The sequence below is a fragment of the Streptomyces sp. NBC_01190 genome (assembly GCF_045039895.1).
Classification (GTDB): Bacteria; Actinomycetota; Actinomycetes; order Streptomycetales; family Streptomycetaceae; genus Actinacidiphila.
The window spans coordinates 3058186-3115856 of sequence record NZ_CP108580.1 but is presented as its reverse complement, the minus strand read 5'-3'; the positions used below and the strand labels follow the sequence as shown (position 1 = coordinate 3115856).

The 57671-nt window shown below is 72.0% G+C and carries 48 protein-coding genes and 1 pseudogene (2 of these 49 only partly in view); 33 read left to right on the top strand and 16 right to left on the bottom strand.

The annotated features are described in order from the left end of the window. A protein-coding gene (locus tag OG519_RS12970; protein WP_405582756.1) for a sacsin N-terminal ATP-binding-like domain-containing protein crosses the window boundary here: on the top strand, nt 1–2944 show its 3' portion. The gene continues 296 nt to the left of window position 1, outside the view; 2944 of the gene's 3240 nt are visible here — the last part of the coding sequence; its start codon lies beyond the left edge, outside the window; the stop codon is at nt 2942–2944. A 66-nt stretch (nt 2945–3010) separates the two neighbouring features. Here OG519_RS12970 and OG519_RS12965 read toward each other — a convergent pair whose 3' ends face one another. Then, nucleotides 3011–5473, bottom strand: a complete 2463-nt coding sequence (locus OG519_RS12965; protein WP_405582754.1) for an HAD-IC family P-type ATPase — start codon at nt 5471–5473, stop codon at nt 3011–3013. A gap of 159 nt (nt 5474–5632) precedes the next feature. After that, entirely contained in the window at nt 5633–5911 is a 279-nt protein-coding gene (locus tag OG519_RS12960) for a DUF2530 domain-containing protein (protein ID WP_405582752.1), read from the bottom strand. Nucleotides 5912–6125: 214 nt separating this feature from the next. Here OG519_RS12960 and OG519_RS12955 point away from each other — a divergent pair, with 214 nt between their 5' ends. The 3 genes and pseudogenes from OG519_RS12955 (at nt 6126) to thpR (ending at nt 9023) form a co-directional block, all read left to right on the top strand. Next, nucleotides 6126–6503, top strand: coding sequence for a MarR family transcriptional regulator (locus tag OG519_RS12955; RefSeq protein ID WP_405592696.1), 378 nt, complete (start codon nt 6126–6128; stop codon nt 6501–6503). A 118-nt stretch (nt 6504–6621) separates the two neighbouring features. Then, nucleotides 6622–7947, top strand: a pseudogene (locus tag OG519_RS12950) (MFS transporter); the annotation flags it as partial. Nucleotides 7948–8342: 395 nt separating this feature from the next. Next, nucleotides 8343–9023: an RNA 2',3'-cyclic phosphodiesterase gene (gene thpR, locus OG519_RS12945; RefSeq protein WP_405582750.1), complete on the top strand. Its 681-nt coding sequence runs from the start codon at nt 8343–8345 to the stop codon at nt 9021–9023. Nucleotides 9024–9198: 175 nt separating this feature from the next. On the opposite strand, the gene OG519_RS12940 is transcribed toward thpR, so the two are convergent. Next, complete coding sequence (locus OG519_RS12940; protein WP_405582749.1) at nt 9199–10191, bottom strand: aldo/keto reductase; 993 nt, start codon at nt 10189–10191, stop codon at nt 9199–9201. 81 nt (nt 10192–10272) lie between these two features. After that, nucleotides 10273–10953, bottom strand: coding sequence for a GDSL-type esterase/lipase family protein (locus OG519_RS12935; protein WP_405582747.1), 681 nt, complete (start codon nt 10951–10953; stop codon nt 10273–10275). 46 nt (nt 10954–10999) lie between these two features. Between OG519_RS12935 and OG519_RS12930 the strand changes: the two genes are divergently transcribed. After that, nucleotides 11000–12121, top strand: coding sequence for a hypothetical protein (locus tag OG519_RS12930; RefSeq protein WP_405582745.1), 1122 nt, complete (start codon nt 11000–11002; stop codon nt 12119–12121). A 98-nt stretch (nt 12122–12219) separates the two neighbouring features. Here OG519_RS12930 and serC read toward each other — a convergent pair whose 3' ends face one another. Further along, nucleotides 12220–13338 (bottom strand): phosphoserine transaminase, encoded by a 1119-nt coding sequence (serC, locus tag OG519_RS12925; protein ID WP_405582743.1) that lies wholly within the window; start codon nt 13336–13338, stop codon nt 12220–12222. A 148-nt stretch (nt 13339–13486) separates the two neighbouring features. Beyond that, nucleotides 13487–14587, bottom strand: coding sequence for a citrate synthase 2 (locus OG519_RS12920; RefSeq protein ID WP_405582741.1), 1101 nt, complete (start codon nt 14585–14587; stop codon nt 13487–13489). 368 nt (nt 14588–14955) lie between these two features. Here OG519_RS12920 and pdxH point away from each other — a divergent pair, with 368 nt between their 5' ends. Next, a complete protein-coding gene (gene pdxH, locus OG519_RS12915) occupies nt 14956–15594 on the top strand; it encodes a pyridoxamine 5'-phosphate oxidase (RefSeq protein ID WP_405592694.1) in 639 nt (212 codons plus the stop codon). A 373-nt stretch (nt 15595–15967) separates the two neighbouring features. Further along, nucleotides 15968–17320, top strand: coding sequence for a PAS domain-containing protein (locus OG519_RS12910; protein WP_405582739.1), 1353 nt, complete (start codon nt 15968–15970; stop codon nt 17318–17320). Between the two features lie 71 nt (nt 17321–17391). Here OG519_RS12910 and OG519_RS12905 read toward each other — a convergent pair whose 3' ends face one another. Continuing rightward, complete coding sequence (locus OG519_RS12905) at nt 17392–18165, bottom strand: SIS domain-containing protein (RefSeq protein WP_405582737.1); 774 nt, start codon at nt 18163–18165, stop codon at nt 17392–17394. Nucleotides 18166–18286: 121 nt separating this feature from the next. On the opposite strand from OG519_RS12905, the gene OG519_RS12900 reads away from it, so the two are divergent. The 3 genes from OG519_RS12900 to OG519_RS12890 all read left to right on the top strand — a co-directional run bounded on the left by OG519_RS12900 (nt 18287) and on the right by OG519_RS12890 (nt 21436). Further along, nucleotides 18287–18979, top strand: a complete 693-nt coding sequence (locus tag OG519_RS12900; protein ID WP_405582735.1) for a metal-dependent transcriptional regulator — start codon at nt 18287–18289, stop codon at nt 18977–18979. 363 nt (nt 18980–19342) lie between these two features. Further along, on the top strand, nt 19343–20242 hold the full coding sequence (locus tag OG519_RS12895; protein WP_405582733.1) for an alpha/beta fold hydrolase: 900 nt from the start codon (nt 19343–19345) through the stop codon (nt 20240–20242). Nucleotides 20243–20941: 699 nt separating this feature from the next. Further along, nucleotides 20942–21436: a hypothetical protein gene (locus OG519_RS12890; protein WP_405582731.1), complete on the top strand. Its 495-nt coding sequence runs from the start codon at nt 20942–20944 to the stop codon at nt 21434–21436. Nucleotides 21437–21663: 227 nt separating this feature from the next. Here the strand turns inward: OG519_RS12890 and OG519_RS12885 are convergent, their stop codons facing one another. Further along, nucleotides 21664–26574 carry an FtsK/SpoIIIE domain-containing protein gene (locus tag OG519_RS12885; protein ID WP_405582729.1) on the bottom strand — a complete coding sequence of 1637 codons (4911 nt, stop codon included), beginning with the start codon at nt 26572–26574 and terminating at the stop codon, nt 21664–21666. Nucleotides 26575–26996: 422 nt separating this feature from the next. Between OG519_RS12885 and OG519_RS12880 the strand changes: the two genes are divergently transcribed. From OG519_RS12880 to OG519_RS12815, 14 genes are all read left to right on the top strand, one after another. After that, entirely contained in the window at nt 26997–27758 is a 762-nt protein-coding gene (locus OG519_RS12880) for a hypothetical protein (RefSeq protein WP_405582728.1), read from the top strand. An 18-nt stretch (nt 27759–27776) separates the two neighbouring features. Then, a complete protein-coding gene (locus tag OG519_RS12875; protein WP_405582726.1) occupies nt 27777–28580 on the top strand; it encodes a hypothetical protein in 804 nt (267 codons plus the stop codon). Further along, nucleotides 28577–29884 carry a CpaF family protein gene (locus OG519_RS12870; protein ID WP_405582724.1) on the top strand — a complete coding sequence of 436 codons (1308 nt, stop codon included), beginning with the start codon at nt 28577–28579 and terminating at the stop codon, nt 29882–29884. Before OG519_RS12875 ends, OG519_RS12870 begins: the two co-directional genes overlap by 4 nt. Then, nucleotides 29884–30894 carry a type II secretion system F family protein gene (locus OG519_RS12865; protein ID WP_405582722.1) on the top strand — a complete coding sequence of 337 codons (1011 nt, stop codon included), beginning with the start codon at nt 29884–29886 and terminating at the stop codon, nt 30892–30894. The genes OG519_RS12870 and OG519_RS12865 overlap by 1 nt, the downstream gene beginning before the upstream one ends. Next, complete coding sequence (locus OG519_RS12860) at nt 30891–31799, top strand: type II secretion system F family protein (RefSeq protein WP_405582720.1); 909 nt, start codon at nt 30891–30893, stop codon at nt 31797–31799. Before OG519_RS12865 ends, OG519_RS12860 begins: the two co-directional genes overlap by 4 nt. A gap of 74 nt (nt 31800–31873) precedes the next feature. After that, on the top strand, nt 31874–32125 hold the full coding sequence (locus tag OG519_RS12855; RefSeq protein WP_405582718.1) for a hypothetical protein: 252 nt from the start codon (nt 31874–31876) through the stop codon (nt 32123–32125). A 10-nt stretch (nt 32126–32135) separates the two neighbouring features. Beyond that, complete coding sequence (locus tag OG519_RS12850) at nt 32136–32687, top strand: TadE family protein (protein ID WP_405582717.1); 552 nt, start codon at nt 32136–32138, stop codon at nt 32685–32687. A 4-nt stretch (nt 32688–32691) separates the two neighbouring features. Then, nucleotides 32692–33156, top strand: coding sequence for a TadE/TadG family type IV pilus assembly protein (locus OG519_RS12845; protein ID WP_405582715.1), 465 nt, complete (start codon nt 32692–32694; stop codon nt 33154–33156). Then, nucleotides 33156–33710 carry a pilus assembly protein TadG-related protein gene (locus OG519_RS12840; protein WP_405582713.1) on the top strand — a complete coding sequence of 185 codons (555 nt, stop codon included), beginning with the start codon at nt 33156–33158 and terminating at the stop codon, nt 33708–33710. Before OG519_RS12845 ends, OG519_RS12840 begins: the two co-directional genes overlap by 1 nt. 150 nt (nt 33711–33860) lie before the next feature. After that, complete coding sequence (locus tag OG519_RS12835; protein ID WP_405582711.1) at nt 33861–36881, top strand: BTAD domain-containing putative transcriptional regulator; 3021 nt, start codon at nt 33861–33863, stop codon at nt 36879–36881. A 148-nt stretch (nt 36882–37029) separates the two neighbouring features. Continuing rightward, nucleotides 37030–37305 carry a hypothetical protein gene (locus OG519_RS12830; protein ID WP_405582709.1) on the top strand — a complete coding sequence of 92 codons (276 nt, stop codon included), beginning with the start codon at nt 37030–37032 and terminating at the stop codon, nt 37303–37305. After that, nucleotides 37302–38597: a hypothetical protein gene (locus tag OG519_RS12825; protein WP_405582707.1), complete on the top strand. Its 1296-nt coding sequence runs from the start codon at nt 37302–37304 to the stop codon at nt 38595–38597. Before OG519_RS12830 ends, OG519_RS12825 begins: the two co-directional genes overlap by 4 nt. A gap of 38 nt (nt 38598–38635) precedes the next feature. Continuing rightward, nucleotides 38636–39034, top strand: a complete 399-nt coding sequence (locus tag OG519_RS12820; RefSeq protein ID WP_405582705.1) for a hypothetical protein — start codon at nt 38636–38638, stop codon at nt 39032–39034. After that, the gene (locus tag OG519_RS12815) at nt 39031–39663 is read left to right on the top strand and encodes a hypothetical protein (protein WP_405582703.1); all 633 of its coding nucleotides are present in this window, start codon (nt 39031–39033) and stop codon (nt 39661–39663) included. Before OG519_RS12820 ends, OG519_RS12815 begins: the two co-directional genes overlap by 4 nt. A 3-nt stretch (nt 39664–39666) precedes the next feature. Here the strand turns inward: OG519_RS12815 and OG519_RS12810 are convergent, their stop codons facing one another. Continuing rightward, on the bottom strand, nt 39667–40275 hold the full coding sequence (locus tag OG519_RS12810; RefSeq protein WP_405582701.1) for a CGNR zinc finger domain-containing protein: 609 nt from the start codon (nt 40273–40275) through the stop codon (nt 39667–39669). 127 nt (nt 40276–40402) lie between these two features. On the opposite strand from OG519_RS12810, the gene OG519_RS12805 reads away from it, so the two are divergent. Continuing rightward, nucleotides 40403–41671, top strand: a complete 1269-nt coding sequence (locus OG519_RS12805; protein WP_405582699.1) for an MFS transporter — start codon at nt 40403–40405, stop codon at nt 41669–41671. A gap of 24 nt (nt 41672–41695) precedes the next feature. Here OG519_RS12805 and OG519_RS12800 read toward each other — a convergent pair whose 3' ends face one another. Beyond that, on the bottom strand, nt 41696–43387 hold the full coding sequence (locus tag OG519_RS12800) for a transporter (RefSeq protein ID WP_405582697.1): 1692 nt from the start codon (nt 43385–43387) through the stop codon (nt 41696–41698). Beyond that, nucleotides 43384–44265, bottom strand: a complete 882-nt coding sequence (locus OG519_RS12795) for an ABC transporter ATP-binding protein (protein WP_405582695.1) — start codon at nt 44263–44265, stop codon at nt 43384–43386. The genes OG519_RS12800 and OG519_RS12795 overlap by 4 nt, the downstream gene beginning before the upstream one ends. Before the next feature lie 603 nt (nt 44266–44868). On the opposite strand from OG519_RS12795, the gene OG519_RS12790 reads away from it, so the two are divergent. Continuing rightward, entirely contained in the window at nt 44869–46248 is a 1380-nt protein-coding gene (locus OG519_RS12790; RefSeq protein ID WP_405582693.1) for a transcriptional regulator, read from the top strand. A gap of 241 nt (nt 46249–46489) precedes the next feature. Further along, on the top strand, nt 46490–48043 hold the full coding sequence (locus tag OG519_RS12785; protein WP_405582690.1) for a hypothetical protein: 1554 nt from the start codon (nt 46490–46492) through the stop codon (nt 48041–48043). 43 nt (nt 48044–48086) lie between these two features. Here OG519_RS12785 and OG519_RS12780 read toward each other — a convergent pair whose 3' ends face one another. Further along, on the bottom strand, nt 48087–49343 hold the full coding sequence (locus OG519_RS12780; RefSeq protein WP_405582687.1) for an ABC transporter substrate-binding protein: 1257 nt from the start codon (nt 49341–49343) through the stop codon (nt 48087–48089). A gap of 160 nt (nt 49344–49503) precedes the next feature. Between OG519_RS12780 and OG519_RS12775 the strand changes: the two genes are divergently transcribed. Both OG519_RS12775 and purU read left to right on the top strand, forming a co-directional pair. Then, a complete protein-coding gene (locus OG519_RS12775; protein ID WP_405582684.1) occupies nt 49504–49953 on the top strand; it encodes a hypothetical protein in 450 nt (149 codons plus the stop codon). A 67-nt stretch (nt 49954–50020) separates the two neighbouring features. After that, nucleotides 50021–50905: a formyltetrahydrofolate deformylase gene (gene purU / locus OG519_RS12770; RefSeq protein WP_405582681.1), complete on the top strand. Its 885-nt coding sequence runs from the start codon at nt 50021–50023 to the stop codon at nt 50903–50905. A gap of 99 nt (nt 50906–51004) precedes the next feature. Here the strand turns inward: purU and OG519_RS12765 are convergent, their stop codons facing one another. Both OG519_RS12765 and OG519_RS12760 read right to left on the bottom strand, forming a co-directional pair. Next, nucleotides 51005–52378, bottom strand: coding sequence for a maleylpyruvate isomerase N-terminal domain-containing protein (locus tag OG519_RS12765; protein ID WP_405582678.1), 1374 nt, complete (start codon nt 52376–52378; stop codon nt 51005–51007). After that, nucleotides 52375–52950, bottom strand: coding sequence for a sigma-70 family RNA polymerase sigma factor (locus OG519_RS12760; protein ID WP_405582675.1), 576 nt, complete (start codon nt 52948–52950; stop codon nt 52375–52377). The genes OG519_RS12765 and OG519_RS12760 overlap by 4 nt, the downstream gene beginning before the upstream one ends. 272 nt (nt 52951–53222) lie before the next feature. On the opposite strand from OG519_RS12760, the gene OG519_RS12755 reads away from it, so the two are divergent. After that, entirely contained in the window at nt 53223–53591 is a 369-nt protein-coding gene (locus tag OG519_RS12755; RefSeq protein WP_405582672.1) for an STAS domain-containing protein, read from the top strand. 36 nt (nt 53592–53627) lie between these two features. Here the strand turns inward: OG519_RS12755 and OG519_RS12750 are convergent, their stop codons facing one another. Next, complete coding sequence (locus OG519_RS12750) at nt 53628–54260, bottom strand: TetR/AcrR family transcriptional regulator (RefSeq protein WP_405582669.1); 633 nt, start codon at nt 54258–54260, stop codon at nt 53628–53630. A gap of 142 nt (nt 54261–54402) precedes the next feature. On the opposite strand from OG519_RS12750, the gene OG519_RS12745 reads away from it, so the two are divergent. Beyond that, nucleotides 54403–54909, top strand: a complete 507-nt coding sequence (locus OG519_RS12745; RefSeq protein ID WP_405582666.1) for an O-acetyl-ADP-ribose deacetylase — start codon at nt 54403–54405, stop codon at nt 54907–54909. A gap of 402 nt (nt 54910–55311) precedes the next feature. Beyond that, a complete protein-coding gene (locus OG519_RS12740; protein WP_405582663.1) occupies nt 55312–55725 on the top strand; it encodes an ATP-binding protein in 414 nt (137 codons plus the stop codon). Nucleotides 55726–55783: 58 nt separating this feature from the next. On the opposite strand, the gene OG519_RS12735 is transcribed toward OG519_RS12740, so the two are convergent. Further along, a complete protein-coding gene (locus tag OG519_RS12735) occupies nt 55784–56806 on the bottom strand; it encodes a GlxA family transcriptional regulator (RefSeq protein ID WP_405582661.1) in 1023 nt (340 codons plus the stop codon). A gap of 70 nt (nt 56807–56876) precedes the next feature. On the opposite strand from OG519_RS12735, the gene OG519_RS12730 reads away from it, so the two are divergent. Beyond that, nucleotides 56877–57671 carry the 5' portion of an MFS transporter gene (locus OG519_RS12730; protein WP_405582658.1) on the top strand. It continues 546 nt past the right edge of the window, so the window shows 795 of its 1341 coding nt (coding positions 1–795); its start codon is at nt 56877–56879; its stop codon lies beyond the right edge, outside the window.

Below are 57671 nucleotides of genomic sequence, written 5' to 3'. Positions count from 1 at the left end.
CGCCCCCCTCGACGCCGCCGCCGTCGAATCGCTCGCCACGCTGCGCGCCTCCGCCAAACGCGACGACGGCCCCGCCGCGGTGGGCCGCTTCGGCGTCGGCTTCGCCGCCGTGCTCGCCGTCAGCGACGAACCCGCGGTGCTCAGCCGTACCGGCGGCGTCCGCTGGTCACTCACCGAGGCCCGCTCACTGACCGCGGACGTGCCGGGTCTCAGCGACGAGTTGAACCGCCGCAACGGCCATGTCCCGCTGCTGCGGCTGCCGTTCGCCGCCACCGGCAGCGCGCCGGAGCCCTACGACACGGTGGTCGTCCTGCCGCTGCGGGACGCCGCCGCCGAGAAGCTGGCGGACCGGCTGCTCGCCGCCGTGGACGACGCGTTGCTGCTCGCGCTGCCCGGACTCGCCGAAGTCGTCATCGAAACCCCCGACGGCATCCGTACGCTGACTCGCCGTCAACTCGACGACGAGTACGCACCGGATGACGTACTGATCGAGGACAGCGCGGGAACCGCCCCCACGCGCTGGCGTGTCGACGCCGCCGGGGGCGCGCTGGAACCCGGACTTCTCGTGGACCGGCCGGTGGAGGAGCGGCTGCGGCCGGTCTGGTCGGTGACCTGGGCCGTCCCGGTCGACGCGGAAGGCGCCCCGCGCACCCCCGCGACCGCCGGCGTCGTGCACGCCCCGACACCCACCGACGAACCGCTCGGGCTGCCCGCCCTGTTGCTCGCCTCCTTCCCGCTCGACCCGACCCGGCGGCACGCCGCCCTCGGCCCGCTCACCGACTTCCTGCTCGACCGCGCCGCCGAGGGATACGTCCGGCTGCTCGCCGGCTGGCGGCCGGTCGGCACCGGAGTGGTCGACCTGGTGCCAGGGCCGCTCGGCAAGGGCGAACTCGACGCCGAACTGCGCCGCCGGATCCTCGCCGAACTGCCCCGTACCGCCTTCCTGCCCCGCGCCGCCGAGACGCCGGTGGAACCGGTGGCGGCCCCGGTCGCCGACCCCGAGGCGTGGGACGGTGGCGGCCCGCTCGTCGGCGACGGCCACGCGCTGCGCCCGGTCGAGGCCGAAGTGGTGGAGGGCGCCACCGCGGAAGCCGTGCGGGTGCTGGCCGAGGTACTGCCCACGCTGGTCCCCTCGACACTGGAACGCCGCCCGGCGCTGCGGCAGTTGGGCGTCGCCCGGCTCTCCCTCGCCGACGCGGTCGACCGGCTGGCCGGCGCCGAACGCCCGGCCGAGTGGTGGTGGCGGCTCTACGACGCGCTGGCCGGCACCGACGCCGACGTGCTCAGCGGCCTGCCGGTACCGCTCGCCGACGGCCGTACGGTGGTCGGCCCCCGGCAGGTGCTGCTCCCGGTGCGCGGCGACCACGACGAGGGCGACCGGCACGGCGCGGACGGCGCACCCCGCGCGGATCCGCTGCTCCTGGCCCGGCTCGGGCTGCGCGTCGCCCACCCCGACGCCGCCCACCCGCTGCTGGAGAAGCTCGGCGCCGCCCCGGCCACGCCCCGCGCCATCCTGACCACCCCGCAGGTGCGGGCCGCCGTCGCCGCCTCGCTGGACGACGACCACGCCGCCTGGGACGACGAAACCGGCCTGGACGCGGACGAACTGGCCGACGTGGTGCTCGGTCTGGCCAAGGCCGCCGGGCTCGCCCCCGGGGACGAGCCGTGGCTGGCCGCGCTCGCGCTGCCCGACGAGGACGGTGAACTCGCTCCGGCGGGCGAGCTGATCCTGCCCGGCAGCCCGCTGGAAGAAGTGCTCAGGGAGGGCGAACTCGCCTCCGTCGACGCCGAACTGGCCGCCCGCTGGGGCGAACAGCCGCTCGCGGCCGTCGGGGTGCTCGCCACCTTCGCCCTGGTCCGGGCCGAGGACGTGGTCCTCGACCCCGACGACGTGGAGCCGCGCGACAGCGACTGGGCGGAACCCGACGACGTGGGCCTGCTCGACGCGGTCGACGTCTGGTGCGAGGACGTACTCGACCAGTTGCCCGAGACCGATGTGCCGCCGGTCGCCACCGAGGTGATCGGGGTGCGCGACCTGGACCTGGTCGACGACGACGCCTGGCCGCAGGCGCTGGCACTGCTCTCCAGGCCGCCGCTGCGGGACGCCGTGACGCTGCCGGTCCGGGTGCTGCTGCCCGACGGCACCACCGAGTCCGTACGGCCGCACGCCGCCTGGTGGCTGCGCGACCATCCGGTGCTCGGCGGCCGGCGCCCCGTCGGCCTGCGCGCGGCCGGCGGCGACCGGCTGCTCGCCGGGCTCTACGACGAGGCCGAGACCGACGAGGGCGTGGACGAACAGGTGCTGCGGGCCCTCGGGGTGCGCACCACCGTCGCCGCGCTGCTCGCCGAACCGGGCGGCGCCGCCGAACTGCTCGGCCGGCTCGCCGATCCGGCGCGCGAGGTGGCCCCGGCCCAGCTCCTCGGCCTCTACACCGCCCTCGCCGAACTCGATCCCGAACAGGTCACCCTGCCGGACGCGTTGCGGGCCGTCGTGGACGGCGAGACGGTCGTGGTGGACGCGGCGGAAGCGCTGGTCGCCGACGCCCCCGATCTGCTGCCGCTGGCCGGCTCCCGCCCGCTGCTGCCCGTACCACCGCGTCTGGCGGGCGACTTGGTTGAACTCCTCCAGGTCCGCCGGCTGACCGAGGCCCTGGACGCGGCCGTCGTCTCCGAAGGCGAGCCGCACGAGGTGCTCCCCGCCGTCCACGACCTTCTCCCCGGCGCCCCCACCACGTATGTGGAGCACGAGGAACTCCTGCTCACCGGGGAGATCGAGGTCGACTGGCGCTGGACCGACGGCACCCTGCACGCCGCGACCGTCGAGGGCGTGGCCGCGGGCCTGGCCTGGGCGGCCGGCCACTGGGAGCGCCGCTTCGAACTCGCCGCCCTCCTCGAAGACCCCTCCCGCACCGAAGAACTCGCCCAGGCCCGCTGGTTCGACTGACCCCTCCGGGCCGCCGGGGCCGCGCTGCCGCCGGTCTGCGGTGTTTCGCGGGTCCCGCCCCAGGCCCTAGCTCTCGTCCGGCGGCTCGTGGCGGCGGACCCAGGACCAGGCGATCTCCAGGGCCACCGCTCCCACCGCGGCGATGCCCACCGCCGTCCAGGGCAGCTCCATCCCCACCAGGCGCAGCGCGAAGTAGCGCTGCAACCAGGGCGTGGCCAGCACGACCAGGAAACCGGCGCCCATCGCCAGCAGCAGCACGATCCGCCAAAAGGTGTACGGCCGGGCCACGATCGCGAGCACCCAGACCTCCAGCAGGAAGAGGGTCAGCGTCGCCGCGCTGGCCTCCGCGCCGAGGGCGCCGGCGCCGGTGTAGTGATGCCGTGCCGTCAGATACGTGATGAAGGTGGCGACGCCGCAGACGACACCGGACGGAACCGCGTAGCGCAGCACCCGGTGCACGAAACGCGGCCTGGCGCGCTCCGTGTTGGGGGCGAGGGCGAGGAAGAAGGCCGGGATGCCGATGGTGAGGGTGGAGAGCAGCGTCAAGTGGCGGGGCAGGAAGGGGTAGGGGATCTGCCAGAAGACCACCAGCAGCGCGAGCAGCACCGAGAAGACCGTCTTGGTGAGGAACAGCGTGGCGACCCGGGTGATGTTGCCGATCACCCGGCGCCCCTCGGCGACGACCGAGGGGAGCGCCGCGAAGCTGTTGTCGAGCAGCACGATCTGGGCGACCGCCCGGGTGGCCTCGGAGCCGGCGCCCATCGCCACGCCGATGTCCGCGTCCTTCAGGGCGAGTACGTCGTTGACGCCGTCGCCGGTCATCGCCACGAGGTGGCCGCCCGCCCGTAACGCGCCGACCATCTCCCGCTTCTGCCGCGGGGTGACCCGCCCGAAGACCGAGCCTCCCTCCAGCGCCGCCGCCATCGCCCGCCGCTCGGCCGGCAACTCCCGCGCGTCCACGGGGTGCTCGGCGCCCGGCAGGCCCAGCCGCGCGGCGACGGCACCCACCGACACCGGGTTGTCCCCGGAGATCACCTTGACCTCGATCCGCTCCTCGGCGAAGTAGCGCAGCGTGTCGGCGGCGTCGGCCCGCAGCCGCTGTTCCAGCACCACCAGGGCGTAGGGGGTGAGGTCCGAGGCCACCCGCTCGTCGTCCAGGTCCCGCTCGGCGACAGCCAGCAGCAGCACCCGCAGGCCGTCCGCGCCGAGCCGCTCCACCTCGGCGAGGAGGGGGTGCCCGGCGGGGAGCAGTACGTCGGGGGCGCCCAGCAGCCAGGTCGTGGTCCCGCTCCCGCTCCCGTCGGTGCCCTGACCGGGGCCGGTGCCGGGACCGGCGCCGGGGTCGGAACCCGGACCCGGACCCGGACCGGTGAGGGTGGCGCCGCCGAACGTTCGGGCGGAGCTGAAGGGCAGCGCGGCGACCGGCCGCCAACCGCCGGCGTCCGAGGGCGGATAGGCGGCGATGATCGCCCGCAGGCTGGCGTTGGGCCGGGGATCGGCGGCGCCCAGCGCGGCCAGCACCCCGCGGGCGTACCCGAGGTCGGCGCCCCGCACGGGCCGCAGCTCGTTGACGCTCATACCGCCCTCGGTGAGGGTGCCGGTCTTGTCCAGGCACACCACGTCCACCCGGGCCAGTCCCTCGATCGCGGGCAGCTCCTGCACCAGGCAGTTCCGCCGGCCGAGCCGGATCACGCCGATGGCGAAGGCGATCGAGGTGAGCAGCACCAAGCCCTCGGGCACGATCGGCACGATCCCGCCGACCGTACGGCGGACCGCGCCGCGTACGTCGTGCCGGCCCACGGTGAACTGGCTGATGATCAGACCGATGGCGGTGGGCACCATCACCCAGGCCACGTACTTCAGGATCCGGCCGATGCCGTTGCGCAACTCCGAGTCGACCAGGGTGAAGCGGGCGGCCTCCTCGGCGAGCTGGGCCGCGTACGCCTGCCGGCCGACCTTGGTGGCGGTGAAGGCGCCACGGCCGGCCACCACGAAACTGCCCGACATCACCTCGTCGCCCGGGTGTTTGAGCACCGGGTCGGCCTCGCCGGTCAGCAGCGACTCGTCGATCTCCAGATGCTCCGCCTCGGCGATGGTGCCGTCCACCACCACCTTGTCGCCGGGACCCAGCTCGACCAGGTCGCCGAGCACGACGTCGGAGGCGTGCACCTCGGCGGACTCGCCGTCCCGGCGGACCCGGGGCCTCGCCTCGCCGACCACCGCGAGGCTGTCCAGCGTCCGCTTGGCGCGCAGCTCCTGGACGATGCCGATCGCGGTGTTGGCGACGATGATGAAGCCGAAGAAGCTGTCCTGGATCGGGCCGACCACCAGGATGACCGCGAAGAGCCCGCCGATGAGGGCGTTGAAGCGGGTGAGGACGTTGGTCCGCACGATCTCCCGGGTGGAGCGGGAGGAGCGGGCCGGCACGTCGTTGACCTCACCACGTGCCACCGCCCCGGCGACCTCGGCCGCGCTGAGCCCGCGGCCCCGGCCGGCGGATCCCTCGGCGCCGGGGGTGGGTTCCGTCATGGCCCCGACGCTACGTGCCGGAACCGGCTTCCCCCGGGAGGAGCGGCCCGCGCGGGCGGGGCGGCGCCTGAGGTATGGATCCCCGACTGCCCCCGACTGCCCCCGACTGCCCCCGGCGCCGCTCCCTGGTGTCGCCGGCCGCTCCCAGTTGCTCCCGGACTACTCCCCGGCGGTCGGTCCCGGCAGCTCCCGGGACCGGCGTATCGCGTCCCGCCTGGTCCGGACGTACCACAGGCCGAGCAGCCCGCAGGAGCCGCCGGCCAGGCAGCTCCAGATGAACCAGGCGTGCCCGTGGTCGGAGTACCAGCCGTAGAAGGGGAGCTGCGCCAGGAAGAGCACGAACCAGACGATCACGCCCACCGTGATGGTCGCGACGTCGTTGGCCTCCAGCGGCTCCGGGGCCTCGCGCAGGGGGGTCCGCTGCATGCTGCTGCTCATGGTGCCCATCGTATGCGGGGGGTCTGACAGATGAGCCGCGGGCCCGGCTCCGGTGTCCGATCCCCGTAGGGCACCTTGCGTACGGTGCTCACTCGTAGGAGTGAGGCCGACGGGGCGTTGAGTTTGCTTAGCCTAGGTAATGAGCTAATCTAACTAAGTGACCGAACTGTCCGAGGACGACCGCGCCGCCGTCAACGAGCTGCGGGGCGCCGTGATGCGGCTCTCCCGCCGGCTCCGCAGCCAGCGCGTCGACGAGTCGCTCAGCCCGACCGAGATGTCGGTGCTGAGCACCCTGGCCCGCTGCGGGTCCGCGACCCCCGGTGAGCTGGCCCGCAAGGAGCATGTCCAGCCCCCGTCGATGACCCGCATCGTGGCGATGCTGGAGGCCAAGGACCTGGTCCGCCGCGAGCCGCATCCGGACGACCGGCGCCAGGTGGTGGTCAGTCGTACCGAGCAGGCCGCGGCGATCCTCGCCGAGAGCCGCGACAAGCGGAACGCCTGGCTGGCCCAGCTCGCCGAGGGGCTCAGCGCGGAAGAGCTGGCGGTGCTGCGCGAGGCGGCACCCGTCCTGGAAAAGCTCGCCCACCTCTGAGCGCTGAAAGCTCACCGAAGCCCAGCGCAAGCACGTCGACCAACACTTACAGCACTCACCACGCTCACACCACCGAACGAACACCCGAGAACACCGGAGAAGGGAAGGCGAGTACCGATTGAGTTCGGCAGCCGGAACAGACACCGCCACCGAACCTGAGGAACCCGGACGGTCCGCAGGGAAGACCGGAACCTTCAGCGCTCTCAAGATCCGCAACTACCGGCTCTTCGCGACTGGTGCCGTCATCTCCAACACCGGCACCTGGATGTCGCGGATCGCCCAGGACTGGCTGGTCCTCAGCATCACCGGCTCGTCCTTCGCGGTGGGCATCACCACCGCGCTGCAATTCCTGCCCATGCTGCTCTTCGGCCTCTACGGCGGGGTGATCGCCGACCGCTACCCGAAACGGCAGATCCTGCTGTGCAGCCAGGCCGCCCTCGGCCTGCTGGGCCTGAGTCTGGCAGGACTGACGCTCGGCGGCGTCGTCCAGGTGTGGCACGTCTACACCATCGCGTTCCTGCTCGGCATGGTCACCGTCGTCGACAACCCCACCCGGCAGACCTTCGTGGTGGAGATGGTCGGCCCGTCGGTGATGCGCAACGCCGTCTCGCTCAACGCCGCCAACTTCCAGGCCGCCCGGCTTGTCGGCCCCGCCGTCGCCGGTGTGCTGATCACCGCCGTCGGCAGCGGCTGGGCCTTCCTGATCAACGGCCTCTCCTTCATCGCCCCGCTCACCGGGCTGCTGCTCATGCGCACCTCCGAGCTGCACGCCATCGAACGGGCGCCGCGCCGCGGCAAGGGCCAGCTCCGCGAGGGCCTGCGGTACGTGGCCGGCCGGCCGGAACTCATCTGGCCGATCGTGCTCGTCGGCTTCATCGGCACCTTCGGCTTCAACTTCCCGATCTGGCTGTCCGCCTTCGCCAACAAGGTCTTCGACAGCGGCGCCGGTACGTACGGCCTGTTCAACACGCTGATGGCGGCCGGTTCACTGCTCGGCGCGCTGCTCGCCGCCCGCCGGACCAGGACCCGGCTGCGGATGCTGGTGGCCGCGGCGCTGCTCTTCGGCGTCCTTGAGGCGCTGGCCTCGGTCGCCCCCGCCTTCTGGCTCTTCGCCGCGCTGCTGCTGCCCATCGGCATCTTCGGGATGACCTTCAACACCTCGGCCAACGCCAGCGTGCAGCTCGCCACCGAGCCGGTGATGCGGGGCCGGGTGATGAGCCTCTACATGATGGTCTTCGTCGGCGGCACCCCGATCGGCGGCCCGGTCATGGGCTGGGTCACCGACAAGTACGGGGCCAGGATCGGCTTTATGTCCGGCGGCCTCGTCGCCGCGGCGGCGGCCGTCGGGGTCGGTGTGGTGCTGGCCCGGGCCGGCGGACTGCGGCTCCGGCTCAACCTGCGGCGGGCGGCGGGCCGGCCGCTGGTCGCCTTCGTCCCCAAGGACGGCATGGTGGCGCCCGGTCCCGCCGACGAGCTGGAGATACGTGAGGTCGGGGTGGGTGAGCCGGCCGGGACGGCGGCCGAGCGGTCACCGGACGCCGAGCGGCAGGGTGCGGGCCGGCCGGTCGCGGACTCCGCCGATCGCTCCCACGGGTCCGACGGCTCCTGCGACGCCCAGGGCCCCGACCGCTCGGGCCGCTCGGGCCGTTCCGACTCCGACCGTTCCGGCTCCGATGGCTCCGACGGGTCCGACGACTCCCAGGGCCCCGACCGTTCGGACCGTTCGGACCGCCCGGACCGTTCCTACTCCGGCGAGCCCAACGAGCCCGACGAGCCCGGCGGCCACCGAGGTCCCGGCGACGGGGACTCCGGCCTCAGCAAGCGGCTGACGTCCACCGGATGAGGCTCTTCGTCGCGCTGCTGCCGCCCCCGGACCCGGTCAGGGAACTCAGCGCGGCGCTCTCGGCCGTGCGCCGGCTCGGCGACGCGGCCGCGCTGCGCTGGACCGAGCCGGCCGGCTGGCACTTCACCCTCGCCTTCCTCGGCGAGGTACCCGACGCGGTACGGCCCGAGCTGCACCGGCGGCTCGGCGGGGCCGCGGCCGCCGACCGCCCGCACGAGCTGCGGCTGGCGGGCGCTGGCCGGTTCGGCGGGCGCGCGCTGTGGGTCGGCGCGGACGGCGACCTGCCCGGGCTGGTCCGGCTCGCCGAGTCCGTACGGGCCGCCGCTCGGGCGGCCGGGGCGGCCGCGGACGAGACGTACGGCTTCGCGCCGCATCTGACCGTGGCCCGTACGTCCGGGGTCCCCCGCGAGCGGGCCCGCGACCGGTCCAGGACGGCTCCGGGCGGGTCCCGGACTGGGCCGCGCCCGGGAGCCGACCTGCGGCCCTTCGTGGCCGCGCTCGACGGCTTCCGGGGCGCCCCCTGGACGGCGGCCGACCTCAGCCTGGTCAGCAGCGTTCCCGCTGACCCCGCCGGGCCGGACACCCCCGCCGACGCCCCCCGCTACACGGCGCTCGCCCACTGGCCGTTGGGCCGTCCGGGAGGCCCGGCCGAAACCGGCACCCACCCGGCCGGTTAACCTCGTCGCGTGGACCCCAAGACCCGTACCCGAGTGATGACCGCCGCTTTCGTCCTGATGCTCGTGGTCGTGATCGTCACCGCCGCGGTCCGCTGATCCCGCCGCTTCGCCGACACGGCCGCCGCGGCCGGGGGAAGGAAGCCCCGCCGGCCGCCGCGGCCGTTCCGCCACGCCACTACCAGGCGAAGGCCTCAGGGGAGGGCCCGGGGCCGGGGAAGATCTCGTCGAGAGCGGTGAGGAACTCCTCGGACAGCTTCAACTCGATCGCCCGCAGCGCCGAGTCGAGCTGCTCCTGAGTGCGCGGGCCGACGATCGGACTGGTCACACCGGGCCGGGTCAGCAGCCATGCCAGACCGACATCACCGGGCGCCATGTCGTACTTGTCGCACAAGTCCTCGTATGCCTGGATCGAGGCCCGCTGCTGCTCGGACTCCAGCGCCTCCGCGGACCGGCCGCTGGTGGACCGGGCGCCGCCGCCCTCGCGCTGCTTGCGCACCGCCCCGCCGAGCAGCCCGCCGTGGAGCGGCGACCAGGGGATCACCCCGAGGCCGTACGACTCCGCCGCCGGGATCACCTCCATCTCGGCCCGCCGCTCGATCAGGTTGTACAGGCACTGCTCGCTGACCAGCCCCAGCGAACCGCGCCGGGCGGCGGCCTCGTTGGCCTGGGCGATGTGCCAGCCGGCGAAGTTGCTCGACCCGGCGTAAAGGATCTTGCCCTGCTGGACCAGGACGTCGATCGCCTGCCAGATCTCCTCCCACGGGGTGGCCCGGTCCACGTGGTGGAACTGGTAGATGTCGATGTAATCGGTGCCCAGCCGCTTCAGGCTCGCCTCGACGGCCCGGCGGATGTTGACCGCGGAGAGCTTGTCGTGGTTCGGCCAGGGCTCGCCCTCGGCCATGTAGCCGTTGACCTTGGTGGCGAGCACCGTCTTGTCGCGGCGCCCGTCGCCCTTGGCGAACCAGGTGCCGATGATCTCCTCGGTGCGGCCCTTGTTCGCGTCGAAGCCGTACACGTTCGCGGTGTCGAAGAAGTTGACGCCCGCGGCGAGTGCCGTGTCCATGATCGTGTGACTGTCGGCCTCATCGGTCTGCGGACCGAAGTTCATGGTGCCGAGCACCAGACGGCTGACCTTGAGACCCGTTCGTCCGAGCTGTGTGTACTCCATATTTCAACAAAAGCCCTTGGAGTGCGCTCGAATCAAGGCCTCGGCCTGCCATCGTCCGCGCGGGGCCTGGAAGTTGGCAGGTCAGCCGAGGCGGTACGGCTCGCCGACGCCCCACGCCCGGTGCATCGCGTCGGCGAAGGCCGCCGCCAGTTTGTGCTCGCCCGTCCGGTTCGGGTGCGTGCCGTCGTAGGTGTCCACCAGGATGTCGTAGCCGGCCGGGCGCGAGGCCATCAGCAGCGGCGAGTCGGGGGAGTCCAGCTCTGCCACCACCTTCGCGGTCCGCTCGTTCAGCTCGGCGCACTGACCGGCGAAGTCCGGGTCCAGATCGGCCCGGATGTTGGGGATCACCGGCAGCAGCACCATCCGCATCCGCGGCCTGGCCGCCCGCGCCTCGGCGATGAAACGGGCCACGTTCGCCGCCGTGTGCTCGGCGTCGGAGTAGAAGCCCAGGTCGATCAGCCCGAGCGAGACCAGCAGCACGTCCGGACGGTGCTCGCGGACCACCTCGCCGATCTGCGGGACCATGTGCAGCCAGCCCTCGCCCCAGCCCGCCAGATGACGGCGGGCGTGCCGGGGGAACGCCGGATCGGCGTAGTCGGCGGAGACCGCGGCGTCCGCCGCCGCGTCGTAGAGCGTGTCGCGCGGTCCCACCACGGCGAACGGCTCGCCCACCTCCCGCAGGTGCTGCCACATGCGATAGCGCCAGGTGAAGTCGCCGGCCGAACCGACGGTCATCGAGTCGCCGACGAAGAGGTAACGCATGCGGGGCATCATCCCCGACTGGGGACCGACCAGGGACACTGGGGGCATGCGCGTCCCTCCGCACAGCACCTCCCGGGCCTCAGCCCCGCCCGCTCCGGCCGCCCTCGGCGTGCTGGTCGCCGTCATCGCCGTCGCCGTCGCCACCCTCGCGCTGGTCGGCGGCTCCGCCGGGGTCGCCGACGCCGACAGCGGGCCCTCGGTCGCCTTCCACATCAGCGACCAGCGGATCACCGAGTCCAGCGGGCTCGCGGCCAGCCGCGCCCACCCCGGCGTCTACTGGACGCACAACGACAGCGACGACGGCCCGTACGTCTACGCGATCGACGGCGCCACCGGCAAGACCGTCGCCAAGGTGACGATGCGCGGCATCTCGGCCCGGGACGTGGAGGCGATCTCGCTCGGCCCCGACGGGGACCTCTACGTCGGCGACATCGGCGACAACCTCAACGGCACCTGGCCGGAGGTGTGGATCTACCGCTTCCCCGAGCCCAAGCGGCTCCACGACCAGACGGTGGACGTGACCCGCTACACCGTCCGCTACGCCGACGGGCCGCGCAACGCCGAGGCGCTGATGGTCCAGCCCAAAACGGGCCGGGTCTACATCGCCAGCAAGAACGAGGACGGCGGCCACCTCTACGAAGGCCCGGCCAAGCTCCACCCGAACGGCGTCAACATCTTCCGCCGGATCGCCGACGTGCCCTGGGTGACCGACGGCGCCTTCTCGCCCGACGGCAGCCGGCTGGTGCTGCGCGGCTACTTCTGGTCCACCGACTACCGCTGGAGCGGCGACCGCCCGCAGAAGATCGGCAGCCTCGACGTACCCCTGGAGCGGCAGGGCGAGTCGGTGACCTACACGACCGACGGCCGGGCGCTGATGTACGGCAGCGAGGGGGCCGACAGCGAGGTCTGGCGGGAACCGCTCAGCGGCAAGGACCTGCCCGCCGACGTGACCGCCTTGGCGGGGTCGTCAGGCTCATCAGGGTCGTCAGGGTCGGCTGGGTCTTCGTCGGGTGCCCATGGCGGCGCGGCCGGCACCTCATCGACCGATGGCACCTCGTCGACCGGCCGCCCCAAGGTGGTGGGCCTCGGCCTGCTCCTGGGCATCGGCGTGGTGGGCGTGGGCGTGCGCAACCTCGCCCGCCGCCGGCGCGAGCAGGCGCGGCGCTAGCGGCGGGGTGGGTGGCGCGTTACGGCGGCGGGCCGCCGGGAGGGGGTCCGCCGCCGTTTCGTTGCCGCGACGTCAGGTCAGGGACGCGCGGCCTCGTATCAGAGCTTGCCGATGACGTAGTCGACGCAGGCGGTCAGGGCCTCGACGTCGGCCGGGTCCACGGCCGGGAACATCGCGACGCGCAACTGGTTGCGGCCGAGCTTGCGGTAGGGCTCGGTGTCCACGATCCCGTTGGCCCGCAGCACCTTCGCCACCGCGGCGGCGTCGATGCCGTCGGCGAAGTCGATGGTCCCGACGACCTGCGAACGCTGCGCCGGGTCGGCCACGAACGGGCTCGCGTACGACGCCTGCTCCGCCCAGCCGTAGAGCTTCGCGGACGACTCGGCGGTGCGGTCCACCGCCCACTTCAGCCCGCCCTGGCCGTTGATCCACTCGAGCTGCTCCTTGAGCAGGAAGAGGGTGGACAACGCCGGGGTGTTGTACGTCTGGTTCTTCGAGGAGTTGTCGATCGCGGTCGGCAGGTCGAAGAACGCCGGGATGTGCCGGCCGGACGCGGCGATCGCCGCCGCCCGTTCCAGCGCCGCCGGCGAGAACGTGGCCAGCCAGAGCCCGCCGTCGGCCGCGAAGGACTTCTGCGGCGCGAAGTAGTAGACGTCCGTCTCGGCGATGTCGACCGGCAGGCCGCCCGCGCCCGAGGTGGCGTCCACCAGGACCAGCGCGTCCTCGTCGGCGCCCGGCACCCTGTTGATCGGCATGGCGACACCGGTGGAGGTCTCGTTGTGGGTGAGCGCGTAGACGTCCACGCCCGGCTCGGCCACCGGCTGCGGGTGCGAACCCGGGTCGGCGGAGATCACCGCCGGGTCGGCCAGCCACGGCGCCAACTCGGCGGCCTTGGCGAACTTCGAGGAGAACTCGCCGAAGGACAGGTGCTGGGACTTGGCCGTGATCAGGCCGTGCGTGGCGATGTCCCAGAAGGCGGTGGAGCCGCCGTTGCCGAGCACCACCTCATAGCCGTCGGGGAGGGTGAAGAGCTGGCGGATGCCGTCACGGACCTGACCCACCAGGTTCTTCACCGGCGCCTGCCGGTGCGAGGTGCCGAGCAGGGAGGTCCCGGTGGCGGCCAGCGCGTCGAGCGCCTGCGTCCGTACCTTGGAGGGGCCCGACCCGAACCGTCCGTCGGCGGGCTTGATGTCAGCGGGAATCTGAATATCGGCCACGGGGCGAGCGTAGTGCGTGACGGATGCGTTTCGGTGAGTGTCCCATCGGGTGAGACAGCGCTGTTCGAAGGGGTCGAGGGCGTACCCCGGCGCCCGCCCGGCCGTGTACGAAGGCGGCAGGACCGGGGTGCTCGGCGGCCGCACGCCGTCAGTGCGCCACCGCCGTGTACCCCTCGACCTCCTGTGGGCTGCGGCTTTCCGGGCCGACATAACGGGCGGAGGGGCGGATCAGCCGGCCGGTGCGTTTCTGCTCCAGGATGTGCGCCGACCAGCCGGCGGTGCGCGCACAGGTGAACATCGAGGTGAACAGGTGTGCGGGCACCTCGGCGAAGTCCAGCAGGATCGCCGCCCAGAACTCCACATTGGTGGCCAGCACCCGGTCGGGACGGCGCGCGTTCAGCTCGGCGAGCGCCGCCGACTCCAGCGCGGCGGCGGCCTCGTAGCGCGGCGTGCCCAGCTCCCTGGCGGTCCGGCGGAGCACCCTGGCCCGCGGGTCCTCCGCCCGGTAGACGCGGTGCCCGAAGCCCATCAGCCGGTCGCCCCGGTCGAGCACCGCCCGGACGTACCCCTCGGCGTCGCCGGTCCGCTCGACCTCCTCGATCATGCCGAGCACCCGCGAGGGCGCGCCCCCGTGCAGCGGCCCCGACATCGCGCCGACCGCGCCGGAGAGCGCCGCGGCCACATCGGCGCCCGTCGAGGCGATCACCCGGGCGGTGAAGGTGGAGGCGTTCATGCCGTGCTCGGCGGCCGAGCACCAGTAGGCGTCAATGGCGGCGACGTGGCGCGGGTCGGGTTCGCCGCGCCAGCGGATCATGAAGCGCTCGGCGATCGAGCGCGCCTGGTCGATCTCACCCTGAGGCACCATCGGCACGCCCTGCCCGCGCGCCGACTGGGCCACGTACGACAGCGCCATCACAGCCGCCCGGGCCAGATCGTCCCTGGCCTCCTGGGCGTCGATGTCCAGCAGCGGCTTCAGCCCCCAGACCGGGGCGAGCATGGCCAGCGCGGACTGGACGTCGACCCGCACGTCGCCCGAGTGCACCGGGATCGGGAAGGGCTCCGCCGGCGGCAGACCCGGGTTGAACTTCCCGTCCACCAGCAGGCCCCACACGTTTCCGAACCCCACGTGGCCGACGAGGTCCTCGATGTCGACCCCTCGGTAGCGCAGCGCGCCACCCTCCCGGTCCGGCTCGGCGATCTCCGTCTCGAACGCGACGACTCCTTCGAGTCCCGGAACGACGTCGGACATGAGGCGGCTCCTCTGGTGCGGGGGCGGGGGCGGGGGCGGGGGTTCTGGGGTGCGGGGCGTGGCGGGGTGAGTGGGTGGTTGGGCGTCCTGGGGGGTGCGGGTCGTCGGGGTACGCGTGCCGCTGACGATTCTCGCTGCCGGGGGGCGTGGCGGACCGGGTGAAACGCCGCGTATCCGTACGCCGGGGCCCGCTCGGGCGGCGGCCACCGGCGACGGCGGCCGGACTCCTGCAAGATGTGCGGGTGCGAGAACCACGAGAGCCCCATGAGGGACGCGACCGGGCGGTGCCCGCCGAGGAACCGGCCGCGCGGGCCGTACACGTCGAGGAGCCGGCGGCACGGGCCGTACCCGGCGACGACCCGGCGGCCATGCGCAAGCAGTACCAGGCGGCCGGCCTCGACGAGACGGAGCTGGCGGCCGACCCCTACGAGCAGTTCGCCCACTGGTTCGCGGACGCCGTGCGGGCCGCCGGGAACGGCGCGCTCACCGAGCCCAACGCGATGATCGTCTCCACGGCGGCCCCGGACGGCGTCCCCAGCTCCCGTACGGTGCTGCTCAAGGGCTACGACCCGCGCGGCTTCGTCTTCTTCAGCAACTACGGCTCGCACAAGGGCCGCGAACTCGCCGCCAATCCGTATGTCTCGCTGCTCTTCCCCTGGCACCCGATCGCCCGCCAGGTGATCGTCGCCGGCCGGGCCGAGCGGGTCACGGCGGCGGAGACCGAGGCGTACTTCCACAGCCGGCCGTACGGCTCGCGGCTCGGCGCGCGGGCCAGCGAGCAGTCGAGCGTGGTCGCCTCGCGGGCCGTGCTGGAGGAGGCGTACGAGGAGCAGGCCGCCCGCTGGCCGACCGGTACGCGGGTGCCGGTGCCCGAGCACTGGGGCGGCTATCGGGTGGTCGCGGCGAGCGTCGAGTTCTGGCAGGGGCGGGAGAACCGGCTGCATGACCGCCTGCGGTATGCGCGGGAGGACGGCGGGCGGTGGCGGGTGGAGCGGCTGGCGCCGTAGGAGGCGGGGGCTTCCGGCTGGGTCGGGTCCAGGTCGGGTCCGGTCCGGGCTGGGTCCTGGTCGGATCCGGTCCTGGTCCGGACGGGAACGCAAACGACCCGCGGGCTGCTCCCCGGAGCCAGGTGGCTCCGAGCACCGGCCGGACAAGTCCGACGAGCCCGCGGGCCGGGTGAACTGCGTGGGATTGGCGAGCAATGTGCACGCCGAGTGCGCGGTGCTAGCCCGCAGTCACCTCACGTGTCCGACTGCAACTCATGCTTCAGACCACCTCCCTTCGTGTGTACCTCCACACTAAAAAGCGATCCGGCAAACGCACAACTGATTTATGTAAATCTCCTGTGACACAGGGCACACCCGGGTTGAATGGTGTGCCGTGCAGCCATTCGATGCGCAACCCAAGGGCGATGAGCAGTTGCTGGCCGCGCTGCTGGACGGGATGGAAGCGGGCTTGTGCGCTTTCGACCGGGACGGCGTGGTCACCCACTGGAACACCGAGGCCGTCCGGATCCTCGGCTGGAGCGCCGAGGAGGCCATCGGCCGCAAAGGCTTCGGCGGCTGGGCGGCGCGGGCCGCCGACGCCCGGGGCACCGAGGAACGACTCCTCGCGGCGATGGACGCCCCGGGACGCCAGGTGCACGAGTTCGCGCTGCTGACCAAGGACGGCCGCCGGGTGCTGGTCCGCGCCCAGACCGCCGCGGTGGCCGGCGCCGACGGTCGCCCGGCCGGCGTCTACTGCGCCTTCTCCGAGGTGCACGCGCAGATCGACCTGGAGCGCTCCATCGCGCTCAGCGAGTCGCTCTTCGCCGAGGCCTCCTGGGGCGTGGTCCTCATAGACGCGGATCTGCGGCCCGCCGTGGTCAACGAGCAGGCGGCCCGGCTGATGCGCTCCGGCCGCGACGCGCTGCTCGGCAGGCCGCTCGGCGATCTCCTCGACCAAGGCGTCGAGGAGTTGGAGAACACCTTCCAGCACGTACTCGCCGAAGGCGTCTCACCGGCCGGTGTGGAGGTGTGGGTCAGTCTGCGCGGAGACCCGACCGGCGCCCGGTACTGCTGGCGCAGCGGTTTCGTGCTGCTCGGCTCCCCGCTCGGCGAGGAGCCGGTGCCGCTCGGCGTCGGCTGGCTCTTCGCCGACGTCACCGAGCAGAAGACGGTCGAGCAGCAGAGCACCCGGATACGTTTCCGCTACCAGCAGCTCCACCGCGCCGACCGGGCCGCCGCCGAGTGCGAGAACGCCCTTGAGGCGGCCCTGCTCCAACTGGACTTCGCGCTCGCCGGATTCGCCGACCACGCGCTGGTCGACCTCGCGGACGCCGGCGGGCGGCTGGTCCGGATCGCCGCCACCCCCGACGGCGAGAAGGGCCCCGCCCTGCCCCTGGACGGCAATGCCGTGCCGGTCGGCTACGAGACCGGCCACCCCGTGCTCCAGGCGGTGGAACGGCTCGGCACGGTGCGCAGCAGCTTCGCCGCCTCCGACCCGGCCGACCAGGCGCCCCGGGAGCGTACCGACGCGTGGGCGGCGGCCAGGCGCTGGCCGCCGGGCACGATGCACGCGCTCACCACGGTGCTGCGCAGCCGGGGGCGTACGGTCGGGGCGCTCACCTTCCTGCGGACCTCCGGCCGGCGCGTCTTCGACCGGGCGGACGCGGCGTACGGGGAGGACGTGGCGGCGAGGGTCGCGATGGCGCTGGACCTGGCGGGCTCGGTGGGGCCGGCGGGGAGTCGCTAGGGGCGGCGGCGGGGTGGCTGTGGGTGCCGCGGGCCGGACGTTTGGTCGGTGGCGCGGCGATTGTGGGTGGGTCAGCGGCGGGCGGAGTGGCGGAAGAAGATCCGGTCCCGGTGCTCCTCGAAGACCTGGCTGTTCCACGCGTGGCCGCCGTCCACATTGCCCGAGCGGATCATGGGCGGGGTGATGCCACGGGCGGCCAGATCGGCGGCGGCCGTGGCGACGACCGCCTGCATCAGCGCGCTGGTCACCACCGTTGACGCGGGACCGAAGGGCGCCGGTATCGCGTCGTCGGCCAGCTCCGCGTCGCCCACCGCGATCTTGGAGTCCAGCACGATGTCGCAGTGGTCCTTGAGGAACGTCCCCGAGGCGTGGCGCGACCGGGTCCCCGCCGCGTAGGCGACCGACGTCACACCGATCACCGTCACCCCGAGCGCGCGGGCGCGCTGCGCCATCTCCACCGGCAGGGTGTTGCGGCCGGACAGCGATATCACGAAGAGCACGTCCCCGGCCCGCACCGGACTTGTCTCCAATACGACGGTCGCCAGACCCTCGACTCTCTCCAGCGCGCTGCCGAGGGTGGCCGGCACCACGTCCACCCCGGTGGCACCGGGGACCGTGAGCAGATTCACCAGGGCGAGCCCGCCCGCCCGGTACACCACGTCCTGGGCCGGCAGCGAGGAGTGTCCCGCACCGAAGGTGAACACCCTGCCACCTGCGGCGATGGCGTCGGCCACGGCGGTGGCCGCGGCCTTGATCCCGGCCCCCTCCTCGTCCCTGACCCGGCCCAGCAGGGCGATGGCAGCATCGAGATACCGGTCCGACAAGGGCCGTGGGGGCTCACTCATGCGGATCACCGTGGGGCCCGCGAGCTAGCGGTGTCAAGACGGGAATCCGACATCGGGGCCGCTTGTCGGTTGGATGCGTCAGAATTGACCGAGGGCCACGCACAAGTACACGAGAGGCGCGATGTCCGGACTGATCGATACGACGGAGATGTACCTCCGCACCATCCTGGAGCTGGAAGAGGAGGGTGTGGTCCCGATGCGTGCCCGGATCGCGGAGCGGCTCGACCAGAGCGGCCCGACGGTCTCCCAAACGGTCGCACGCATGGAGCGCGACGGGCTGTTGCACGTCGCCGGGGACCGGCATCTGGAATTGAGTGACGAAGGCCGCCGGACGGCGACCCGGGTGATGCGGAAACACCGCATCGCGGAATGCCTGCTGGTCGATGTGATCGGCCTGGAGTGGGAACAGGTGCACGCGGAGGCGTGCCGCTGGGAACACGTGATGAGCGAGGCGGTGGAGCGGCGGGTGCTGGAGCTGTTGCAGCACCCGACCGAGTCGCCGTACGGCAACCCCATCCCCGGCTTGGAGGAGCTGGGCGAGTCGGGCGCCGCTGACCCCTTCCTGGAGGAGGGGATGGTCAGCCTCAACGAGCTCCGGCCCGGTGAGGCGGGGGCCAGCGTGGTGGTCCGCCGGATCGGCGAGCCGATCCAGACCGACGCACAGGTGATGTACACCTTGCGGCGGGCCGGTGTGCAGCCGGGCGCTGTGATCAGTGTGACGAGCGCGCCGGGCGGTGTGCTGGTCGGCAGTGGCGGTGAGGCGGCCGAGCTGGACTCCGAGATCGCCTCGCATGTGTTCGTGGCGAAGAGGTGAGCGGTGGCTGACCCGCCCGACAGGTCGAGTGCTGGGCCCCGGCGCCGCTTTACGGCGCCGGGGCCTTCCCCCCTGCGACCCCCCTTTGGGTCCCCCCTCTTGTCCCCTCCCTGATCCCTCCCCGACCCCCTCCTGATCCCCCGATTCCCCCCGGCTTCCCCCTCGGCGGACCCGGGACCCCGAGCTTCCCGAGTACCTCCGTCGCGGTCCGCTTCCCCTTCGCACCGCGCCCCGCTGGAGTCCTCCCCTCGGCGTCCGTGGCCAATCCCGGTGCCTTGTCACTCGAACGAGGGGTGTTGGCCGCGCCGCCCACTTGTTCGAATAAGAGTTCGATAGCGTGTGGGGCGGATGGAGGTGCGGCAGATGATCCAGCGGCACGAGGTGCGGGGTGCGGGCGATGTACGCCTCGCGGCCTGGGAATTCGCGGGGGCGGACACCGTCGGGGTCCCCGGTCCGCCCGGCGGACGCCCCGGCGTGCTGATGCTGCACGGGCTGCTCGGCCGCGCCTCGCACTGGGCGCCGACCGCCCGCCGGCTCGCCCCGCACTACCGGGTGCTCGCCCTCGACCAGCGCGGCCACGGCCGCAGCGGCAAGCCCGGCGGCCCTTACACGCCGGACGCGTATGTCGCGGACGCCATCGCCGCGGTCGAACAGCTCGGCCTGGCCCCGGTCACCCTTGTCGGCCACTCCATGGGCGCGCTCACCGCCTGGCAGTGCGCCGCCCGTCGGCCCGATCTGGTCGCGGCCGTCGTCATCTGCGACATGCGCGCCTCCCCGGTCGGCGAGGTCAGGCAGCGCGAACTGGCCGACTGGCTGGCGAGCTGGCCGGTGCCCTTCGCCACCCTCGGCGATGTGCGGCGCTGGTTCGCGGCCGGCTGCGGCCGGACCGACTCGCCCGACCCGGTCAGGGGCGATTACTTCGCCGAGGTGATGGAGGAGCGCCAGGACGGCTGGCGCCCGCTCTACGCCACGGAGCACCTGCTGCGCTCCCGCGATCCCTGGATAAGAGACGCCCACTGGGACGAGCTGGCCCATGTCACCTGCCCCGCCCTGGTCGTCCGCGGCCTCGACGGACTGCTCGGCCGCGCCGAGGCCCAGGAGATGGTCCGGGTCCTGCCCCGGGGCCGATACGCCGAGATCCCCGACGCCGGCCCGCTCGTCCCCTGGGAGCAGCCCGGGGCCTGGTACGCGACGCTGGAGAGCTTCCTGCCCGAGGCGATGGGGCCCGCCGACGCGTTACAGGGGTCGGTCGGGGCGGCGTAAGCGGTGAGCCGAGCGGGGGGGCAGGGCCCGGCTCGGTCCGAGGCCGGGGCTCGGGTCCGTGGCTGGGCGGGACGGCGTGCGGCCAGGCGCCCGAGTGGGGGCCGCCCGGGGCCACGGTTCGGCACCCGGCGCTCGGCCTTCCGCGAAGCGGTGAACGGAACGGAGGCGAATCCGCGGACTACGGGAAGTCACGGACGACGCCGGCGCTACTTCCCATGGGTTGCCGGGAATTGGCCGACCACGGACCGTCTTCGACGGAAGATCGGCTTCGATACGATCGGCCGGCTCGCCGAACGGTCAAAGGGATCGAAGGGGTCGAAGGGATGATGCCTCGGCGGTGTCGGGTATCGATTTGATGACGTAGTGTCAGTCCTCGCCGAAGACGGCCACGGCGTTTATGCGAAGGTCTTTCCCGAATCGTGTCACGGCGCCGCTGATCTGCGACGCCACTGAATCGACCCTTTCCCGGCATTCCATGGAAATACGCCGGTCGCCCGCCGCACGCTTGGGCCTACTCTATTGGACATCTATGGACTGTCCGGCTTCCGTCCGCCATGGTCCTTCCACCGTCAACGCATTGGCCGGCGCACCACCCCGGGGCCTGCTGGTAACTTGCGATGCGCTGGATACGGATAGCGACATGGGGGAGTACCGATGGGTTGCCGTGGTCGTAGGTTCGCGGGAGCGGGATTCGCGGCGGTGGCCGTCGCGGCCGTGCTGACGCTGAGCGGATGCGGCGGCGACAACAACGGCGACCGCGCCCAGCAGCCCACCGCGATCGCCTCCGACTCCGCCCGGCCCACCGGCACCGCCCAGCCGAGCGGCAGCGCCCGCGGCGCGAGCCCCTCACCGAGCCCATCGCCGACGACCACCACCCCCTCGCCCACCGGGAGTGACACCCCGAGCGCCGTCCCGACCACCGGCGTCGAAGGGGTCTGGCTGGCCACGTCGGGCGGCACCAAGGTCCAACTCGTCCTGGGCAGCGACGGAAAGGCCGGCCTGACCAGCACCCATCTGTGCGGCGGCGCCTTCACCGACAAGAACGGCATCGGCCTCACCATGACCTGCATGGACGGCGACAAGGAACGCACCTCTGGCCACGGCGTACTCGCCACCGACGGCAAAACCCTCACCGTAAAGTGGACCAACGGCCCCACCGACACCTTCTCCCGCACCGGCCTCCCCAGCAACTAACCCCCCGTTCCTCCCCAGCCAGGACGCGGGGCGCCCCGACAGCCGCCCCGGGGGATGAGTGCGCCCGAGGACGACCGCCCCGACGCCTTCTCCTCCCGGCCCGGCTCGCCGCCCACGCCACCCGGAGCAGCGGGCGCGGCGCCCCGACCGGGCCCAGGTACGGCGCCCCTGAATGGCCGTCACGGAGGACGGGGTCCCGAACAGCTTCCCCGTGGACGGGTGCCCGGTCATATCGTCAGCGGGACCGTCACCGTCCGGAGTTCGCCGTCGCCGAGGTGGAGCAGTGCACGGCCCGGCGTCACCTGGGCGCCGACGTGGCCGCGGCTGAGCCGGGTACCGATCAGCTCGCCGCTCGTCATCTGCCGGGGAGAGAGCAGCGCCCCGCGGTGAGCCTTCTTGGCCTCGACCTGCCAGCCGGAGAAGCCGGCACAGACGTCCTCCTCGGCGCCGGCCAGCACCACCGCCCGGCCCCGCTCCCGGCCACCGGCGATGACCTCCTTCAGTACGTCCCCGGCGTCGCAGTCCCGCAACGTCTCGGCATCATCGACCAGCACCACCGCCGGCGCCCCGGCGGCTCCCGCCAGCACCCCGGCCAACTCGGCCGCCGACAGATCGCTCCCGGTGAACACCCGCAGCACCCCCTCGCCCCCGGCCAGTTCCCGAAGCGGTGAGGGGCGTGGCGCCGCCACCACCAACGACACCCCCTGCCGCTGCCAGCCACGGGCCAGGGCGAGCAGCAGAGTCGACCGCCCCGACCTGCCCGGCCCGCCGATCACAAACGCGGGCAGCCCCTCGGCCAGGTCGGGACCGTGGCCGGTGAGTTCGTCGCCACCCACACCGACCAGCGACCACAGCGGGCGCCGCGCAGCGTCCCTGTCCCGCAGCCCCCAGGCATCCGTGAAGGAGAGCCGCGACGGCAGCACGTCCACCCGAAACGGTCGCCGGGCACGCGGCACCCCCGCGTCCCGCTCGCCGGTCGCGGCACCGATCGCGGCCAGCGCCGCGGCCTGGCCCTGGCCGGTGGCCTCACCCGATAGCAGCGCGATCTGCGCCTCGACGCCCGACTCGGCGCGATACGCACGACCCGGCGGCAACCCGTCCCGCACCTTGCGCGGGTTGACCGAGAGCAGCGCGAAGTCCGCGCGATCCGCCATCCGGAACGCGATCTTGTCCTCGGTAAGGCCCGCGATCCGCCCCGCCATCAAGCTCCGATCGCCGGTGATGACCAGGTGAATGCCGACCGAGGCACCCTCGCGCAGGAAGGTGAGCAACTCCTCGGTGAGCGCCCCGTGGTCCAACTCCCCCAGCGAGGCGGTCCAGCCCTCCCACCGGTCCAGCAGAACCACGATGTGCGGCAGGCGCTCCTCGCCGGTCACCGCCGCCCGCTGCTCCCCGATATCGGCGAAACCGGTTCTCGCCAGTAGTTCCTGGCGTCGCGTCAACTCCGCTCGAAGCCGCTCGACCAGCCGCACCACCCGCTCGGACTGTGAACGGCTGACCACCGCCCCGCAGTGCGGCAACCTCGTCAGCGGGTTCAGCGCGCCGTTCCCGCAGTCGATCCCGTAGAGATGCAGGTCGGCGGTCGAATGGGTCCGCGCCAGCGAACCGGCGACGGTCCGCAGCAACTGTGACCGCCCCGACCGCGGCGCCCCGGCGGCGAGCAGATGCCCGAAGGTCCGGAAGTCCACGGCGAGCGCTCGCCTCGACTGCACCCGCGGAAGATCCTCGACACCGTAGGGCGCGGCCGGCAATGCGCCACCCGCCTCCGGCATCGGCATCGGCACCTCACCGATCGGCAGCACGTCGGGGAGCGCGGGCAGCCACGGGCAGTGCTGCGCGGGGATCCGCATCCGCTCATTCGCCCCGCGGATCGCCGCCACCAGCACGTCAAGGTCGGTCGTCACGTCCGCGGTGTCCTCGGCCGCCGCCGGACCTCGTGGCACGCCCCGACCGAGTCGCTCCCACTCCACCACCTCCACCCACGGCGTTGCCGGCACCTTCTCCGCCGCGTCGAGACGCCGTCCGCCCACCCGACCGGTCTGAAATGGCACCAACGAACCCGCGCCCAGCCGCACATAGGCCCGGCCCGGAGTGGACTTGGGGATGGTCCCGGCGTCCGGGGTGTCAATGACGTCGGCGGACTCGATGCCGTCGGTGACCCGCAGCGCGATCCGCAGATTGGTGTTGGCGCGGATCTCCGGCGAGACGACCCCGCTCGGGCGCTGTGTGGCCAGGAGCAGATGGATGCCCAGCGATCGGCCCCGCTGCGCGATGTTCACCAGCCCGGCCACGAAGTCGGGCAGTTCGCGCACCAGCGAGGCGAACTCGTCGATCACGATGACCAGCCGCGGCATCGGGGCGCCCTGCCGTCCCGCCGTCACCAGATCCGTGTAGTCCTCGATGTCCTTGGCGCCCGCCTCGGCCAGGATGTGCTCACGCCGCCTCAACTCCGCGCCCAGGGACTCCAGCGCCCGCTCCACCAGGTGGGCGTCGAGGTCCGTGACCATGCCGACCGTGTGCGGCAGCCGGACGCACTCCTTGAACGCCGAGCCGCCCTTGTAATCCACGAGCACAAAGGTCATCGCCTCGGGGGTGTTGGCCACAGCCAGCGACGCCACGATCGTCTGGAGCAGTTCCGACTTGCCCGAACCCGTGGTGCCGGCGATCAGCCCGTGCGGGCCGTCCCGGCGGATGTCGATGGCGAAGGGCCCGTCATAGGACTCGCCCACCACCGCCCGGGTGGACCTCGGGCTCACCCGCCAGCGGGCGGCGATGCCCTCGGCGGTCGGCGGCTCCAGGCCCAGCACATCGAGCAACCGGCTCGCCGACGGCAGCGCCGGACCCTCCGCCTCACCGCTGACGTCGCGCAGCGGCGCCAGACCGCGGGCCACCCGGGCGCACCAGGCCGGCGACACGACGTCGGGCCGCACGTGGCGAACAGGAGCGGCTCCCACCTGCTCCACCCGCAGCCGGAAAGGCGCTGTACCCGGATCCCCAGCGGTAGCCCCAGCCTGCCGCGCCTCGCCATACCAGGCGTCGTGCGACGGGAACCCGCCTCCGGGCACAACCCTCTCCGAGGCACTTCCGTTGGGCGACTCCGCCTTCCGCAGCCGCCCCCGCCCTTCCCGGAAGCCAGCCTTCGGCAATCCCCGTTTCGCGGCACCGCCCTTCGGCAATCCGATCTTCGGCGACTCAGCCTTGGGCAGTCCCACTGCCCGCAACCCGACCTTCGGTGGCCCAGCCCCGCCTCGCTGAGCCCGCGCTCGGCTGCTCGGGGCGGCCGCGCCGCCGCCGAGCCGCGAAACCGACTCACCCTGGCGGAGCCCTGCCCCGATCTTCGGCACGGCGGTGCGGCCCGGTGCCGGGACCGCGTCGTACGGCGTATCGGTCCGACCCGGTGAGGCCAGGCCACCGATCCTCGCCGCCGGAACCAACGGGACGCACGCCGCCCCGAAGGCCTCAGCGGCCGCACCGCACTCCCTCGGCCCGGCGGACTCGGTGACCGCCACGCCCTGGCACTCCGCAGGCAGAAAGCGCTCCTCGGTGTCCAGGCAGATCAGGAACATCCCGACCCCGGGCCCCTCTCGCAGCAGTTGGATCACACCGGGCAGCGCCCGCAGCCGCCGGGAGCCGTCGAGGACCACCACGATGTCGGGCCCTTTGAAGAAACCGGGCCGGTCGGCCGCCGAGCCCGCCTTCGCCCTGGCCCGCTGCCGGTCGGCGAGCACCGACAACAGCTCCGCCACACGTGCCGCGACCGTCTCCGCGTCCGTGCCCAGCAGCGCCGAGGCATCCTGTCCCTCGGGCGGTCGGGCGTGCGGCAACCACCGCACCCACTCCCAGCTCTCCCGTGCCGACCGCTCGGTGAGCACATAGAACCGAACATCGCCCGGACCGCTCAATGTCGCCGACTGCGCCACTGCCCAACGGCCGAGTCCCCGGGCCCCATCGTCCGGCGCCGCGAACCCGATCACCCCGAGTCGCCGCAGCTCAAGGGCGACCGGCGTGTCATTGAGCCCGCAAGGAATCCCGCGCCGGTGTTCCTCCTGCTCCGGATCCTCCAGCACCACATCGGAGGGCACCGTCGCCGTGCCGACCCGGATCAGCAGATGGTCAGGGTCGCCCCGCCGCCGCTCCCACAATCTGGTGCGGGGACCGGTGGCCGTGTTGAGCACGGTCGCCGGGTCGGGTGAGGCCGCCGCCCGGTCCATGCGCTCGGTGTCGAGCGCATCGCGGGCGTCCTGCTCCACACGCTCCCGGCGTTCCCGGTAGTCGGCTACCGTCCTGGCGAACGATGTGCGACCGTGCTTTCGATCCGTGAAGTAGTTGCCGACCATGACCAGTGGGCCGACCACCGCCATGATCAGATACGTCGGACGGTGCGTCAGGAACGCCACCGTCACGGCCACCAGCAGCGGCACGATCGTCATCAGCCATGGCAGCGGCCTGGCACCCGGCTCCTTCGGCGGGCTCGGCAGCCGGAAGACGGTGACGCGCTCCGGTGGCGGCAATCGCGGCGGGCGGTTGTACTCGAGTGTCACACCGTCCTCCCCCGGACGCAGGGCCGCGTTCGGCGGGACGTAGGGGCCGAGTTCCACCAGGGTGTTGCCGAGGGCGAGCTGCCCACCGAGCGGCCAGTCCCTGATCTGCTCATCCCCGACCGACACCCGGCAGGTACCGTCCTGGTTTACCGTCAGCAGTGCCGCGCGCGGGGCGAGCTCCGGATCGTCGATCCTGATCCGGGCGGCCCGGCCCCGGCCGATCTCCGCCTTGCCGATGTCGAGCCGATGCACCGCGCCGGCGTCCGGGCCGCCCACGACCCGCAGCTCCACCACACCCGTGGGTTCGCCGGGCAGGCAGCCGGCCGGGTCGTGGAGGCTCACCACCGCGCCCTCCCGCAGGGGTGACCGAGCCAGCGACGAGGCGGGATCGAGCTGGTGTCCGTCCACATACGCCACTGGAGCAGCGGACCCGCGTAACGCCCCGCCGTGGATGGATGACATCTCCGGCCCGCACCCGCCAACCTTGCGACTCAATTCGCGCACGACATCCGCGATGGTCGCCGCACAATCGGCTTCGACCACGACATCCGCGCGTGCCGCGGCGAGCAGGTCGACCACAGTCAACGACAGACGCATCTTTTCCTCATTTCCCCCGATTCGATCTGCTTGTTCTTGGACGATAACCGCTGCCGGGACACCGCCGCGTGGCCGATCCACCGGCCTGTGGATAACTCCGAGTCGAGTTGTCCACAGGCCGGAATCGGGAGTGCACATGGGGCGGGTCCGCAGTGGCAGAGTGGTCTCGGCCGGACCGAAAAGGTGGTCCGGACGGGAGCTGAGCCGTGCGGCCCGATGCTGGGCACGCCACGCGGATCGTCCTGTTCTGTAGGGGAGTTGGGTGCCTGGCATCGCGGGCAGCGCCTTGAGGGTGTTTGTCAGGCGCTGATAGCGTGCGGTGGCCTGACATCGGCCTGCAGGCTGTCGCCGGACCGGAGCGCGGCAGTCTCCTCTCTCACAACCGATACCGATGTACACGCCGGCTCGACGGGGGCATTGACGTGAAGACCAGGGAACGATCAAGCGCGGGTGGTGGCGGTGGCCGTCAGCCCGTTCCGGCGCCGGCACTCGGGGCGCCGCTGAGCGGGGAGCGGCTGCCCACGGCGCCGCGCGAACGCAAGCCCGCGCTGGCCGCGTTGGCGGTGCTGCTGATCCTGGTGGGCGCGCTCGGCGCGACCTTGATGGTGATGCGTGCGGGCGACAAGGTCTCGGTGGTCGAGGTCGTCGCACCGATTGCGGCCGGCGGAAAGATTCCCGAGGACGCCATCCGCGAAGTGATGGTCTCGGATGTCACCGACGGCAGCGACGTGAAGCTCATCAGGTGGCAACAGCGCCACGACCTGGTCACCAACTGGCGGGCGAAGACCAATCTTGTCGAGGGTTCCCTCCTCACCCAGACGATGATCAGTCAGCAGGACGAGGTGTTGACGACCGGTAAGTCCCTCGTCGGAATCTCCCTGAAGGACGGCGAGTTCCCCCCGGGTCTTCAGCCCGGCGACATCGTGGCCGCCTACCGGGTCGGTACCGACGCGGCCAAGGCACAGGAAACCACGGGTGCGGGCTCCGGCGGCGAGGCGACCGGCGCGCAGAGCACGCTCATCAACGGCCATCTGATCGTCCGGGACGTCCATCCGGGGTCGAACGGCCTCGGTGGCGACACCTCCGTCACCGTCGTCGTGGACAGCGCGGACGCCGGGAAATTGACGATCGCCGCCTCGGCCGACGAAGTCGCGCTGGCCATCGTTCCCAGCAGCATCGACTGAGCGAGCGGGCGAAGAGTCATGGCACTGATCGCTGTCGCCGCCGACAAGGGCTCACCGGGTGTCACCACGACCGCCGTGGCGCTCGCCGCCGTGTGGCCCCGACGCGTCCTGCTCGCCGAGACCGACCCGGCCGGCGGCGACCTGGTCTACCGGTCCCGCGCCGCGCACGGCGGGGTACTCGATCCCAACTCGGGGCTGCTGTCGCTGGCCGCGACCGCCCGTCGCGGCCTTGCCGCCGAGCAGTTGTGGGACCACGCCCAGCCGCTCGTCGGCGGCCTCGACGTCCTGGTCGGCATCGGCAGCGCCGAACAGGCCGCAGGGCTGGCCGGCTTGTGGCCGATGCTCGGCCAGGCCTTCGCCACCCTGGACGAGTCACCGAACGGGGCGGCCGACGTCATCGCCGACTGCGGGCGGATCGGGGCCGATTCCCCGACCCTGGAGCTGTTCGCGCACTCGGCGCTGGTGCTCCTCGTCTCCCGCACCGAGGCCGAACACCTCGCGCGCGTCCGGGACCGGGCCGGCGCGCTCTCCGCGAAGCTGCACGGTTCGCAGCGGGGCGCCGCCGCCGCGCTCGGGCATCCACCGATCGGCATTCTGCTCATCGCCGATCCCGCCCACAGCGCCCGGGTCGCCGGCCAGGTCAACGACATGCTGGTGGGCTCGCAGATCGCCGCGCGGGTCGTCGGCACCATCGCCGACGACCCGGCCGGTGCCGAGATGCTCAACGGCCGTCGTCGGGGGCGGTTGGACAAGTCGCTGCTGATCAGGTCCGCACGGCAGATCACCGCCGACGTTCCGCAGCGGTACGGGGTCTTCCGATGAGCGAGGTGGACCACCAGCTCGTCAAACGCTTCCGGCAGGAGGCTGGCGACCGCATCTCCGAGCAGCGCAGGCTGGACCAGGTGTCGAACACGGCGCCCATGTCCGCGGAGGACGAGCGGCAGTTCGCCCGGGCGATCATCGCCCAGATCCTGGAGGACTACGCGCGGGCCGAGATCACCGTCGGCCGTACCCCGCCGGACGCGCAGTCCGAGGAGGCGTACGCCGCCGCTGTGCACGCCGCGCTCTTCGGGGTGGGCCGGCTCCAGCCGCTGCTGGACGACCCGGAAGTCGAGAACATCGACATCAACGGCTGCGACCAGGTCTTCGTCGGATACTCCGACGGCCGTGAACTCCAGGTCGACCCGGTCGCCGAGTCCGACGAGGAGCTCATCGAGCTCATCCAGGTGCTCGGCGCCTACTCCGGTTTGTCCTCCCGCCCTTTCGACACCGCCAACCCCCAGCTCGACCTGCGGCTTCCGGACGGCTCCCGGCTCTCCGCCGTCATGGACGTCACCCGCAGGCCCGCGCTCTCCATCCGCCGGGCGCGCCTCGGCAAGGTCTTCCTCGCCGACCTGGTGGGCAACTACACGGTCACCCCGGAGCTGGGCTCTTTCCTGTCGGCGGCCGTACTGGCCCGGAAGAACCTGATGATCGCCGGCGCCACCAACGCCGGCAAGACCACTCTGCTGCGGGCCATGGCCAATGCGATCCCGCCGCACGAACGGCTCATCACCGTCGAGCGCGCGCTGGAACTGGGTCTCGACCAGTTCCCCGAACTCCACCCCAACGTGGTGGCGTTCGAGGAACGACTGCCCAACTCCGAGGGCCACGGCGCCATCTCCATGGCCGAACTCGTCCGCCGCTCCCTGCGTATGAACCCCTCCCGGGTCATCGTGGGCGAGGTGCTCGGCGACGAGATCGTCACCATGCTCAACGCGATGTCCCAGGGCAACGACGGTTCGCTCTCGACCATCCATGCCAACAGCTCCGCCGAAGTCTTCAACCGCATCTCCACCTACGCCCTCCAGGCACGCGAGCGGTTGCCGGTCGAGGCGTCCCAGATGCTGGTGGCCGGTGCCATCGACTTCGTCGTTTTCCTCCAGCGCCGCAACGACTACCAACGCGGCGGTACCCTGCGCCGTGTCGTGACCTCCATCCGTGAGGTGAACGGGGTGGACGGCCGCGTTCTGTCCAGCGAGGTCTTCGCCGAGGGCAGGGAGGGTGTGGCTCTGCCGCACGCCCCCATCTCCTGCCTCGAAGAACTGCTCGCCAACGGCTACCAGCCCACGGGGGTGTGGCGGTAATGACCGGGATCCTCTCCGTCGAAGTGCTCTACGGCCTGCTCGCCGGCGCGGGGGTCGGCGGCGGCATCGCCCTGCTGATCGTCGCCCTGCGCGGCTGGGCGCCCAAGCCGCCCAAGCCCGGCCAGAGCGAGGACAAGGCGACGGAGTTCGTACGCTTTCTGTCCCAGCGCGGCTCACTGGCCGTGGTCGGCGGGCTCGTGGTGCTCGGGCTCACCCGCTGGGCCGTGCTCGGCGTCTCCTCGGCGATCCTCGTCTTCTGCTGGGACAAGCTCTTCGGCGGCGCGGCCGAAGAGCGCGCCGCGATGAAGCGGGTCGAAGCACTGGCCGGCTGGACCGAGTCGCTGCGTGACACCATCGCCGGCGCCGTCGGCCTCGAACAGGCCATCCCCGCCTCGGCCCGGGCCGCCGCCCCGGCGCTGCGGCCTCATCTGGCCTCCCTGGTCGACCGGTTGCGGTCCCGGACCCCGCTGCCCGAGGCGCTCCAGCACCTGGCCGACGAGATAAACGACGCCTCCGCCGACATCATCATCGCCGCCCTCATCCTCAACGCCCGACTGCGCGGCCCGGGGCTGCGCGACGTGCTCGGCGCCCTCGCCAAGTCGGCCCGTGAGGAGGTGGACATGCGCCAGCGCGTCATGGCCCAGCGGGCCAGCACCCGCCGCAGTGTGCAGATCGTCGTGGTGGTCTCGGTGCTGTTCGTCCTGGGCCTCGCGATCTTCAACCGCGGCTTCGTGGAGCCCTACGGCACCGCGATCGGACAGGCCGTGCTGGCCCTGGTGTGCGCGCTGTTCGCGGCCGGCTTCTTCTGGCTGCGCAAGCTGTCGAAGATCGAGACACCCGAGCGGTTCCTGGTCCACTCCACCGAGCGGCTCGCCGAACGGCAGGGTCTGCCCGGCCAGTTCACCCCCGGACACCCCGGCCAGCCCGGGCACGCCGGCGCCCGACCCCTTCCGACCGGCGGAGCGACAAGCCCCGCCGCCGTACCTGGACAGGGAGCTGGCGCCCGATGAACAACGTCCTCATGACCTGTCTGGTCGGCGGCGCCATCGGTCTCGGTGTCTTCGGCCTGATCCGCGCACTCCTGCCGAGTCGGCGCAGCGCCGTCTCCACCGTGGCGCAGATCGACGCGCTCCGCGCCGCGGCTCCCGCGAGCAGCCCGGCCGCCCCCGCGTCCACCGACCTGCGGAGCCGGATCGGTCAGCGCGTCGCCCAGTTCTACCTCCAGCAGGGCTGGGAACAGCGCTCGCTTCGAGCCGACCTGGCTGTGCTCGACCGCGGTTGGGAAGGATTCCTGGCCACCAAGATCATCCTGGCGGCGGCCGGCCTGATCTTCGGCCCCTTCGTCTTCGCACTGATCTGGCAGCTCGGTATGGGCAGCAACCCCGTCATCCCGGTCTGGATGTCCTTGATATGCGGTGGCGCCTTCTTCGTGCTGCCCGATATAGAGGTCCGGCGGGACGCGGTGGACAAACGCAAGGACCTGCGCCGCGTCATCGGCGCCTATCTGGATCTGGTGTCGATGAACCTCGCCGGCGGCCGCGGTCTTCCCGAGGCGCTGATGGCCGCCGCCGAGATCAGCGACGGCTGGGCCCTCCTGCGGATCCGCAACTGCCTCGCCGACGCCCGGATCACCGGTACCAGCCAGTGGGTGGCACTCGGCCGGCTGGGAGAGGAGCTTGGTATCGAGGAGTTGCAGGACCTGTCCGTCACCCTCGGCCTGGTGGCCGACGACGGCGCCAAGGTCCGGGATTCGCTCGCGTCGCGCGCCGAGACGATGCGGCACCGTGAACTCGCCGAGATCGAAGGAGCGGCCGGGGAGAAATCCCAGTCCATGCTCGTGGCCCAACTCCTGCTGTGCGCGGGCTTTCTGGTCTTCCTGATCTTCCCCGCCGCGATGCGCGTGTTCCAGGTCTGATCGGCACGGCCGAGCACGAGCGTCGAGCACCACCGTCATCGCATGCCGAGCATCGAGTCGAGAGGACTTGAACCATGAACCGTCCGCCCGCGGTCAGCCATCCGGCTGTCGACTTCCTGATCACCTACCTCAAAGCCCGTGTGCAGCGCGTCCGTTCCGCCGACGACCTGTCGCGCGGAGCCTCCGCCGTGGAGTGGGTCATCATCTCCGCGGTCGTCGTCACCGTCGTCGGGGTGGTCGCCGTGATCATCAACGGCGCGCTCAAGGACAAGGCCACCGACGTCGGCAACTGCATCCAGGGCGCCTCGGACAGCAAGACCTGCTGAGGCCGCAGCCGTGACAGGACGACGAACCGACGGGCCGCGCCACGCCCTGCGCCGCAGACTGGACGCCGCCCGCGGCGACAGCGGCGTGGGCGTGGTCGGCCGTACGGGTACGGGGAGGGCCGGCCGTGCGACCGCGCGGACCGGCGCCGATCGCGGCATGACCTCGATCGAATTCGTCTTCCTCACCCCGGTGCTCTTCTTCATGATCTTCGCCACCGTCCAGTTCGGGATGTACTTCTTCGCCGAACACGTCGCCCAGGCGGCCGCCCAGGCCGGGGCCCGCAAGGCCCGGGCCGAAGCTCACGACAACCCCGGCCGCTGGGAGGACGACGCCCGGACCACCACCGCCGGCTACATCGACCAGCTCGGCCCCAACCTGCTGGACGGCCGGACCATCACCGCGCTCAACCCCGACCCGGCCACCGTCGGCATCCGGGTCACCGCGGACGTGCCCGCCGTCTTCCCCGGCCTGCACTTCTCGGTCCACGAGATGTCGCAGGGCCCGGTGGAGTGCTTCGTGGATGACGCCGAGGACCGAGCCACCACGTGTCAGGGGGGTTGATCCGATGGCCCACGAGCAAGGGCGGTCCGCGGCGAACCGTGGGCAGGAGCCAACGCCGGACCGCCCCGGGGCGGACCGGGGACTCTCCACCATCGAGGTGGTCGTCCTCGCCCCGCTCATCATCCTGTTCGTGCTGATCCTGGTCGCCTTCGGCCAACTCGTCGACGGCCGGGGCGCGGTGGACGGCGCCGCCCGGGACGCGGCCCGTGCGGGCTCCATACAGCGCAGCCAGGAGATCGCCATGCGACAAGCCACAGCGGCGGCGGAGGCCGACCTCGGCGACACTTGCGTCGGCGACTCCCTCCAGGTCACCCAGACGAGCGTGGGCTTCGCCCCGGACACCCTCTTCACGGTGGAGATCCACTGCACCATCCGCGGCCTCGGCTCCCTCGGCCTGGACATCAACAAGACCCTCACCTCGTCGGCGTCCTCACCGCTCGACCCCTACCGCCGGGCGGTGACCAACTGATGACGACCACCGGCCGGCTCCCTGGGCCGCGAACCGGCGCCGTACGCCGCCTCGCCGCGCACCCGCCGCCGCCACTCCGATCGCCGCACCCGCTCCACCCGCAGCACCCGCTCAGGCGAGGGGGCGGCGACCGGGGCTCCGGCACAGCCGCCGTCCTGATCTTCGCCATCGTCTTCATGGCCCTCGCCGGCTTCGTGGTGGACGGCGGGCTCTCCATATCGAAGCGGGAGCGCGCCGCCGACATCGCAGAGCAGGCGGCACGTTACGCGGCCGAGGACGTCGACACCGAGGCGCTGCGCGGCGCCCCGCCGGGTGGTGCGACGCCGGTGATCAACACGGGCGACTGCGACACCCGGGTCAAACAGTTCGCCGAGCAGTCCGGACTCGACCCGGCCGATGTCGCCGCCTCGCACTGCACACTCGCCGACGCCGACCGGGTCGAGGTCACCATCCAGCTCACCTACCAGCCGATGCTCACCGGTTTCTTCTACGACCACGACGTGGTGGTGCACGGTACGGCCGCCGCCGAGTCCGTGGCCGGCTCCGCCAACTGACGCGCGCCGCCCGTCCGTCAACCCGCCCACCGACCGGACGCCGAAGAGCCGCAGCCCGTAGCACATAGCCCATAAACCGTAGCCCGTAGCCCGTAGCCCGTAGTGAAACCCGTACCGAAGCCCGCACAGTACGCAGAAGAGGAAGCAGCCATGGCACGCACCGCCGCCACGGGACCCAACCGCGCGCCGCACGGCGGGCCCGCGGCCGGTCCACCGCGCAGGCACCGCTCGTTCGGCGACCTCGTACGGGCGCTCGGTGCGTTCGCCGCGCTCGCCGTGCTGGTCGTGGGTGTCCCCGGGGTGCTGCTGTACCTCATCGGCTCGCCGTTCCCGCACCACTTCGACTCCGACCTGGTGCAGCAGCCGATCACCTCGGAGACTTTCGTCAACACCCTGGCCGTGGTGGTGTGGCTGGCGTGGGCGCAGTTCACCGCGTGCGTGCTGGTCGAGGCGAAGGCCGCGGTCTCCGGCGTCGGTATGCCGCACCGGGTGCCCGCCTCCGGCCCGAGCCAGTTGCTGGCCAGGCAGTTGATCGCGGCCCTGCTGCTGATCGGGGTGAGCACCGCCGGAATGGTCCCAGGACTGGCGCAGATCGGCCAGCACCACGAGACGGCGAGCCAGGCCCGGCCGGGTGTGGCCGTGACCGCCCAGCAGACCCCCGGGCAGTTCCAGGCGGCTCGGCAGGCCGCCGCCGTACCGCACCAGCAGACCGCCGCGCGCCCCGGAGCCGGCCACGGCGCCGCGCAGTCCGCGCGGGAGGCGACCAAGTTCTACCGGATCAGTCCGCCCGAAGGCCGCCACCACGACTCGCTGTGGGAGATCGCGCAGCGCCACCTCGGCGACGGCCGCCGTTACAAGGAGATCTACGAACTCAACAAGGACCGGGTGCAGCCGGACGGTTCACGGCTGTCCCAGGCCAGTCTGATCCGGCCCGGCTGGGTGATGGAGATGCCCGCCGACGCGCACGGCGGCGATCTGGTGGAGATGCCGGTCGCCGCCCCGCACACCGCCCCCGACGTACGGCACTACGCCGAGCACGGGGGAGCGAAGGACACGGCGGCGGAGGGCGCACACGCCACCGTCCTACCCTCGACGGCAGCTCAGAGCGGCACCGAGGCACCCGGGACCGGCGGCGCCCCCGCTAGGCGGGCGGACGCACCTGAGACCACCGTTGGCGACCCGCAAGGCGACCAGCACACCGTGGCAGCGCAGAGCACGGACAGCACCCACACCGACCACCACCGCTCCCCGGCCGACTCCGCCCTCTCCCTCGTCGCCTCCCCGGCCGCCGGCTTCAGCCTGTCCGAAGCGCTCATCGCCTCCCCGCTGCTCGCCGCCGGCCTGCTCGCCGCCCTCGGCCGTAGGCGCCGTACCGCCTTGTGGCAGTCGGTCGCCGCGGGTACGCCGCGCACCCCCAGAACCCCCAGCGGCCCGCAGGCCGACGCCGCCGACGCGTTGCGCGTGGGCGCCGACCCGGACACCGTCGCCTTCCTGGACCGCGCCCTGCGCGCCCTGTCCGCCCGACTCGACGCCGACGGCCGCAAACTCCCCGTCGTGTACGCCGCCTGGCTCACCGGTGACGCCCTCCATCTGCAACTCGCCATGCCCGAGGGCCAGCCCCCCGCGCCATGGCAGCTCGGCCAGGACCAGACGTTCTGGCGTTTCGACCGCGGTGACCTGGCCGAGGACGCCGACACGGCCGCCGCCGCCCCGTACCCCGGGCTGGTGTCCCTCGGCAGGCTCGACGGCGCCCGGCTGCTGCTCAACCTCGAAGCCGTGCCGGGCATCGTGTCCCTGGCCGGCGGCCAGGTGGACCGCGAGGCCGTACTCGCCTCCATCGCCTCCGAACTCGCCACCAACGGCTGGTCGGACCGGATGACGGTCACCCTGGTCGGCTTCGCGGAGGACCTGACCGCCCTCGCGCCCGCCCGGATGCGCCACCTCGCCGACGTGCCCGAGGTGATCGAGACCATGGCGGCGGAGACCGCCCAGCGCGCCGGGGCGCTGCGGACCGCGGGCCAGGACAGCGTGCTCACCGGCCGCGCCGGCCGCGCCCAGCACACCCAATGGGCCCCGCACCTGGTCTTGCTCGCCGTCGAACCGACCGACGACGAGGCCGAGCGTCTCGCCGAACTCGCCGCCGACGCGGGCCGCCTCGGCATCGGCTATCTCGTCGCTACCGGCCGCACCGACCTGCCGGGCGCCGCCTGGGAACTCGAAGTCACTCCCGCCGGACGGCTGCTGGCCCCGCTGCTCGGCCTCGACCTGGAAGCGCAGATGCTGCCCGCCGCCCAGTACCAGGCGGTGCTTCGGCTCTTCGGTGAAGCCGGCGGGGACGACGACGGCCCCGGCCCGGACGCGCCGCCCTTCCTGGTGGACCTCTCCGACCAGGGCCGCCCCGGCGTGTACGCCCGCCTTCTCGGCCCGTTCGAGATCATCGGCATCGAGGCGCCTTCCGCCGAGCGCGGCCCGCTCCTCAACGAGGCGCTCGCCCTGCTGCTTCTGCACCGCGAGGGCGTCCACCCCCGAGTGCTCGCCTCCGCGCTCTGGCCGCGCGGCGTCACCGAGGACGTACGCGACGCGCTCATCGAACGCCTCCGCGACTGGCTCGGCACCGACCCGGACGGCACCTACCGGCTCACTTTCGACGCCACCGGCCGCATCGTGCTCGCCACCACCGTCGTATCCGACTGGGACGTGCTGCAGACCCTGCACCACGAGGCCACCGAAGGCGGGGCCGCCGCGGACCCGGTGGCCCGTCGGCGGCTCCTCACCGACGCCCTCTCCCTCGCGCGCGGACCGCTCCTCGCCGACCGTTCGCCCGGCCGCTACGGCTGGCTCGGCCACGAGATCGTCGACGCCCACCACCCGGTGCTCGTCGCGGAGATAGCGCTCGCCCTCGCCGAACTGCACCTCGAAGCCGACAAGCCCAAGGCAGCGGCGGCCGCCGTGGAGACCGGCCTCACCGTCGCCCCCGACGACGAACGCCTCTGGCTCGAACTCCTGCGCGCTACCCGCGCCACCGGCGACCCGGCTCGCCTTGAGGCGGCGGCCCAGTCCCTGATCGCCCGTGGCGGCGCCGTCAGCGGCTCCGGGCGGGGCCTTCCTCCCCGGGTGGAGGCGCTGTTGGACGAACTCCTCCCGGCCTGGCGCGGACAGATCGCCAACTGACGGTCCGCCGCCGACCGTCCGCCGCTCCGGCTTCCGCAACCCGATCGGCTGGCATATGCCGTGTTGCCCGTAACCTCCGGGCGGCCCGCGACCGTTGTCAGGAGGTGGTTGCCGACAACGGAGCACGGGATCGACCGGAGGTGCGGGCATGACCGACCTCCAGGTCACGGACGCGGTACTGGCCGAGGCGGAGCGCCTGCTGAGCGCGCTGCACGGCGAGTTCCGTACGATCTCCGCGCGCCGGGACGACCTGCACGACGCGTGGGGCGCGGCGGCGATCGACGGGGCGATGGACGCGTTCGTGGACAACTGGTCCTGGTACCGCAAGAAGCTTCTGTCCCGGATCGAGTCGGTGGGCGGACTCGTCGGCTCGGCGCGGGAGACCTTTCGGCGGACCGATCAGCGTCTGGCGCAGACGGGTTGAGCGGTCGTTCCAGGCCGCACGACTGGCACCCCCTCACCGCCGGCGATCCCGTCCCCGGCGACCCGGCGGCGATCCTCGAGGAAGTCGCGCACATCCGGCAGATCGCGGCCATGCTCAGAACCGAGGCCAGGGATCTCAGGGCCATCGCTGAGGGCCATGGACTCAAGGGACGTTACGCGGAAGCGCTCCGAGACGGCGCGCGCGAGTTGGAGCTGAGGCTCCGCGAGACCGCCGAGCGGTACGAACGCGTCCACAGCGGGCTGAGCGGCTGGGCCCACGAGCTGGAGGAGTTCCAGACGCAGGCAGGGCACGTGCTGCGCTCGGCCCGGGCCGCCGCCGATGCCGCGGCTTCCGACGACCCGGGTGAGGACTCAACGGCGCCGCACCGGGCGGCCCTTGCGGGGATCACCGCCCAGCGCGACGAACGAGCGCGTCACTACGCGGCCCGGATCCGCGACGAGATCGACGACACGATCAAGGACAGTTGGTGGGAGGGCGTCAAGGACGCCGTCGACGACCACGCCGGGGCCATCTCCTTCGTGGTCGACGCGATGAGCTGGGTCGCGACCGGCATCGCCCTGGCCGCCATCACCATGACCCCGGCGGGCTGGATCGCCGGCCTCGCCGTCTGGCTCACCTGTGGGGTCCTCGCCGGCCACCTTCTCCTCGCCTCGTCCGCCGACGGCTCCTGGGCGGACGTCGCCATGGACGTCTTCGGCCTCCTCACCATGCAGGTCGGCACGATCGCCCTCACCAAACTCCGCGGCGTGCGCGACGCCACGAAGCTGGCGGCCGAACTCGCCGCGGAGGACCGGGCCGTCGAGGCCACGGCCCGGTCCGCCCGCCCCCTGCGCGACCGAACGTCGGCGGTGGTCAACCGCCGCTCCTCCACGCGAGCGGCGCGGGCGAAGGCGCGCCACGCCCGCAATATCGCCCGGGCGGCGGCCCTCCGCGCCGGCGTGGCGGCGTCCGCCGAGGAGGCGGCGGTCCCCGTCGCGACGGCGTCCCGCTGGGAGGCGGCGGCGGTGGGGGGAGAACGCGAAACGGCGAATCTCCATAAGGACGTGAGAAGGCTCCGGGCGGCGTATCCGGACAGCCCGGAGGTGCAGCGGGCAAGCGTTGGCGCGGACCGGCATTACAGCACGCTCCGCGTGTCATTCGGAGCCGGCTCGGCCGTGGACCTCGGCGACAAGTTCGTGGGCGACAGCAATGTGTTTTCCACAAAGCCAGCTTCGAAAACCTACGGCCAGATGAAGCAGCGGTACGTCAGAGAGATCGGAAGCCAATGGTGACACCTTCGGAAGTGCCGGGTTCAAAACCACGAGCGAAGGTGATCAAATCATCCGAGCACGGGAAGGGCCATATCGAGGAACGCATCATGCGACGGGCCCGACTCGGGGCGGCCCTGCCTCCCCTTGCGACGATCGGCACGCTGGTTGTCCTGCGGATCATTGGTGCGGGGGGCTCGCAACTCGCGCCCTGTGTGGGCGTGTTTACCATCCTTGGCCAGGCGATGGTGTGGCTTGCAATGCTCGATCTCTGGAGGACGCGGACCTGGGACAGCGGGGTCATGTTCTACCTCATCATCGGCGGTATCTTCTCCGCCCAAACGCTGTTCCTCACCGGCGTTCCCGAAGTAACCCCAATTCCGCTCGCTGCCCCCCTTGTCGCGACGGTCGCCCGGTGGAGGATGCGTCGGGGTGGGCGGGGTGCGGGGGTGGCGCGGTGAGTCTTGTTGGTGCGCCGGCTACGTACAGCCTGCTGTTGCCGCCCGGGTGGGTGCGGATTCCGCTGCGGGGGCGTACCCGGGAGAGCTTGGAGGAGAAGGTTTTCCGGGGTATCGAGAAAGTGCCCGCCGATGTGTCGCGGGAGAAGGGGATGGCGTACCGGCTGCACGTGCGGCGGCGGGTGGAGAAGCTGGCGGAGGACGCCAGAAGGTCCGGCGGGCTTGATCTGTACGTGCCGGTACGCGCTCGGCCGGGCGGCGCCGTGCTGGCCGCGTCCTTCGTGGTCGCTGAGGCCGTGGGGGAGGGCGGCGTGCGCCCCGAGGTGCTGCTGGGGCGGCTGGCCGTCGAAGCCGGCGAGGTCAGGGGGGTCGGCGAGACCGCGGGGGTGCGGCGGGAGTACGTGAAGGAGCCCGACGAAGGGGAGCCCGAGGCCGATACGGTGACCCGGCACGTCGACTACGTACTGCCCGTGCCCGGTGACGAGGGCCGCTGGTTGACGGTCAGTTTCTCGACCGCCGGGGACGGGGATCCGGTGAGCCCCTTCACTCGCGCGGTGACGGAACTCTTCGACGCAATCATGAGCACCTTCGCGTGGAGCCACCGGCCGTCTGAGGGGCCGTTCGCCGGCTGAGGCTCACGCCCGCGCCCTGAGCCCCGCCTTCTTCGCCCGGTTGCCGCAGGGCTCCATCGAACACCAGCGCCGGGTGCCGGGGCGGGAGCTGTCGAGGAAGAGGGCGCCGCAGGCGGGGGAGGCGCAGGGGCGAAGGCGGGGGAGGAGTGCGGGGGACGCCGCGAGGTCGAGCGCGTCGCGGGCGACGAGGGCGACGGTGGCGAGGACGGGATGGTCGGCGTGCCAGCCGAGTTCGCCGGACGGGGCGAGCCGAGGAGTCGGAGGCGGGTACCCGGCGGCGGAATTGAGCCGGACCCTGGCCGCTTCGGAGAGCCCGGCGGGGCCTTCGGGACCGAGGGCGGCGAGGATCAGCGCATAGCCGGCCTCGCGCACGGCGCGGGCGTCCCCTAACTCTTCGGGGGAAGGCGGCGGGAGTGGCCCGGCTCCGAAGGGCCCGCACTGCTCGACCCACGCGGCGAGCGCCTCCTCGTCGACCAACTCCTCCCGCACCTCAGGAGTGTTCCGATACCGCAGGGTGCGGAGGAAGTCGAGGCACAGCCGACCCGAGCCCTGCCGGAATCGCCCCGGTGGGTGGACGGGGACCCGAGTGACGGTGGCGTCGGTGACGGTCATGGGGCCAGCCTACGGGTGGCACCGGTTTAACTGGTACGGTCAACTGGCCCTGGGTACCGGTTAAACCGGTGCCCCATCACTCCGGCCAGTCATATCGCGCGCCACCCCGCCCACCCGAGAGAAACCGATGGCCCACCGCACCGACCTCGCACCCTCCGGGCACCCCACCGACAGCGCACCGCACGGAACAGCCGCTCCGGACTCCCAAGGCCCGCCACGCAGTCTGATCATCCTGCTCGCCGTCGCCTGCGGCCTGACCGTCGCCAACCTCTACTACGCCCAGCCGCTGCTCAGCGAACTCCGGCACACCTTCGGGATCTCCTCGGTCACCGCCGGCGGCCTCGTCACCGCCACCCAACTCGGTTACGCGGCTGGACTGCTGCTGCTCGTGCCGCTCGGCGACGTGATCGAGAAACGCCGGCTCGCCACCCTGCTGCTGGCCGTCACCGTGGGCGCCCTCGTGCTGGCCGGGACCGCGCAGAACTTCCCGGTGCTGCTCATCGCCTCCCTGATCTCCGGGGCGACCCTCGTGGTCGCCCAGATCCTGGTGCCCTTCGCCGCGGACCTCGCGCCGGACGAGAGCCGGGGGCGCGTGGTCGGGCAGGTGATGAGCGGGCTGCTCACCGGGATCCTGCTGTCCCGCACCGTCGGCAGTCTGCTCGCGGAGGCGACGAGTTGGCGGGTCGTCTACCTGACCTCGGCGGGGCTGATGACCGTGATGACCCTGGTGCTGCGCAACGCTCTCCCGAGCCGGGCCCCGGACGGACCGGCCGCCACCCTCTCCTACGCCGCCCTGCTGCGCTCCACGGCCCGGCTGCTGAAGGTCCATCCGGCGCTGCGCCGCAGGGCGCTCTACCAGGCGGCGATGTTCGGCGCCTTCTCCGTCTTCTGGACGACCATCTCCTTCGTGCTGACCAGCGCGCCCTTCTCCTACCAGCAGTGGCAGGTCGGCCTCTTCGCCCTGGTCGGTGCCGGCGGCGCGTTGGTGGCGCCCTTCGCCGGGCGGTGGGCGGACCGGGGTCTGGTCCGGCCGATGACCGCGGTCGCCTTCGTCGCCGCGGCGCTGGCCTTCGCCCTGGCGGGCTTCGGCCGGCACAACGTGGTCGCGCTCGGCGCCGCGGCCGTGGTGCTCGACATGGCCGTCCAGGTCACCCTGGTACTCGGCCAGCAGGTGGTCTACCGGCTCGACGGCAAGGCCCGCTCGCGGCTCAACAGCGCCTTCATGGCCACCTTTTTCGTCGGCGGCGCCCTGGGATCGCAGGCCGGCTCCTACGCCTACCACGCCGGCGGCTGGCCCGCCGCGACCGTACTGGGGGCCGCGCTTCCGTTGCTGGCCCTGCTCGGCTGGACCACGGAACCGCGTCGGACCAAGACCGCCGGGCAGCCCGCCGATTGAGCCCGCGGCCGCCCGCCCGGGCTGTCAGCCCTTCCCCACGACCGCCAGGATCTCCGGCAACCGGTCGAGCAGCCGCGGCGCGGTGAACCGCAGCGCCGCCGCCACCACCAGCGCGCCGTACACCGCGCCCACCGGCAGCACCGTCCACAACAGCGCGTGGTGGCCGGTGAGATGGAGCGCCACCGACAGTGCGAGCACCGGCGCACAGAACACGGCGCCGCCCAGCGTGCCGCCGACCACGTTGAGCGTCACCAGACTGCTCTGGCCGGGCGCGGCGCTCGAGAAAGGGCTCTGCTGCGGCACGGCGTACGGGAAGCGGACGCTGGCATACGTGCCGGTCGCCGTCAACGCGCCCAAGGAGGCGAAGGAAAGGCCCAGCGTCTCCGGCAGCGCGGCGACCTTGCCGAGCAGCAGGGAGGCACCCGCCGTCACCACGATGACATAGGGCACCGCGATCACCAGCAGCGTCAGCGCCCGGCCGCGCAGTTCGAGTGCCGCGTCCCGGCGGGTGGATATGGTCGCCGCCACCGTCCAGAACGCCGAGCCGTCGGTGCCGAACTGGTTGTACATCTGCATGCCGAGCAGCCCGGCCGCCCACAGGCACTGGTAGATCGTGCCGTGCTGGACCACCGCCACCAGCGGCAGCAGCAACCCCACCGCGAGACCCGTCGCCAGGGCGGCCCGGGAGCGGGGATCACGCCACAGGTAGTGGAACTGGCGCTCCATCACCGTGCCCGTACGGCCGCCGGTCAGGGACGCGGGCAGCCATCGATCGGCTCCCCGCCGCCGGCCGGCACCGCCGCCGAAGCCCTTGCGCGACCCCCTGGCCAGGTCGGGCGCCGCCTGGATCGTGGACGCGTCGGGCGACACCATCAGCCGGAAAAGACTGCGGTACCACCAGCGCAGGACCGACGCGAGAACCACGACCGCGTACCCGAGCTGCACCGCGGCCAGTCCGTACGCACCCCGCCCGGTGGAACGCACCGCGTCCACGGCAGGCGCGGGCGGTATCCACCGCAGCACCGAGGCCGCCGAGTTGGCCCGGTGCAGACCCCCGTCGGAGGAGAGCGAGCTGACGCCGAGATTCACCAGTTGGGCGCCGACGGCGACGAACAGGCCACTGAGCAGGGCCAGATCGCGTCCTTTGCGGCTGGTCAGCAGCCGTGTGTTGGCGGCGGCCACCGCCCGGGACAGCGCCACGCAGGTCAGCAGCAGAAGGAAGACGGCCACGACCGCGACGACGGTGGCCGCCGCGCCGTGTGCCACCGCGACCACCGCGCCGGTGGACACCAGGACGGTGAACAGCGGGCCCACGCCGACCAGCGACGACGTGAGCAGCGCCGTCATCAGCGGCCGGGGCCGCAGCGGCAGCATCGCCAGCCGGGTCGGGTCGAGGGTGTCGTCGCCCCCGAAGAGGAAGAGCGGCATCACCGCCCAGCCGAGCCCGAGCACCACGGCCAGGGAGAGGGCGGCGGCGGGGGCGAAGTGATTGCCGCGCAGCCCGGTCATGCCCACCCCGAGCGCGAGCGCGTACAGGACGGCCAGGCAGACGCCGATCACCCAACCGGTCGTGCGGCCCCGGGACTGGCGCAGCCCGTTGCGGATCACGGTCAGCTTGAGCCGGACGAAGACCGGGGTGATCGAGGCGCCTTTTTGGGCGGCCGCGGCCGGGACCGGAGGCCGCTCGTGGATCACCGGGGAGCCGTCGGCGGTCATCGGGCGCCTCCGCCCAGCCAGTCGAGCCGCTGGCCGCCGCGCCTGTCGGCACCGACCAGCGACAAGAAGGCGTCCTGGAGGGTGGGCGCGGCGCCACGCACCTCGGCGAGCGGGCCGTGCGCCACGATCCGGCCGGCCGCCATCACCGCGACCCAGTCGCACAGGCTCTCCACCAGCTCCATCACGTGCGAGGAGAAGACCACGGTGCCGCCGCTGCCCGTATAGCGCTCCAGGACACCACGGATGACCTGCGCGGACACCGGGTCCACGCCCTCGAACGGCTCGTCGAGGAAGAGGACTTCCGGGTTGTGCAGCAGCGCGGCGGCGAGGCCGATCTTCTTGCGCATACCCGTCGAGTAGTCGACGACGAGCTTGTGCTGGGCGTCGGCCAGGTCCAGGACGTCGAGCAACTGCGCCGCCCGCGTGTCGACCTCCGCGCCGGGCAGACCGCGCAAGCGACCTGTGTAGCCGAGCAGTTCGCGCCCGGAGAGCCGTTCGAAGAGGCGCAGACCCTCCGGCAGCACGCCGATCCGGGACTTCACGGCCACCGGGTCGCCCCACACGTCGTGGCCGACGATCCGCACACTTCCGTCGTCCGGGCGGAGCAGGCCGGTGATCATGGAGAGCGTCGTCGTCTTCCCCGCGCCGTTCGGACCCACCAGGCCGATGAAGCGGCCGGCCGGCAGCGCCAGGTGGATGCCGGCGACGGCCACGTGCTCGCCGAACCGCTTCCACAGCCCGCGCACCAGCACCGCCGGCGTGCCGCCGTCCGGACCCGGGACACCACCGACCGGAATCGCCCCGTGGACAGGCAGCCCGCGGGCCGGCCGCGACCGCCCGTCGTCACCCGGCGTAGTCTCCTCCGGCTGCCCCATCATGTGGCACCTCTGTCCCGTCGCACCCTCGGGCCGCGACCGTCGCCGCTCGGAGCGGCGGGCCCGGCTCATCCGTACAACCACCCTAGGGGCCACCACTGACAGTGACGATCGAGCCTCGTTGATCTTGGCTCGCGGGGCGGCGGACCGGGATCGGGCGGGCGGTCGCGTGCGGGCGGCGCGGTGCGCCCCCTGGCCCGACCCCGGCCGCGACCAGGGAGCGGATCTCCAGGTCGTACATCCAGAAGGACTGACTGTCGGACCGGCATACCGGTCGGTCGGCCGGTGAGCTGGCCCGCAGCCCCCGGCCTTCCCGGCGGCCCGCGGCTTCCCCCGTCGTTTCCCTCCTCCCCGCCGGTCGTTCCCAGGTCGATCCCGTGTCGCCGGGCGAGCCACCGGACGCAACGGCGGGGGAGCCGAAGGGACTTATGGCTCATCGCGGGCGCACGGGTGCACTGCCGGGGGCGCGTACGGGCACCGACGCCGGTATTCGGGTAGTCAACAGGAGTCGGGAACCGCCCGGCGCGGGTGAATTGACGTCACTAGCGGCGTATTCCCACTGTCTGGTGGGAAATGACGTTGTCGAGGGACGACGAGGGGGGATTGATGGCGGCACGACCGTTAGTGGCGCGGCAGCCGAACGAGAGGCTGCAGGCTCTGATCCAGGAGGCCGGCTGCTCCAACGCGGGGCTGGCCCGCCGGGTCAACATGTGCGGGGCCGAGCACGGCCTCGATCTGCGCTACGACAAGACCTCCGTGGCCCGTTGGCTTCGGGGCCAGCAGCCGCGCGGCAGGGCGCCGGCGATCATCGCGGAGGCGCTCGGCCGCAAGCTCGGCCGCGCGGTGTCGATCGACGAGATCGGCATGGCCAACGGCAAGAACCTGGCCACCGGCATCGGCCTGCACTTCGCACCGACCGTGCTCGGCGCGATCGAGCAGGTCTGCGAGTTGTGGCGCAGCGATGTGGGCCGCCGCGACTTCCTGACCGGATCGACCGTCGCGGCCTCCGCCCTGGTCGAGCCGAGCCGCGACTGGCTGATCACCCGGCCCGACCAGGGCGTGGCCCGCAACGGCGGCGCCAGGGTGGGCATGTCGGACGTCGAGGCGGTGAAAGCCACCACCCAGGCGCTCACCGATCTCGACCACCGGTTCGGCAGCGGCCACGTCCGGCCCGTCGTGGTGCACTACCTCAACAGCGTGGTCTCCGGGCTGCTGGGCGGCAGCTACCGCGAATCGGTGGGGCGCGAACTCTTCTCCGCGGTCGCCCGGCTGACCGAACTCGCCGGCTACATGGCCGTCGACACCGGCCAACCCGGCCTCGCCCAGCGGTATTACATCCAGGCCCTTCGACTCGCCCAGGCCGCCGGCGACCGCGGTTACGGCGGCTACATCCTCGCAGCCAGCATGAGCCACCTCGCCGCGTCGCTCGGCACTCCCCGCGAGATAGCCCAACTCGCGCGCGCCGCTCAGGAAGGAGCCCGCGGCCAGGTCACCGCGACCGCCGAGGCGATGTTCTACGCGGCCGAGGCCCGCGGCCACGCGCTGCTCGGCGACGCCCGCACCTTCACCGCCGTCGCCGCGCTCGCCACCGAGGCCATGGAACGCTCACGGCCGGAGGAGGACCCGGCCTGGATAGCCCACTTCGATCAGGGCTACCTCGCCGACGAACTCGCCCACTGCCACCGCGATCTGGGACAGGCGGCGTCCGCCGCCCGACAGGCCGAGGAGGCGCTCGCCGCCCATCCCGAGACGCGCTCGCGCCGCCGCGCGATCGATCTGCTGCTCCTCGCCGACGCCCAGGTGCAGCAGGGCGAGATCGAGGAGGCATGCGACACCGGCACCCGGGCCGTCACCCTCCTCTCCGGCCTGCGCTCCAACCGCGGCGCGGAGTACCTGGAGGACTTCCGCCGCCGGCTCGAGCCGTACGAAGGAGAGCCCGCGGTAAGGGAGTTCGGCGCCCGGCTGGAGGAACAGGAGGCGGCATAGACGGGAAAAGCCGGCGCCAACAACGGTCCGCACCGAATCGTTACCGGACCGACACCGCACGACCTCACCCCCGTCAAAGTGCTGGGCAGACCGGGCAGGACCGGGTGCCGCCCGGGGGGCGGCCGCGCCCGGACAGTGTGCCGTAGCGCTCACTCGTTCGGGCGCGTGGTCCGCTCTCCCGATAACCCGGTAGCGTTGGCCGACGGTTGAGACGGCGGGGTAGAGGCGGGAGTGGGCGGCGATGCACAGCAGCGGACGCGGCGAGGAATCGCCGGAAGCGTACCGGGGCGTCGTGCACCCCACGGGGCAGAACCAGCAGCCCCTGGCGTACGGCGAGCAGGTCCAGCCCGCCGGCGGCAGCCCCTGGGGCAGCCCCGGGCCCGGAGCCGCCCCTGAGCCGGCCGACGCCACGCAGATGCTGCCGCCCTACCCGGCCGCCGGTCCCGGTCCTGCCGGCGGTCACGGCGCCGGCCCGGGGATACCGGTCGCGGACGCCACCCAGATGCTGCCGCCGTACCCCGGCGGGGACCCCGTGGCCCAGGAGCAGTCCGGCGGCCCTGTGCCGCCGATGCCGCCCGTACCGCCGCAGGCGCCCCAGCAGGCATCGCAGGGCCGCCACAGCCAGCAGCACCTCGGACAGGATCAGTACCAGCAGCACGAGCAGCTCGGGCAGCCCCCGGTGGCGCCCGCCGAGGCGACCCAGGCATTGCCGTTGTCGATCTTCGGCGACGACCAGCCGTACCAGCAGCAGGGCTACGAGCAGCAGGTCCCGCAGGCACAGCAGGGTTACGGACCGGGCGGGTACGACCAGCAGCAGCCGTACCAGCAGGGCTTCGAGCAGCAGCAGTACGGCGCGCCGCAGCAAGAGGGCAGCCAGGAGTACGGCTACGAGCAGCAGTCAGGGCCCACGCCCGGCCCGCAGTACGACAGTGACTACGACCACCTCTACCGGACCGACGTGCCGAGCCCGCCGCAGATACGGCAGCGCATCATCGCGCCGCCGTCCCAGCAGCAGGGTGCCCAGCAGCAAGGCGGCCAGCCGGGCCAGCCGCCGTACGGGCAGCAGCCGGGGGGCCCCTACGACCCCGGCAACGGCTACGGCAACGGCTATGACGACGGAACCGGCGGCGGCCGCGGCGGGAACCGTATGTCGCCGAAGGTGCTGATCGGCGTCGTGGTGGCGGGCTGCGTGGTGGCCGGTCTGATCGTCGGCGGTCTGCTGAGCAGCGGTGGCGGCGGTGGGGGCAACGCGGCGGACGCGACCACCGGGGCGGCCGCTCCCACCGACTCCGCGAGTGCCTCCGGGTCCGGCTCGGGCGGTGGCGGCGACGCCGCCGCCAAGCAGCAGGCCCAGGCGCTCGACGCGCTGCTCAACACCAGTGGCAACAGCCGCAGCACCGTCGTCGGCGCCGTGGCGTCGGTGAAGAACTGCCAGGACCTGTCCGACGCCTCCGCCAAGCTGCGCTCGGCCTCCAGCCAGCGCACCGGCCTGGTCACCCAGCTCGGCAGCCTGTCGGTGGACAAGCTGCCCGGCCACGCGGAACTCACGGAGGCGCTGACCAAGGCGTGGCAGGCGTCCGCCGCCGCCGACGGCCATTACGCGGCCTGGGCCGACCAGGTGGGCCAGGACAAGCACAAGCTCTGCAAGGGCGGCAACGCGCACGGCACGTCGGAGACCGAGGCCGGGGACGCGCAGAGCGGTACGGCCACGCAGCAGAAGAAGCGTGCGGTCAAGCTGTGGAACTCCATCGCCGAGACGTACGGGCTCACCAAGCGCCAGTACAGCCAGCTCTGAGCCAGCCGGCCGGCGCGAGGCGAACGGGCCGGCTCAGGCCGCCTCAGTAGCCGGTGGTGCTGCTCCGCAGCGTCGAGGTGAGGTCGACGAAGCCCGGCCGGGCGGAGACCAGCCTGCCCTTGGTGACGCGCTGGTAGGCCACCTCGGTGTTGACCATGCGGGCATGCTCGGGGATCGACTTCATGTCCGCGTCCGTCCAGCCGAGGTCAGGGGTGAGGCCGCCGGTCGAGAGGTGCGACGTGCTGTCCAGGGCCCGTTGCACGTTCGCCGCGTCCACCGTGGTCCCGGCACCCATCGCCCGGACCACCTTGGCGAAGACGTCGTACGCGATCCAGGTGGTCTGCACCCCCGGGTCGGCGACGTCGATGCGGTCGTCCCCGAAGGCGTACTTGTTCACCGCCGCCTTCATCTCGGCCCACTTGGGGTCGGAGGCCGGCGGGTACCAGTCGGTGATGTAGGCGTGCTCCAGCGGGCTCTCCGGTCCCCCGGAGGAGTCGATCACCGACTGCTGCACGCTGCCGATCACCGAGGAGAGCTGGACCTTCGGCTGCGAGTCGCCGGTGCGGCGCAGGGCGTCGAAGAAGGTGCTGGTGTGGTCGCCGAGCACCGCCGACACGCACGAGGAGTGCTTGTCGTCGCCGACCGCCCGCGCGGCCGCCGAGGTGTAGTCGAAGGAGTCGTCCGGGGTGGACAGGTCACGGGCCGAGGCGAGCCCGCCGACCTTCAGCCCGGTGTCGAGGAAGATCGGGAACTGATCGCCGGTGACCGAGTCGGGTCGGACCAGTGTCACCTTCTTGCAGAGATCGGCCAACTGCCGACCGTTTCCCGCCAACAGAGAGGGCAGCCCCCCGTTGATCGGGTACGACATCAGGCTCTGGAACTCCTCCTCCGTGATGCCGTAGCCGCCGATGTACGGGATGCCGCTCGTCTCCAGCGCGGTGGTGAAGGCCTGGCCCGACTCGCTGTAGGAGCCGATCACCGCCACGGCGCCCGCGTCCGCGGCCTGCTGGGCGCAGTCCGTGACGGCGATCGGGTCGTTGCGCTCGTTGCAGGTGAGGACCTTCAGCTTGCGCCCGTTGAGGCCGCCGTCGGCGTTGACGTACTTCTCCACCACCTGCGCCATGGCGGGCATACCGGGCATGTTGGTGGCATTGGTGCCCACCGGCGCCCAGGTCATCACCACAATCGGCCCGGCGGAGCGGGTGCTCCCCGGCAGCACACCGCAGCCGCCGACCAGTGCCGAAGCGGCCAGAGCCGCGACGACAGCCGAAAGAGCCCTGCGCACACGCGGGTCAGTCATGTAATGGGAAGATTCCGGCACAGTGCCAACGCCAGGGTGTCCGCAGAAGAATCGGCCGTCACTTTCGGGTGAATTACGAGTGACGGGATCGGCATGCGTACGATCTGGCACTGTGCAAGGTTCGGAGAAGTCTTCCCGTCGCGGCCGCCCCTCCTCCACGATGGGGGGTATGCCCCTCAACGACATGCCGTGGTGGCGCTGGCGCAGCAATGTGCGCTCGGCGTTGCACATGATCAGCGACCCGGTGTTCCAGCGGGACGTCTGGCAGTCCGGCCGCGACGGATACGGAGACGTCACCGACGCCGTGTACCGCCTCGTCGAGGACACCTGGCTCGACAACTGGTCCGCCGAGAAGTACGTGGGGACGATCATCCGCGACTCCCAGGAAGCCGCGCTGGTCGATGTCGCGGTGCTGCGCGTGCTGAAGATCCTGCACCAGGTGGGGGCGGACGCGCCCGCCACCGCCTATCTGGAGCACCAGGCCTGGCCGGAGGCGGTACAGGCGGCCCGAGAGGCCCACATACGGATGGCGCTGGCCGACGGCGAGGACCCGGACGGGCCGCCCCGGTCGCTGGAGTTGCTGGCCATCTACAACCGCACCGCGCCCTGACCCGCCGGGCTGTTCCGGCTGCCGGATACGCCTGTCGGCCGGCGTCCTGGTGTGCCAGGCTGGCGAGGTGAACGATCAGCAGCCGCCGCAGCTCGCGGAACCGCCGTCGGAGTACGTCCTCACGCTGTCGTGCCCCGACAAACAGGGCATCGTGCACGCGGTCTCCAGCTACCTCTTCATGACCGGCTGCAACATCGTCGACAGCCAGCAGTTCGGCGACCGGGACACCGGTCTCTTCTTCATGCGGGTCCACTTCTCCGCCGAGACGACGTCGACCGTCGAGAAGCTGCGGGCGAGCTTCGCTGCGGTCGGTGACGCGTATCACATGGACTGGCGGATCCACCCGTCCGACGAGCGCATGCGGATCGTGCTCATGGTCAGCAAGTTCGGCCACTGCCTCAACGACCTGCTCTTCCGCACCAGCATCGGCGCGCTGCCGGTGGACATCGCCGCGGTCGTCTCCAACCACACCGACTTCCGTGACCTGGTGGGCTCCTACGGTGTCCCCTTCCACCACATCCCGGTCACCCGGGACAGCAAGCCGGCCGCGGAGGCGCGACTGCTCGACGTGGTGAAGAAGGAAGGCGTCGAGCTCGTCGTCCTGGCCCGCTACATGCAGGTCCTCTCCGACAACCTGTGCCGCGAGCTGTCCGGTCGGATCATCAACATCCACCACTCCTTCCTGCCGAGCTTCAAGGGCGCCAAGCCGTACCACCAGGCGCACGACCGGGGCGTCAAGCTGATCGGCGCGACGGCGCACTATGTGACGGCCGACCTCGACGAGGGGCCGATCATCGAGCAGGAGGTCGAGCGGGTCGGCCACCAGGTCACGCCGGAGCAGCTTGTCGCGATCGGCCGCGATGTGGAGTGCCAGGCGCTGGCGCGGGCGGTCACGTGGCACAGCGAGCATCGGGTGCTGCTCAACGGGCGGCGGACGGTTGTCTTCGCCTGAGTGCCTGAGTGCCTGAGTGCCTGAGTGCCTGAGTGCCTCGGCGCCTAGGTGCCCGGTCCGCGCTTCTGGGGCCGGGGCCCGGGGCCGTCGCCCAGGTGGTCAGATTCTGGACAGTGAGGCGGTCGCGAAGATCACGTCCCTGATGACGTCCCGGTCGCCCATCTGGCCCAGCGCGATCCGCTCCGGCTCGATATGACCGGCGGCCAGTTGGCAGAACTCCACACTGTCCATGGCCACATGCGCGACCATCCCGTCCGCCGAGGCGAGCGCGCCCGGAGAGTCCAGCGGCAGGTACCAGTCGCCACCGCCGTCACCCTCGATCTCCAGCCGCAGCGAACGACCGGGCGAACCCGCCGCCACCAGCTTGGACGCCGAGGTCGTCAGCCCGGCGCGCCGCCGCTCCGCCAGCGCCAGCGGCAGCATCCGGGCCGCCAAGTCGATCATCCGATGAAGATTGCGTGGCGCCGGCGGCTCGTACGGGTAGTCCACCGCCTCGGCGATGTCCCAGGCGTGGATCCAGCACTCGAAGGCCCGGTCGACGAAGGCGTCCCGCAACGGCAGCGCGAACGAGCCGTAGTCCACGGCGAGTCCCGACGCCCCGCGGCCGGCGAAGGAGACCGTGCGCACCAGGCCGTGGCTCTGCTCGCGCCACAGTGCGCGGAGGGTGCCGCCGGGCAGATGCCGCTGCGCGGCCCAGTGCGCGGCGGTCCGCTCCCACGGGTCGAGCGGCAGATCCGTGTTCTCGCCGCGCAGCCGGCGCAGACGGGCGCGGGCCGCGGGTTGCGGACGACCGGGGTCCGCCGCGGTGCGCGCGACCGGCAGCGGAAGTCCGAGGGCGCGCCCCACCAGACTGTCCACCGAGGTGAGATGGCAGATGACCTCGCCCACGGTGAGCTGCTTGCGCACCTGGGTGCCGTCGAACCACTGCACCTCGACCGGCGCCTTCCAGTAACTGCCGCCGAGGTCCCGTAGGAGAGCGTCGAGCCGGGCGGTCTCGGCGTCGTAAGGAGCGGCCCACTCGGGTACCGGAATGCGCGCCGGGCGGCGGCCCAGGCAGCCTTCGAGCACTCGGACCCGGAGCAAAGGGTCCAGGTCGAGGGATTCGTCCTGGTGCAGCAGGCCCACGGCGTCGCGCAGTCGCCGGGCCTCGTCCGCGCAGGTGGCACAGCCCGGCAGATGCGCCTCGACGGCGCGTCCTTCGTCGCGGCTGCAAGCCGACAGCGCCCAGGCCCCGAGCAGCGATTTCAGCGTGCCATGGTCGGGCGGGGGCTGAGGTGTGGCCGGGGATGGGGTCGATCTGGTTGACGGCGCGGCCGGGGCCGGCAGGTGCGATGGCGCGGGCTCATACGGCGCTACGGGGCCGGGCGGGCGGACGGCGGGGAGCAGCGCGTCGGGGCGCTGGTCGGAGGCGGTCGGATGTTCGGGGCTCTCGCTGCCGTCGCCGTCGCCGTCTCGGAACACCGGGCCGGTCACAAACGCCTCCGCGGACCGGGGACGTCGAACGGTTCTTCCGGCTGCCCGCTCGGCTCCATGGCGGTGGACAGCAGTTGGAGCCCGAGCCGCAGCCGGCGCCGGGCCTCGTCCTCGCTCACTCCGAGGTCCACGGCGGTGGCGCGGTAGTCAAGCCGTTCGCGGTAGGCGAGTTCGAGCGCGGTGCGCAGCGGCGCCGGCATCGAGGTCACGATGAAGTCGGCCCGCGCCGCCGTGTTGGCCTCCCGCACCCTGGCTTCCACCTCGGAGGGCGTGGACCGTTCGCGGTTCTCCAACTGCCGCAGCCGGTGCACCGCGTGCCGCTGGGTGAGCGACGCGATCCATGACCGCAGCGAACCGTGCTGGGGCTCATACGCGTCCGGGTTCTCCCAGATGTAGCCGAACACCTCACGGGTGATCTGGTCGGCGGCGTCATCGTCGTCCATCACCCGGTTGGCCAGGCCGTGCACGAGTGAGGCATAGCGGTCGTACAACTCGCCGAGCGCGGCTTCCTCGCCTCGCGCCAACCGCTGCTGCATCTTGCGGTCCCAGCGCGGCGGTGCGGGTGTCGCCATCTCCCGGCCCCCTAGCCTCGTCCTGTCCGCTGAACAACCCGGTGGCGCCGTGCGTTCGATCGGTACCGCACTCTCCGACGAAGGTACCGGGCACGTGCAAGTGAGTACGTCGCTTTGCAGCAACCTGGCACCGGATGCGACCACTTTTGGCGGTCTGTTATCCGGGTGTGACCGCCAAAAGGCGGGGTTATGACCGGGAAGGGGCATAGGGTCCTCGTGATGAAACGGATGATGAACATGTGGCGGTTGACGGCGAGGCAAGGTGGGGACCCGTGTTGGTGACCCAGGCCAAGCAGGACGGCTGGATGGTGGTGACAGTCGCGGGCGAGATGGACCTGATCTCGTCTCCGGCGGTCCGGCAGAAGGTGCACGAAGCGGTTGCCGACGGGCACCGCAGCCTCGTCCTCGACCTCGCCGATGTGCGCTTCTGCGACTCCAGCGGGGTGGGCGTGCTGATCGGCGCGCGGCGCCTGATGCGATCCTGCGCGGGCCGGCTGCGCGTCGTGCTTCCCCAGCCTGACAACGGCAGTGGCGCGCACGTCAACCGGGTGCTGGCGGCGCTCGGCGTCCGTCGACTCTTCGAGGTCTTCCCGGACATGGTGGCCGCCACCGACGAGGCCGCCCGGCCGCTGTCCGCCTGACGGACCGGCGGACCGGCGGATATTCGGCCTGATCACCTATCCGGCGGTTCGGACCGCGTAACCGCCAAGGGATGGCTCCAGCCGGGTGAAGGCGGCCCGGGCGTTACGGTCCAGCAGGGCGAACAACTCTTCCTCAGTCGCGCCCCGTCGCACGCCCCGCTGCGCCTCGTCGAACAGCAGCCTCAGGACCGTGCCCAGTTGGGCCGCCGCGTGCCGCGGCTCGAAGGCGCCCGGCTCGTCGCCGACGGCTTCCGCGAGCACCACGGACAGCGCCTGCTCCTGGTGGTCGTACATCTCCCTGAGCCGGGCCCGCAGCACCGCACTGTCGCCCACCAGCCGGGTGAAGCCGGGGTCCGTCCAGCCCAGCAGCGGGTCGTGGCGTTCGACGGCTTCCAGGCAGTCGCGGCGGACGGCGTCCAGTGCGGACGCGCCGACCGGACGGGCGGCGACCGCGCGGGCCGGGCCGGTGATCACCTCCTCGTGCTGGTCGAAGAAGAGGTCTTCCTTGCGGGCGAAGTAGTTGGTGACGGTCATCTTCGAGACCCCGGCGGCAGCGGCGACGTCAGCGATCGTCGTCCGCTCGAAGCCCCGCTCCAGGAAGAGAGCGGTGGCGGCGCGGGCGATCGTCTGCCGGGTCTGCTGCTTCTTGAACTCGCGGAGCTGCGCCATGAGGAGACTTTAGTGGGTCGGACCAAAAAAGTGCTTGACCAGATCCTTGGTCCGACATAAATTTAGGGCCAGTCAAGAAAACCGGATCCGGGTCCGAGGAGCGATCTGTCGTCGGCGTGAAGGAGTGATCCAAGATGACCTCATGTCTCATCTCAGCTTTGTCCAGGGCGACATCACCGAGCAGCGGGTGGACGCCATCGTCAACGCGGCCAATTCCTCGCTTCTGGGGGGCGGGGGAGTGGACGGTGCCATTCACCGCAAGGGCGGCCCCGAGATCCTCGCCGCCTGCCGGGAGCTGCGTGCCGGGCACTACGGCGGGGGGCTGCCCACCGGGCAGGCTGTCGCGACCACCGCCGGGCGGCTGCCGGCCCAGTGGGTGATCCATACGGTCGGCCCGGTGTGGCAGGCGCGGGAGGATCGCTCCGAACTCCTCGTCTCCTGCTACCGGGAATCCCTGCGGGTCGCCGATGAACTGGGGGCGGCCACCGTCGCCTTCCCGGCGATCTCCACCGGGATCTACGGCTGGCCGATGGACGACGGGGCGCGGCTCGCCGTCAAGACGGTGCGAGAGGCTGACACCTCCGTGTCGGAAGTGCGGTTCGTTCTTTTCGACGCCATGGCTTATGCGGCATTTGCGGCTTATCAATAGCCCGTATGCGGTCGGGGGATGGGTCATTGGGGTCTTGTCATCGAGACTCGACATCTGTCAGGCGGTGATTACGGAGCGTCCGCACGGTGTTGTGTCCGAGGCGTGACTTGTTACGCGGTGGAGTCGGGGGATACCTCCGGTACGCTCCATCGGGTGCGTGTCCGTTCAGGGAATTCTCACGGCGCCGCCCGGCCAGGCCGGGCGGGCGTCAGCCCTGGGCGCGCGACTCCTCAGCGGGTGCGCCGAGCGGTTGGCGGCACGCCTCGTCCCTTGCGTCAGGCGCGGCCCGAGGCGCTTGTCGGGGTGACTGTAAGTCGATCATGCTGTGTAAAACCAGAGTCACGCTCCGTGACTGTGGATTGGCGTGAGGCGTCGTGTCCGCCGGTTCGGATGGTGTGAGCAATGCAGGTGCTTCAGGTGCAGATGGAGGTCGGCGTTGATCCCGCGGAGGTCGGGCGGGCTCGCCGTTGGGCGCGGTCGCGGCTGGTGGGTTCCGGGATAGGAGCCGATGAGCCGGTGGCCGAGACGCTCATCCTGCTGATCTCGGAACTGGTCACCAACGCGGTGGTCCATACCGGTTGCCCCGCTGTGCTGCGCATGCTGTTTCCGGCGACCCCCGCTGCCCCGGTGCGGGTGGAGGTGGCGGACAACAGCGATCTCCCGCCCGCCCCCCGCCACGCCCAGCGGGAGGAGACCGGCGGCCGCGGACTCGAACTGGTCGACGGTCTCGCCGACCGATGGGGCTGGCACCCTGAGGGTGCGGGCAAGCAGATCTGGTGCGAGGTCGACCGCGCCGCCGCCGTGGGGCTTCGCTGAGCCCACCCGAAAGACGGGCAGGCCGCGCCGGACCGGATCGTGCCGGGCGCGCTCTCGGCTAAGTGCGGGACGAGGTGTGGAAAGTGCGGCGGTAGGCGGTGGGTGAGACGCCCAGCGCCGCCTGGAGATGCTGCCGCATGGACGCGCTGCTGCCGAAGCCGGCCTGGTGGGCGATCTGGTCCACGCTGAGGTCGGTGGACTCGAGCAACTGACGGGCGTGCTCGATCCGTTGCTGGGTCAGCCACTGGCCGGGGCTGAGGCCGACCTCCTCCCGGAAGCGCCGGGTGAAGGTCCGCACGCTCATCGACTCCCGCTCGGCCAACTGCCGGAGGGTGAGCGGCTGGTCGAGGCGGTCCTGGGCCCAGGCCCGGGCCCGCTCGGTGCCGGCCTGCCGGGGTTCGGGCAGCGGGCGGCGCACGTACTGGGCCTGGCCGCCCTCCCGGTGGGGCGGGACCACGGTCCGGCGGGCGACCGCGTTGGCCACGGCCGCACCGAAGTCCCGGCGCACGATGTGCAGGCAGAGATCGATCCCGGCCGCCACCCCGGCCGAGGTCAGCACATCGCCGTCGTCCACGTAGAGCACGTCCGGGTCGACCTTGATCCGGGGGAAGAGCCGCTGGAAGTGGTCGGCGCTGCTCCAGTGGGTGGTGGCGCGCCGGTTGTCGAGGAGTCCAGCGGCGGCCAGCAGGAAGGAACCCGTGCAGATCGACACCATGCGGGTCCCGTGCCGGATCCCGGCGATGGCCTCGGCGAGGTGTGCGGGCAGCAGGCCTTCGTCGTAGACGGGGCCCAGTTCATGGGAAGCCGGGACCACCACCGTGTCGGCCTCGGCGAGGGCCTGCAGGCCGTGGGAGACCACGATCGGGAAGTCGGCGTCGGTCCGTACCGTGCCGGGCCGCAGGCTGCACGTCACCACCTCGTACAACGTGCGGCCGTCGGCGGCGGCTCGGGCTCCGCCGAAGATCCGCAGCGGGATGCCCAGTTCGAAGGGGATCACCCCGTCGAGAGCGAAGACAGCGATCCGGTGCCGCCCCGGATGCCGGAAGACAGGGCCGATGGCCGGACGGGTGTCCTGGGTCATGGCCCGATCCTTGCACACCATGGCCGTCGGGCCACTCGTCGTGGACACATCCAGATCGGAGACTCCTTACGTGACGCAGACATCTCAACTCCCAGCGCCCGCGGAAGACCCGTCCGCCGACCCCGCCGCCGTCTCCGGCCGCCGAGGCCCGCGGGTGCACCGCGCCTGGCTCGTCGCCGTCGTCACCTTCGTGACCATCGTCGGCGCCGCGGCCTTCGCCTCACTGCCCGGACTGCTGATCGACCCGCTGCACACCGAGTTCGGCTGGTCGCGCGCCATGATCGGCTTCGCGGTGTCGATCAACCTGGCGCTCTACGGCCTCACCGCGCCGTTCGCCGTGGCGCTGATGGACCGGTTCGGCATCCGACGGGTCGTCGCCTGCGCCCTGATCACCATCGCGATCGGCTCCGGGCTGACCGTGCGGATGACCCAGAGCTGGCAACTGGTGCTCTGCTGGGGCGTCCTGGTCGGCCTCGGCAGCGGGTCCATGGCGCTCGCCTTCGCCGCCACGGTGACCAACCGCTGGTTCGCCGCCCGGCGCGGTCTGGTGACCGGCATCCTCACCGCGGGTGGCGCCGCGGGGCAGCTGGTCTTCCTGCCGCTGCTGTCGTGGATCACCGAGCACCACGGCTGGCGGCCGGCCGCCATGACGGTGTCGATCGCCGCGGTCGCGGTGGTGCCGTTCGTCTGGTTCCTGCTGCGCGACCATCCGGCGGACGTGGGTCTGGCCGCCTATGGGGCAACCGAGTTCACCCCGAAGCCGCCGCCGTCCAGGGGCGCCGCGATACGGGCGCTGCGCGCGCTGCGGGACGCGGCGCACACCGGCACGTTCTGGCTGCTGGCCGGTACCTTCGCCATCTGCGGG

Bases quoted from the DNA above. Each gene is read 5' to 3' on its own strand.
- OG519_RS12965 (WP_405582754.1), bottom strand. From the start codon at position 5,473: ATGACGGAACCCACCCCCGGCGCCGAGGGATCCGCCGGCCGGGGCCGC.
- OG519_RS12960 (WP_405582752.1), bottom strand. From the start codon at position 5,911: ATGAGCAGCAGCATGCAGCGGACCCCCCTGCGCGAGGCCCCGGAGCCG.
- OG519_RS12955 (WP_405592696.1), top strand. From the start codon at position 6,126: ATGCGGCTCTCCCGCCGGCTCCGCAGCCAGCGCGTCGACGAGTCGCTC.
- thpR (WP_405582750.1), top strand. From the start codon at position 8,343: ATGAGGCTCTTCGTCGCGCTGCTGCCGCCCCCGGACCCGGTCAGGGAA.
- OG519_RS12940 (WP_405582749.1), bottom strand. From the start codon at position 10,191: ATGGAGTACACACAGCTCGGACGAACGGGTCTCAAGGTCAGCCGTCTG.
- OG519_RS12935 (WP_405582747.1), bottom strand. From the start codon at position 10,953: ATGCGTTACCTCTTCGTCGGCGACTCGATGACCGTCGGTTCGGCCGGC.
- OG519_RS12930 (WP_405582745.1), top strand. From the start codon at position 11,000: ATGCGCGTCCCTCCGCACAGCACCTCCCGGGCCTCAGCCCCGCCCGCT.
- OG519_RS12920 (WP_405582741.1), bottom strand. From the start codon at position 14,587: ATGTCCGACGTCGTTCCGGGACTCGAAGGAGTCGTCGCGTTCGAGACG.
- pdxH (WP_405592694.1), top strand. From the start codon at position 14,956: ATGCGCAAGCAGTACCAGGCGGCCGGCCTCGACGAGACGGAGCTGGCG.
- OG519_RS12905 (WP_405582737.1), bottom strand. From the start codon at position 18,165: ATGAGTGAGCCCCCACGGCCCTTGTCGGACCGGTATCTCGATGCTGCC.
- OG519_RS12900 (WP_405582735.1), top strand. From the start codon at position 18,287: ATGTCCGGACTGATCGATACGACGGAGATGTACCTCCGCACCATCCTG.
- OG519_RS12895 (WP_405582733.1), top strand. From the start codon at position 19,343: ATGATCCAGCGGCACGAGGTGCGGGGTGCGGGCGATGTACGCCTCGCG.
- OG519_RS12885 (WP_405582729.1), bottom strand. From the start codon at position 26,574: ATGCGTCTGTCGTTGACTGTGGTCGACCTGCTCGCCGCGGCACGCGCG.
- OG519_RS12875 (WP_405582726.1), top strand. From the start codon at position 27,777: ATGGCACTGATCGCTGTCGCCGCCGACAAGGGCTCACCGGGTGTCACC.
- OG519_RS12870 (WP_405582724.1), top strand. From the start codon at position 28,577: ATGAGCGAGGTGGACCACCAGCTCGTCAAACGCTTCCGGCAGGAGGCT.
- OG519_RS12865 (WP_405582722.1), top strand. From the start codon at position 29,884: ATGACCGGGATCCTCTCCGTCGAAGTGCTCTACGGCCTGCTCGCCGGC.
- OG519_RS12860 (WP_405582720.1), top strand. From the start codon at position 30,891: ATGAACAACGTCCTCATGACCTGTCTGGTCGGCGGCGCCATCGGTCTC.
- OG519_RS12855 (WP_405582718.1), top strand. From the start codon at position 31,874: ATGAACCGTCCGCCCGCGGTCAGCCATCCGGCTGTCGACTTCCTGATC.
- OG519_RS12845 (WP_405582715.1), top strand. From the start codon at position 32,692: ATGGCCCACGAGCAAGGGCGGTCCGCGGCGAACCGTGGGCAGGAGCCA.
- OG519_RS12840 (WP_405582713.1), top strand. From the start codon at position 33,156: ATGACGACCACCGGCCGGCTCCCTGGGCCGCGAACCGGCGCCGTACGC.
- OG519_RS12835 (WP_405582711.1), top strand. From the start codon at position 33,861: ATGGCACGCACCGCCGCCACGGGACCCAACCGCGCGCCGCACGGCGGG.
- OG519_RS12830 (WP_405582709.1), top strand. From the start codon at position 37,030: ATGACCGACCTCCAGGTCACGGACGCGGTACTGGCCGAGGCGGAGCGC.
- OG519_RS12810 (WP_405582701.1), bottom strand. From the start codon at position 40,275: ATGACCGTCACCGACGCCACCGTCACTCGGGTCCCCGTCCACCCACCG.
- OG519_RS12805 (WP_405582699.1), top strand. From the start codon at position 40,403: ATGGCCCACCGCACCGACCTCGCACCCTCCGGGCACCCCACCGACAGC.
- OG519_RS12800 (WP_405582697.1), bottom strand. From the start codon at position 43,387: ATGACCGCCGACGGCTCCCCGGTGATCCACGAGCGGCCTCCGGTCCCG.
- OG519_RS12795 (WP_405582695.1), bottom strand. From the start codon at position 44,265: ATGATGGGGCAGCCGGAGGAGACTACGCCGGGTGACGACGGGCGGTCG.
- OG519_RS12790 (WP_405582693.1), top strand. From the start codon at position 44,869: ATGGCGGCACGACCGTTAGTGGCGCGGCAGCCGAACGAGAGGCTGCAG.
- OG519_RS12785 (WP_405582690.1), top strand. From the start codon at position 46,490: ATGCACAGCAGCGGACGCGGCGAGGAATCGCCGGAAGCGTACCGGGGC.
- OG519_RS12780 (WP_405582687.1), bottom strand. From the start codon at position 49,343: ATGACTGACCCGCGTGTGCGCAGGGCTCTTTCGGCTGTCGTCGCGGCT.
- OG519_RS12775 (WP_405582684.1), top strand. From the start codon at position 49,504: ATGGGGGGTATGCCCCTCAACGACATGCCGTGGTGGCGCTGGCGCAGC.
- OG519_RS12760 (WP_405582675.1), bottom strand. From the start codon at position 52,950: ATGGCGACACCCGCACCGCCGCGCTGGGACCGCAAGATGCAGCAGCGG.
- OG519_RS12750 (WP_405582669.1), bottom strand. From the start codon at position 54,260: ATGGCGCAGCTCCGCGAGTTCAAGAAGCAGCAGACCCGGCAGACGATC.
- OG519_RS12745 (WP_405582666.1), top strand. From the start codon at position 54,403: ATGTCTCATCTCAGCTTTGTCCAGGGCGACATCACCGAGCAGCGGGTG.
- OG519_RS12740 (WP_405582663.1), top strand. From the start codon at position 55,312: ATGCAGGTGCTTCAGGTGCAGATGGAGGTCGGCGTTGATCCCGCGGAG.
- OG519_RS12735 (WP_405582661.1), bottom strand. From the start codon at position 56,806: ATGACCCAGGACACCCGTCCGGCCATCGGCCCTGTCTTCCGGCATCCG.